Origin of the sequence: Enterococcus canintestini (genome assembly GCF_001885735.1) — a bacterium.
Taxonomy (GTDB): Bacteria; Bacillota; Bacilli; order Lactobacillales; family Enterococcaceae; genus Enterococcus_C; species Enterococcus_C canintestini.
In genome coordinates, this window is sequence record NZ_JXKG01000012.1 from 1 (window position 1) to 57,015 (window position 57,015).

66 protein-coding genes (1 of these 66 only partly in view) are annotated in these 57,015 nt (G+C 34.0%); 45 read left to right on the top strand and 21 right to left on the bottom strand.

Annotation, left to right across the window (positions count from 1 at the left end; all coding sequences use genetic code 11):
• Positions 1-852: 852 nt before the first annotated feature.
• From RU96_RS07930 to RU96_RS07975, 10 genes are all read left to right on the top strand, one after another.
• Complete coding sequence (locus RU96_RS07930; protein WP_071865005.1) at positions 853-1,260, top strand: RNA polymerase sigma factor; 408 nt, start codon at positions 853-855, stop codon at positions 1,258-1,260.
• A 14-nt stretch (positions 1,261-1,274) separates the two neighbouring features.
• Positions 1,275-1,469 (top strand): helix-turn-helix domain-containing protein, encoded by a 195-nt coding sequence (locus RU96_RS07935; protein WP_071865006.1) that lies wholly within the window; start codon positions 1,275-1,277, stop codon positions 1,467-1,469.
• Between the two features lie 365 nt (positions 1,470-1,834).
• Entirely contained in the window at positions 1,835-2,038 is a 204-nt protein-coding gene (locus tag RU96_RS07940) for a DUF3173 family protein (protein ID WP_010744402.1), read from the top strand.
• 54 nt (positions 2,039-2,092) lie between these two features.
• Positions 2,093-3,271: a site-specific integrase gene (locus tag RU96_RS07945; protein WP_071865007.1), complete on the top strand. Its 1,179-nt coding sequence runs from the start codon at positions 2,093-2,095 to the stop codon at positions 3,269-3,271.
• Positions 3,272-3,630: 359 nt separating this feature from the next.
• Positions 3,631-6,291 carry a sigma 54-interacting transcriptional regulator gene (locus tag RU96_RS07950; protein ID WP_071865008.1) on the top strand — a complete coding sequence of 887 codons (2,661 nt, stop codon included), beginning with the start codon at positions 3,631-3,633 and terminating at the stop codon, positions 6,289-6,291.
• 71 nt (positions 6,292-6,362) lie between these two features.
• A complete protein-coding gene (locus tag RU96_RS07955; protein WP_071865009.1) occupies positions 6,363-6,839 on the top strand; it encodes a PTS sugar transporter subunit IIB in 477 nt (158 codons plus the stop codon).
• 12 nt (positions 6,840-6,851) lie between these two features.
• Complete coding sequence (locus RU96_RS07960) at positions 6,852-7,640, top strand: PTS mannose/fructose/sorbose/N-acetylgalactosamine transporter subunit IIC (protein ID WP_071865010.1); 789 nt, start codon at positions 6,852-6,854, stop codon at positions 7,638-7,640.
• Positions 7,633-8,439: a PTS system mannose/fructose/sorbose family transporter subunit IID gene (locus RU96_RS07965; protein WP_143350954.1), complete on the top strand. Its 807-nt coding sequence runs from the start codon at positions 7,633-7,635 to the stop codon at positions 8,437-8,439. Before RU96_RS07960 ends, RU96_RS07965 begins: the two co-directional genes overlap by 8 nt.
• An 18-nt stretch (positions 8,440-8,457) precedes the next feature.
• Positions 8,458-8,853 (top strand): PTS sugar transporter subunit IIA, encoded by a 396-nt coding sequence (locus RU96_RS07970; RefSeq protein WP_071865012.1) that lies wholly within the window; start codon positions 8,458-8,460, stop codon positions 8,851-8,853.
• Between the two features lies 1 nt (position 8,854).
• Positions 8,855-9,976 (top strand): glycoside hydrolase family 172 protein, encoded by a 1,122-nt coding sequence (locus RU96_RS07975; protein ID WP_071865013.1) that lies wholly within the window; start codon positions 8,855-8,857, stop codon positions 9,974-9,976.
• 642 nt (positions 9,977-10,618) lie between these two features.
• Here RU96_RS07975 and RU96_RS07980 read toward each other — a convergent pair.
• Positions 10,619-11,569: a helix-turn-helix domain-containing protein gene (locus RU96_RS07980; RefSeq protein ID WP_071865014.1), complete on the bottom strand. Its 951-nt coding sequence runs from the start codon at positions 11,567-11,569 to the stop codon at positions 10,619-10,621.
• A 206-nt stretch (positions 11,570-11,775) separates the two neighbouring features.
• On the opposite strand from RU96_RS07980, the gene RU96_RS07985 reads away from it, so the two are divergent.
• Both RU96_RS07985 and proC read left to right on the top strand, forming a co-directional pair.
• The gene (locus tag RU96_RS07985; RefSeq protein WP_071865015.1) at positions 11,776-12,765 is read left to right on the top strand and encodes a DMT family transporter; all 990 of its coding nucleotides are present in this window, start codon (positions 11,776-11,778) and stop codon (positions 12,763-12,765) included.
• A 13-nt stretch (positions 12,766-12,778) separates the two neighbouring features.
• On the top strand, positions 12,779-13,591 hold the full coding sequence (proC, locus tag RU96_RS07990) for a pyrroline-5-carboxylate reductase (RefSeq protein WP_071865016.1): 813 nt from the start codon (positions 12,779-12,781) through the stop codon (positions 13,589-13,591).
• A 186-nt stretch (positions 13,592-13,777) separates the two neighbouring features.
• On the opposite strand, the gene ald is transcribed toward proC, so the two are convergent.
• On the bottom strand, positions 13,778-14,887 hold the full coding sequence (ald, locus tag RU96_RS07995; protein ID WP_071865017.1) for an alanine dehydrogenase: 1,110 nt from the start codon (positions 14,885-14,887) through the stop codon (positions 13,778-13,780).
• 190 nt (positions 14,888-15,077) lie between these two features.
• Here ald and RU96_RS08000 point away from each other — a divergent pair, with 190 nt between their 5' ends.
• Entirely contained in the window at positions 15,078-15,827 is a 750-nt protein-coding gene (locus RU96_RS08000; RefSeq protein WP_071865018.1) for a potassium channel family protein, read from the top strand.
• 141 nt (positions 15,828-15,968) lie between these two features.
• On the opposite strand, the gene RU96_RS08005 is transcribed toward RU96_RS08000, so the two are convergent.
• Positions 15,969-16,649, bottom strand: coding sequence for a C39 family peptidase (locus tag RU96_RS08005; protein WP_071865019.1), 681 nt, complete (start codon positions 16,647-16,649; stop codon positions 15,969-15,971).
• Positions 16,650-16,943: 294 nt separating this feature from the next.
• Here RU96_RS08005 and rpsN point away from each other — a divergent pair, with 294 nt between their 5' ends.
• From rpsN to RU96_RS12805, 5 genes are read left to right on the top strand one after another with little or no spacing between them, the layout of a single operon-like run.
• A complete protein-coding gene (rpsN, locus tag RU96_RS08010) occupies positions 16,944-17,213 on the top strand; it encodes a 30S ribosomal protein S14 (protein WP_071865020.1) in 270 nt (89 codons plus the stop codon).
• Between the two features lie 29 nt (positions 17,214-17,242).
• Complete coding sequence (gene rpmF / locus RU96_RS08015; protein ID WP_071865021.1) at positions 17,243-17,416, top strand: 50S ribosomal protein L32; 174 nt, start codon at positions 17,243-17,245, stop codon at positions 17,414-17,416.
• A gap of 9 nt (positions 17,417-17,425) precedes the next feature.
• Positions 17,426-17,803 carry a hypothetical protein gene (locus RU96_RS08020; RefSeq protein ID WP_071865022.1) on the top strand — a complete coding sequence of 126 codons (378 nt, stop codon included), beginning with the start codon at positions 17,426-17,428 and terminating at the stop codon, positions 17,801-17,803.
• A 13-nt stretch (positions 17,804-17,816) separates the two neighbouring features.
• A complete protein-coding gene (rpmG, locus tag RU96_RS08025; protein ID WP_071865023.1) occupies positions 17,817-17,966 on the top strand; it encodes a 50S ribosomal protein L33 in 150 nt (49 codons plus the stop codon).
• Between the two features lie 47 nt (positions 17,967-18,013).
• A complete protein-coding gene (locus RU96_RS12805) occupies positions 18,014-18,145 on the top strand; it encodes a putative metal homeostasis protein (RefSeq protein WP_143350955.1) in 132 nt (43 codons plus the stop codon).
• Positions 18,146-18,312: 167 nt separating this feature from the next.
• Here RU96_RS12805 and RU96_RS08030 read toward each other — a convergent pair whose 3' ends face one another.
• A complete protein-coding gene (locus tag RU96_RS08030; RefSeq protein ID WP_071865024.1) occupies positions 18,313-20,250 on the bottom strand; it encodes an ABC-F family ATP-binding cassette domain-containing protein in 1,938 nt (645 codons plus the stop codon).
• A 254-nt stretch (positions 20,251-20,504) separates the two neighbouring features.
• On the opposite strand from RU96_RS08030, the gene RU96_RS08035 reads away from it, so the two are divergent.
• Complete coding sequence (locus RU96_RS08035; RefSeq protein ID WP_071865025.1) at positions 20,505-21,140, top strand: redox-sensing transcriptional repressor Rex; 636 nt, start codon at positions 20,505-20,507, stop codon at positions 21,138-21,140.
• 121 nt (positions 21,141-21,261) lie between these two features.
• Here the strand turns inward: RU96_RS08035 and RU96_RS08040 are convergent, their stop codons facing one another.
• Positions 21,262-21,600 carry a thioredoxin family protein gene (locus RU96_RS08040; protein WP_071865076.1) on the bottom strand — a complete coding sequence of 113 codons (339 nt, stop codon included), beginning with the start codon at positions 21,598-21,600 and terminating at the stop codon, positions 21,262-21,264.
• 272 nt (positions 21,601-21,872) lie between these two features.
• Between RU96_RS08040 and RU96_RS08045 the strand changes: the two genes are divergently transcribed.
• The 5 genes from RU96_RS08045 (at position 21,873) to RU96_RS08065 (ending at position 24,846) form a co-directional block, all read left to right on the top strand.
• On the top strand, positions 21,873-22,817 hold the full coding sequence (locus tag RU96_RS08045) for a permease (RefSeq protein WP_071865026.1): 945 nt from the start codon (positions 21,873-21,875) through the stop codon (positions 22,815-22,817).
• Entirely contained in the window at positions 22,814-23,659 is an 846-nt protein-coding gene (locus tag RU96_RS08050; RefSeq protein WP_071865027.1) for a TIGR03943 family putative permease subunit, read from the top strand. Before RU96_RS08045 ends, RU96_RS08050 begins: the two co-directional genes overlap by 4 nt.
• Before the next feature lie 159 nt (positions 23,660-23,818).
• A complete protein-coding gene (locus tag RU96_RS08055; protein ID WP_016171403.1) occupies positions 23,819-24,085 on the top strand; it encodes an IreB family regulatory phosphoprotein in 267 nt (88 codons plus the stop codon).
• Positions 24,085-24,519: a Holliday junction resolvase RuvX gene (ruvX, locus tag RU96_RS08060; protein ID WP_071865028.1), complete on the top strand. Its 435-nt coding sequence runs from the start codon at positions 24,085-24,087 to the stop codon at positions 24,517-24,519. The genes RU96_RS08055 and ruvX overlap by 1 nt, the downstream gene beginning before the upstream one ends.
• Before the next feature lie 15 nt (positions 24,520-24,534).
• Entirely contained in the window at positions 24,535-24,846 is a 312-nt protein-coding gene (locus RU96_RS08065) for a DUF1292 domain-containing protein (protein WP_071865029.1), read from the top strand.
• 86 nt (positions 24,847-24,932) lie between these two features.
• On the opposite strand, the gene RU96_RS08070 is transcribed toward RU96_RS08065, so the two are convergent.
• Positions 24,933-26,078 (bottom strand): site-specific integrase, encoded by a 1,146-nt coding sequence (locus RU96_RS08070; RefSeq protein ID WP_071865030.1) that lies wholly within the window; start codon positions 26,076-26,078, stop codon positions 24,933-24,935.
• Between the two features lie 51 nt (positions 26,079-26,129).
• Positions 26,130-26,651 (bottom strand): helix-turn-helix domain-containing protein, encoded by a 522-nt coding sequence (locus RU96_RS08075; RefSeq protein WP_071865031.1) that lies wholly within the window; start codon positions 26,649-26,651, stop codon positions 26,130-26,132.
• Between the two features lie 196 nt (positions 26,652-26,847).
• On the opposite strand from RU96_RS08075, the gene RU96_RS08080 reads away from it, so the two are divergent.
• From RU96_RS08080 to RU96_RS13395, 5 genes are all read left to right on the top strand, one after another.
• The gene (locus tag RU96_RS08080) at positions 26,848-27,111 is read left to right on the top strand and encodes a hypothetical protein (protein ID WP_071865032.1); all 264 of its coding nucleotides are present in this window, start codon (positions 26,848-26,850) and stop codon (positions 27,109-27,111) included.
• A gap of 302 nt (positions 27,112-27,413) precedes the next feature.
• The gene (locus tag RU96_RS08090) at positions 27,414-28,514 is read left to right on the top strand and encodes a replication initiation factor domain-containing protein (protein WP_071865077.1); all 1,101 of its coding nucleotides are present in this window, start codon (positions 27,414-27,416) and stop codon (positions 28,512-28,514) included.
• Between the two features lie 64 nt (positions 28,515-28,578).
• On the top strand, positions 28,579-28,962 hold the full coding sequence (locus tag RU96_RS08095; protein WP_071865034.1) for a hypothetical protein: 384 nt from the start codon (positions 28,579-28,581) through the stop codon (positions 28,960-28,962).
• Positions 28,963-29,168: 206 nt separating this feature from the next.
• Positions 29,169-29,357, top strand: coding sequence for a hypothetical protein (locus RU96_RS08100; protein WP_071865035.1), 189 nt, complete (start codon positions 29,169-29,171; stop codon positions 29,355-29,357).
• A 335-nt stretch (positions 29,358-29,692) separates the two neighbouring features.
• Complete coding sequence (locus RU96_RS13395) at positions 29,693-29,827, top strand: hypothetical protein (RefSeq protein ID WP_022795486.1); 135 nt, start codon at positions 29,693-29,695, stop codon at positions 29,825-29,827.
• Positions 29,828-30,306: 479 nt separating this feature from the next.
• Here RU96_RS13395 and RU96_RS08105 read toward each other — a convergent pair whose 3' ends face one another.
• From RU96_RS08105 to RU96_RS08140, 7 genes are all read right to left on the bottom strand, one after another.
• A complete protein-coding gene (locus tag RU96_RS08105) occupies positions 30,307-31,332 on the bottom strand; it encodes a S41 family peptidase (RefSeq protein ID WP_071865036.1) in 1,026 nt (341 codons plus the stop codon).
• A 35-nt stretch (positions 31,333-31,367) separates the two neighbouring features.
• Entirely contained in the window at positions 31,368-31,586 is a 219-nt protein-coding gene (locus tag RU96_RS08110; RefSeq protein ID WP_022795484.1) for a hypothetical protein, read from the bottom strand.
• Between the two features lie 631 nt (positions 31,587-32,217).
• Entirely contained in the window at positions 32,218-32,535 is a 318-nt protein-coding gene (locus RU96_RS08115) for a bacteriocin immunity protein (RefSeq protein ID WP_022795483.1), read from the bottom strand.
• On the bottom strand, positions 32,529-32,714 hold the full coding sequence (locus tag RU96_RS08120) for a leucocin A/sakacin P family class II bacteriocin (RefSeq protein ID WP_022795482.1): 186 nt from the start codon (positions 32,712-32,714) through the stop codon (positions 32,529-32,531). Before RU96_RS08120 ends, RU96_RS08115 begins: the two co-directional genes overlap by 7 nt.
• A gap of 245 nt (positions 32,715-32,959) precedes the next feature.
• Positions 32,960-33,157, bottom strand: a complete 198-nt coding sequence (locus tag RU96_RS08130; protein WP_022795480.1) for a Blp family class II bacteriocin — start codon at positions 33,155-33,157, stop codon at positions 32,960-32,962.
• Between the two features lie 20 nt (positions 33,158-33,177).
• A complete protein-coding gene (locus tag RU96_RS08135) occupies positions 33,178-33,405 on the bottom strand; it encodes a Blp family class II bacteriocin (protein ID WP_022795479.1) in 228 nt (75 codons plus the stop codon).
• 52 nt (positions 33,406-33,457) lie between these two features.
• Positions 33,458-33,796 carry a hypothetical protein gene (locus RU96_RS08140; RefSeq protein ID WP_071865037.1) on the bottom strand — a complete coding sequence of 113 codons (339 nt, stop codon included), beginning with the start codon at positions 33,794-33,796 and terminating at the stop codon, positions 33,458-33,460.
• 372 nt (positions 33,797-34,168) lie between these two features.
• Here RU96_RS08140 and RU96_RS08145 point away from each other — a divergent pair, with 372 nt between their 5' ends.
• From RU96_RS08145 to RU96_RS08165, 6 genes are all read left to right on the top strand, one after another.
• Positions 34,169-36,340, top strand: coding sequence for a peptide cleavage/export ABC transporter (locus RU96_RS08145; protein ID WP_071865038.1), 2,172 nt, complete (start codon positions 34,169-34,171; stop codon positions 36,338-36,340).
• Positions 36,341-36,431: 91 nt separating this feature from the next.
• The gene (locus tag RU96_RS08150; protein WP_084035477.1) at positions 36,432-37,745 is read left to right on the top strand and encodes a sensor histidine kinase; all 1,314 of its coding nucleotides are present in this window, start codon (positions 36,432-36,434) and stop codon (positions 37,743-37,745) included.
• Between the two features lie 5 nt (positions 37,746-37,750).
• Positions 37,751-38,488, top strand: coding sequence for a LytR/AlgR family response regulator transcription factor (locus RU96_RS08155; RefSeq protein WP_071865040.1), 738 nt, complete (start codon positions 37,751-37,753; stop codon positions 38,486-38,488).
• Between the two features lie 328 nt (positions 38,489-38,816).
• Positions 38,817-38,951 (top strand): hypothetical protein, encoded by a 135-nt coding sequence (locus tag RU96_RS13400; protein ID WP_282956603.1) that lies wholly within the window; start codon positions 38,817-38,819, stop codon positions 38,949-38,951.
• Between the two features lie 182 nt (positions 38,952-39,133).
• Positions 39,134-39,352 (top strand): Blp family class II bacteriocin, encoded by a 219-nt coding sequence (locus RU96_RS08160; protein ID WP_071865041.1) that lies wholly within the window; start codon positions 39,134-39,136, stop codon positions 39,350-39,352.
• A gap of 15 nt (positions 39,353-39,367) precedes the next feature.
• A complete protein-coding gene (locus RU96_RS08165; protein WP_071865042.1) occupies positions 39,368-39,577 on the top strand; it encodes a bacteriocin in 210 nt (69 codons plus the stop codon).
• A gap of 1,097 nt (positions 39,578-40,674) precedes the next feature.
• Here the strand turns inward: RU96_RS08165 and RU96_RS08175 are convergent.
• Positions 40,675-41,610, bottom strand: a complete 936-nt coding sequence (locus RU96_RS08175; protein WP_071865043.1) for an alpha/beta hydrolase — start codon at positions 41,608-41,610, stop codon at positions 40,675-40,677.
• A 157-nt stretch (positions 41,611-41,767) separates the two neighbouring features.
• On the opposite strand from RU96_RS08175, the gene RU96_RS08180 reads away from it, so the two are divergent.
• From RU96_RS08180 to RU96_RS08190, 3 genes are all read left to right on the top strand, one after another.
• Entirely contained in the window at positions 41,768-42,328 is a 561-nt protein-coding gene (locus RU96_RS08180; protein ID WP_071865044.1) for a TetR/AcrR family transcriptional regulator C-terminal domain-containing protein, read from the top strand.
• A gap of 104 nt (positions 42,329-42,432) precedes the next feature.
• Positions 42,433-43,110, top strand: coding sequence for an SDR family oxidoreductase (locus RU96_RS08185; protein ID WP_071865045.1), 678 nt, complete (start codon positions 42,433-42,435; stop codon positions 43,108-43,110).
• A gap of 166 nt (positions 43,111-43,276) precedes the next feature.
• Positions 43,277-43,975, top strand: a complete 699-nt coding sequence (locus RU96_RS08190; RefSeq protein ID WP_071865046.1) for a YcjF family protein — start codon at positions 43,277-43,279, stop codon at positions 43,973-43,975.
• A 105-nt stretch (positions 43,976-44,080) separates the two neighbouring features.
• On the opposite strand, the gene RU96_RS08195 is transcribed toward RU96_RS08190, so the two are convergent.
• Both RU96_RS08195 and RU96_RS08200 read right to left on the bottom strand, forming a co-directional pair.
• Complete coding sequence (locus RU96_RS08195; RefSeq protein WP_071865047.1) at positions 44,081-45,436, bottom strand: NAD(P)/FAD-dependent oxidoreductase; 1,356 nt, start codon at positions 45,434-45,436, stop codon at positions 44,081-44,083.
• Positions 45,424-46,920, bottom strand: a complete 1,497-nt coding sequence (locus RU96_RS08200; protein ID WP_071865048.1) for a helix-turn-helix domain-containing protein — start codon at positions 46,918-46,920, stop codon at positions 45,424-45,426. The genes RU96_RS08195 and RU96_RS08200 overlap by 13 nt, the downstream gene beginning before the upstream one ends.
• A gap of 200 nt (positions 46,921-47,120) precedes the next feature.
• Between RU96_RS08200 and RU96_RS08205 the strand changes: the two genes are divergently transcribed.
• The 7 genes from RU96_RS08205 to RU96_RS08235 all read left to right on the top strand — a co-directional run bounded on the left by RU96_RS08205 (position 47,121) and on the right by RU96_RS08235 (position 54,324).
• Positions 47,121-49,841, top strand: a complete 2,721-nt coding sequence (locus RU96_RS08205; RefSeq protein ID WP_071865049.1) for a lectin-like domain-containing protein — start codon at positions 47,121-47,123, stop codon at positions 49,839-49,841.
• Between the two features lie 15 nt (positions 49,842-49,856).
• Positions 49,857-50,165 (top strand): LPXTG cell wall anchor domain-containing protein, encoded by a 309-nt coding sequence (locus RU96_RS08210; RefSeq protein ID WP_071865050.1) that lies wholly within the window; start codon positions 49,857-49,859, stop codon positions 50,163-50,165.
• Positions 50,152-50,700, top strand: coding sequence for a WxL domain-containing protein (locus tag RU96_RS08215; protein WP_071865051.1), 549 nt, complete (start codon positions 50,152-50,154; stop codon positions 50,698-50,700). Before RU96_RS08210 ends, RU96_RS08215 begins: the two co-directional genes overlap by 14 nt.
• A gap of 72 nt (positions 50,701-50,772) precedes the next feature.
• Positions 50,773-51,426 carry a hypothetical protein gene (locus tag RU96_RS08220; protein ID WP_071865052.1) on the top strand — a complete coding sequence of 218 codons (654 nt, stop codon included), beginning with the start codon at positions 50,773-50,775 and terminating at the stop codon, positions 51,424-51,426.
• Between the two features lie 147 nt (positions 51,427-51,573).
• Entirely contained in the window at positions 51,574-52,587 is a 1,014-nt protein-coding gene (locus RU96_RS08225; protein ID WP_071865053.1) for a WxLIP family cell surface protein, read from the top strand.
• Between the two features lie 141 nt (positions 52,588-52,728).
• Positions 52,729-53,334 (top strand): hypothetical protein, encoded by a 606-nt coding sequence (locus RU96_RS08230; RefSeq protein ID WP_071865054.1) that lies wholly within the window; start codon positions 52,729-52,731, stop codon positions 53,332-53,334.
• Positions 53,335-53,391: 57 nt separating this feature from the next.
• Entirely contained in the window at positions 53,392-54,324 is a 933-nt protein-coding gene (locus RU96_RS08235) for a MucBP domain-containing protein (protein ID WP_071865055.1), read from the top strand.
• 83 nt (positions 54,325-54,407) lie between these two features.
• Here the strand turns inward: RU96_RS08235 and RU96_RS13190 are convergent, their stop codons facing one another.
• From RU96_RS13190 to RU96_RS08250, 4 genes are all read right to left on the bottom strand, one after another.
• The gene (locus RU96_RS13190; RefSeq protein WP_249024162.1) at positions 54,408-54,872 is read right to left on the bottom strand and encodes a hypothetical protein; all 465 of its coding nucleotides are present in this window, start codon (positions 54,870-54,872) and stop codon (positions 54,408-54,410) included.
• The gene (locus RU96_RS13195) at positions 54,869-55,522 is read right to left on the bottom strand and encodes a glycosyl hydrolase family 8 (RefSeq protein ID WP_249024163.1); all 654 of its coding nucleotides are present in this window, start codon (positions 55,520-55,522) and stop codon (positions 54,869-54,871) included. The genes RU96_RS13190 and RU96_RS13195 overlap by 4 nt, the downstream gene beginning before the upstream one ends.
• Positions 55,523-55,551: 29 nt before the next feature.
• Positions 55,552-56,862 carry a glycosyltransferase family 2 protein gene (locus tag RU96_RS08245; RefSeq protein ID WP_071865056.1) on the bottom strand — a complete coding sequence of 437 codons (1,311 nt, stop codon included), beginning with the start codon at positions 56,860-56,862 and terminating at the stop codon, positions 55,552-55,554.
• A gap of 142 nt (positions 56,863-57,004) precedes the next feature.
• Positions 57,005-57,015, bottom strand: the end of a protein-coding gene (locus tag RU96_RS08250) for a hypothetical protein (RefSeq protein ID WP_071865057.1). It continues 847 nt past the right edge of the window; only the last 11 of its 858 coding nucleotides appear in the window; its start codon lies off the right edge, out of view — the gene reads right to left on this strand; it ends in the stop codon at positions 57,005-57,007.

The following is a 57,015-nucleotide window of genomic DNA, read 5'->3' on the forward strand; positions in this document are numbered from 1 at the left end:
CTTTATTAGGATACATGCAGTATGCAAATCAAAGAAAGGCCAATAGTCAAAGAACCGAGATTTCTGATATAAAGACATACTATTTTTACGGCTAGAAGTGTAAAAGAAAAAATAGAGAAGATTACTATATAAATGATAGGATTGAGAAAGGTCATTTGTAAGTAAATTAAAAGAAACTAGTACTAGAATACAATGTGAATAGAGAAGCTTAAGTAACTAAGGTTTTAGATTTTAATATATCAACCATATCTCCTTTTTTATTACCTTGTAGGCAGTGATCAAATAATAGTCTAGAGAATCTATATAAATTGCATTTTTATTAGTTAATAAAAAATGATCAATCATTATCAAAGATTGAATTATAATCAATAAACTAACTTTAGAAAGTATATTTTAATATCCCTGTTTTTTTCATAATGATACTCTTAGATTGCTGAAGAGTCGCTCCTTTAAAAAGAGGGATTCTTTTTTTATAAAAAAATCATTTTTATATACAAAATAAATAAAAAGCAAAATAAATAAAAAGCGCTGTTTGAAATTGTTGCTAATATGAAGGGAGGAAAATAGTTTAAGAAGACACTTTACTCATTAAAACTTTACGCGAAGGGGAGTGATCTGTAAATGCTTAAATTCTTTTATGAAAAGGATGTAAAGAGTATGCACTTTTCTATTAAAATATTTTAATAGAAAAGAATATTGTTAACAGAAAAAACATGTAATAAATGCACTTTTTTAAGTACTTAAACATAAAGAATATGTTGTTTTATGGGAAAAAAAACTAAATACTCTGTAGACTATAAAAGGAGTAAAGATTAACTATTCTCATCTCTTCAAAATTAAGGAGAGAGAACTATGGTTAAAGAGACAAAGTATAGGAACAATAAAGTTGAAAATCAAATTATCAGTTATTTTAATAGAGTAATAAAGAATGCTGCAGTAAATTATTATAATCAAAAAATAAATAGAAAGAAAAAAGAATTTCTAACTGATAGTTTTGATAGAATTATTTCTGAAAATTATACTATAGATTCTGAAATACCAAATACTGTTATTAATGGAATTCCACTTCACATTGAGGATGATTTTGTTTTCAACTTGCTAATAAACTTAGAGAAAAAAGAATCATTATTCTTAGTTTATTATTATTTTCTAGACTTAAGCATAGAAGAAATTGCGTATTTATTTGAAATGAAGGTATCAAGTGTCTATGGTTTAAAAAGAAGATTGTTAGAGAAAATTCGTCAAAAATATTCTCTCTAAGGAAGTGCTTAGATATGCTAGAGAATTTAATAAAAGAAGCACAAAATGGAGATTCAACGGCTTATTATGAACTCTTTCTTCGTTTTCAACCACTTTTAATAAAAGTATCTACTAATAATGGTTACTTTGATCAGGATTGTTTTGATGAATGCTTACGTATTTTTTATTTATCTATCAGTAAATTTCGATTTTTGGAAAGAGATTCGTAGTTATGAATAACTAGCATGTAAAAAGTTGTTATTAATAGTGAAGAAAGTTTGCTTATAAAAGTAAGTCAGAAGTAGATTTTCTTTTATGATCTTTGATAATTAAATAGAATCTATTAACTACTTTAATCTAGTATGAGCTGGATTGAGTCTGCGCCAAAACTCAAATAATTTTGATGAGCGGAAAAATGACGATAAATCAAATTAATTTTGTCAAAATTAATTGCGATGACTTACTAGAGGATAATGATACTTCCGCAAGGCTGCTCAATGACTGAGGAGAAGTTTTATAACTTATGTGCTTGACGAGCAAGTTAATAGAATTTTCTTATGCTAAATTACATGAAGAGTTTTTAGGAGGTTATAGTATGGAAAAAGATTTCGATACGATGGTTAATCGGTCAGATCTTATAAATTTGGGATTTAAAGCTAATCAGGCTACACAAATGATAAAAGAAGCGAAGAAATTTTTAATAAATATTGAAGGAGTTGAGTTATACAATAATCGACAAATAAATATGGTTCCATCGAGAGTAATCGAAGAATTATTTCATTTGAAAATAAATAAATGAGCGTTATACTTATTATAGATGGTAGATGTTCATTATAATGAGAGGTTATTCGTTATGGTGAAAATACAAAATATTTATCGTGATAATAAGACGAAAAAGTGGTATTTTAAAGTATATTTAGGTACTGATGCTGATGGTAAAAAAATACAAAAGACAAAACGAGGCTTTTCTAGTCAGAAAGAAGCTAAATTAGCTTATGATAGATACATGGCTACTCAAGGGTTTCATGAATTTTATGGGAATCACCTTAATTTATTAAGTAAACAAATGACATTTGAAGAGTTTTATAAAGTACGATTTGTTAGGTGGTATGAGAAACAAGTTAAGAGACAAACTTTCGAAAATGCTCAGTTTATTTTCGAAAAAAAGATGAGATACTTTTACCATATGAGAGTGAGAGACATTACAAGTGTAGATATTGAAGACTGGATGTTTGAATTAAGCCAAACTATTACTCGGAATTCTAGATTGCAAGAAAAGCAATCTACTTTGTCAAATAGTTATATTAACCGTATCAGAGGACATTTAAAAATTGTTTTAGATAGAGCACAAAAGGAGGGCCTGATTGATCAAAATCCTATAGATAATGTTTGTTGTTTGCCAAAAGAAAATGAAAAAATAGACTTTTGGGAGTTTAAAGAATTCCAAAAAGTAATGGAATATTTCAATGGTAATAACATGCAAATGAAGCATAGGCGCTTGGTGTATGAACTATTATTTTTTACTGGAATGAGAATTGGAGAATTGTCTGCTCTTCCGTGGAAATATGTTGATTTGGAAAAGCAACAAATTACAATAGAAAAAACACTAGTATACTCAAAAAAAGATGAATGGTATCTTTCTACACCCAAGACCAAAAATGCTTATCGCACAATAGGTATTGGTAGTCACTTATCAAAGAAATTATACGAATGGAAAAAGCTACAAAGTTTACTAGGAAACTTCGAATATGTAATTCAATTAGATGGTACGTTTACTCCCCCATATTCTTTTGCTAGTTGGTTAAAAGAAGCAGCTCTTGCGATGGGAGTTAAACCTATTAAGTTACATTCCTTACGGCACTCACATGTTGCTTTTTTAATTGAACAGAATATTCAACCTTTAGTAATACAAGAAAGAATGGGACATTCTAATATTAATATTACTTTAGGAACATACGGACACTTATATGCAAAGGCGGATGATCGCGTAATCCATGCAATAGATAGTTTTGAGTCGGATACTGTTATTTAAGGTAAAACGTAAAAGAATTTATAGTCTATTTTCTCTCATTTTTCTCTCAAAGATGGTAATAATACTATAAAATCAATGAGGAAAGAATGTTCTTTCCAGTTTAAGATGTATCGGAAGTAATAAGTGTTTACGTTTAAATTAAGATAATTTTCCCTATTATAAAACTTCTTAAAAAAACTCTCTACACTAAAAAGCTGAACGAAGTCGTTCAGCTTTTTATCAAAAATAGGCTATCGTTTGAAGTTTCTAGTAGAGATATTGACAATTTTTTAGTTAATCTCAACAATAACTGTTTAAGCTATATTTTGTATGATAAAATAGTGTCGTGAAATAATAGTTAGTGTCGAGGAGATATTGTAATGGAAATCCTAAAAACACGTATTGCCGATTATGTTACAGACAATTCGAAGATGAAGGAAGATTGGAAAAAGAATACTGCGCAGAAGATTGCTGAGGAATTAAAAGTTAGCCGTAATATCGTTTCTCAATATTTAAATGAATTTGTAAAAACTGGGGTATTTGGAAAAATAAATTCTCGTCCAGTTTTGTTTTTTGCATTTCCTGAAAAACTCTCTAACAGTCACATTTTTAGTTCAATAGAGGACGCTGAAAAATGGTATAAGAATTTTTTTAGATTTGGATTAGAAAAAATTATAGGTAGTACAGGAAGTTTAAGGAATATAATTGATCAAATGAAAGCCGCAATTTATTATCCGCCTAATGGTCTTCCAATTCTTTTGCATGGCGAAACAGGTACAGGGAAAAGTTTTTTAGCAAGTTATGTATATAAAGATTTAGTAACAAGGCAAATGATTGACGCGAAAGCTTCTTTTGTTTCAGTTAATTGTAGTGAATATGCAAATAATCCAGAACTGTTCTTATCTAATTTTTTTGGGCATGTAAAGGGCGCCTATACTGGTGCGGATCAGGAAAGAAAAGGATTGGCGGAGTTAGCAAATGAGGGCGTGCTATTTTTAGACGAAATTCATGCCTTAAGTAATGAATGCCAAGAAAAACTTTTCCAATTCATGGATACTGGTAATTTTCATAGAATGGGCGATAATGAAAATTGGCATACATCCAACTGTTGGATGATTTTTGCAACATCTGAACCCCCGGAAGATCATCTCTTGCCTACATTGTTACGCAGAATACCTGTAAAATTAGTTCTTCCTTCGCTTAATAGCCGTTCTTCTTATGAAAAGAAACAATTAATTAAGATCTTTTTTGAAGAAGAGGAGAAACGTTTAGAAAAAAAATTGTTTATTTCACAGCAATTACTAGAGTTTTTACTAAATTATCGTTTTAGTGGAAATGTTGGAAACTTAAAAAATACGATTCAGTTAACTTGTGCCAATGCTTTTTCGTCCTTGAGTGAAGAGAAAGAGCTCTTGATCCAGATGTATCATTTGCCTCAATGGATTAATTTTAATGAACTAAAAAAGACTAGAGAAAAAGAATCTTCAGATTTTATTTGTTTATCCGATTTAGAGAGAACAAATGAAATATTTGATATGAATGAACTCATTGAGTATTTATACAATAAGTGGGAGAAGTGCGAGAATCAAAATCAGCTTTTCTTTGAATATGATAAATTTTTTAGGCAAAAGAATGTAGATCTACAATTTAATAAAGAGATTTCTACCCCAACCACTTATCAAGAAGTAAGATTTAGACAATATATAAAAGAAATCGAACAAGATTTCCAAATAACTTTTGATTATTATTATTTACAGATGACTATGACTTTTCTAAATTCATGGATTTATCAGACGCAGGTAGTAACACTTAAGAATACTGATGAGTTTACAAATGGTATTAGTAGTAACTGCAGCCAAGAGGCACAATTAGTAAAAAGATTTTTACAAAACAGCGATATCTCCTTAACTAATATTCAACAAACAGTTTTGGTTGTTTTGTTCAAATTGATGTGTAGTAAAGAATTCCAACAAAAACGGTTAGCATTAATATTAGCACACGGAGACTATACGGCAACCTGCATCGCCAGTACGGCTAATCGAATTATTGGTAGGTACATTTTTGATGCGATTGATATGCCTTTAATGACTTCAAGCACTGAAATAGCTGATAAAATAAATGCATACTTACATGAACGAACGGGATTTGAAGAAATTATTTTATTGGTTGATATGGGATCGTTGGAAAAAATATACGTAAATCTTGAGTTAGATCCTCAAAAGAAACTAGGACTCTTAAATAACGTTTCTACAAGAATGGCTATGGATGTAGCTAATCAATTGTTATTAGACTTACCACTTAAGCAAATTTTAGAACAAGTAAAGGAAAATCAATCTATCGACTATATTTACGAATCTTCAAGCAGGAAGAAAGACATGATTGTTTGTTCTTGTGCTAGTGGACTAGGAACTTCGTTCAAATTAAAAAAAATATTGGAAGATAGTTTTCCAACAGCATCGGATCTCGTAATAGAAACTTGTGATTATTATTCACTAGCCAAAGAGAATTATTTAACAGAATTACGCAAAGAGAACAATATTCTGTTTATTGTAGGTACATTAAATCCGCATTTAGAGGAAGTTGCGTTCTTTTCAATAGAGGATATGATTTTGGGGATTAATATTGGTGAACTTTCCAGCCAGCTAAGTCGTCATTTTAGTGATGATGAACTAAAACTCCTGAACGATAATATTTTAAAGAATTTTAGCCTTACTAATTTAATGGAGCAATTAACCATTCTAAATCCAACAAAATTATTAGAACAGGTTTCTGATGCTATCTATATTTTGCAAAATGATTTAGGTGTTTCATTAGATAATAATACCTGCTTTGGTTTATATGTCCATATCAGTTGTTTGATAGAACGCTTAGTAAAACAAAATACCCTTGAAGATGAAATATATCTGAATGAATCTAGTGGAAATTTTAAAACTTTTCAGAAGTATTTTAAACAAGCTTTCAGTGTCGTTGAACATTTTTATAGTGTCGATATTCCTACTCACGAAGTTAAATACGTATATGATTATATAAAAAGAGCTTGATGTATCAAGCTCTTTTTAATTTGGCACAGAACTTGCTTGTTAAAGAATGAAAGATAAAGGAGGATAAATTTATGAGTATTGTTATGTCTAGAATTGATAATCGATTATTGCACGGAATTATTGTTACACAATGGGCCCCAATGTCTAAAGCGAATAGGGTAATGGTGATTGACGACTCAGTAGCAAATGATGACATAAAGAAGTCTAGTATGCGTTTGGCACGTCCTGCAGGCATGGCTGTGTCAATCATTACCGAGGAGACAGCGATTACGAATTTTAAAAAAGGAAAATATGATAAGGAAAAAGTGTTTGTTATTGTCAAAGAACCTGAAACTATTCTTCATTTAGTAGAAAATGGGATTGAACTGGATCGTTTAATTGTCGGTGGAACAGTTGTAAAAGATAACGCACTACAATTGTCTTCTCGAGCATATGCCTCAGAGGAAAATGTAGAGACTTATAAAAAATTGTTGGGGACTGGTATGGAAATTGTTACTCAATTTGTTCCCGCTGACAAAGCACAAGATATTCAATCGAAAATAGGATAGGAGAGAATTGTGATGCATTTTACTATTTTTCAAATTGTTATGCTAACATTTTTAGCATTTATCAAGCACGTCGATTACTACGGAATTCCAATGATTTTCGTAAATTACGCTGTGTTTTGGGGATTGTTCACAGGTATTTTAATGGGAGATATCAAGACTGGGTTAATTGTTGGTGGAACAGTTCAGTTGATGTCATTAGGTGTTGCTGGGTTTGGTGGTTCATCAGTACCAGATTATGGGACATGTGCAATTATTGCTACCGCGTTCGGTAGTCAATTAGGAGTGGAAGCAGGACTGGCAATTGGATTACCAGTTGGCATGCTGGGCGTTCAATTGGATGTTATTGTCAAAATATTAAATGGTTTTGTTGTAAGAAAATCTCAAGAATTTGCTAATAAACGAGAGTTTAAGAAAATGAATAGCATTTTATGGCTAGGACCGATCTTCTTTGGTTTATCTGCGGCTATTCCAGTTTTTATCTCCGTTACTTTAGGTCAGTCAGCTGTAAACTATGTTTTAGAAGTTCTTCCTAGTTGGTTTATGGATGGATTAACACTAGCTGGAAAAATGTTACCTGCCGTTGGTATTGCGATGCTACTACGATTTATGCCAACGGGGCGATACATTAGTTATTTACTTGTAGGATTTTTCTTAGCAGCCTTTTTAAAAGTACCTATCATTGGTGCAGCGATTATAGGCTTTGCTTTAGCATTTAATGTGTATCATCGTGCTGAGAAGGATGCACAGCTGACAGCTTCTGCTAGTGCTTTAGATGGTGGATTTATTGGAGAGGATGAATAAAATGAGTGAAAACTATCAAGTAACGAAAAAAGATCTTAGAAAAGCAAACTATCGTTGGTTGATGTCAGTTTGTACTTTTAATTATCAAACACAACAAGGTGCATCAGTAGCCTACGCGCTATCACCTATTTTAAGAAAACTATATAAAAATGATGACGAATATACTGAAGCGTTAAATAATCATTTTCAATATTACAATACACAACCTTGGTTAGCGGCTATCGTTTTAGGTGCGTGTGTAGCAATGGAAGAAAAACAAGGCCTAGAGGCAAAAGACGCTATTAACGATTTCAAGGTTGGAACAATGGGACCAATTGCTGGAATAGGGGACTCGTTATTAATGACGATGATTCCAACTATTATGGGATCAATTGCTGCATATATGGCTTTAGAAAATAATCCAGTTGGTATTTTCTTATGGTTCATTTTGATCATGGTTATTTTCTACTTCCGGATGAGAGGGTTTGAATTTGGCTACAAACAAGGGATGAAGATTGTTACAGAGTATGGGGAGAAAATCAATTATTTAACCGAGGCAGCTTCAGTTTTAGGTCTAACAGTTGTAGGCTCATTAATTGCTTCAGTAATTAGTGTTTCTACACCACTTAAGTTCACTTTTGGTGAAGTTAGTATGGAAATTCAACCAATGCTGGATAAAATTTTGCCAACATTGATTCCGGTATTAATCACGGCAACGGCTTATTATTTATTAAGTAAGAAAAAAGTCAGTATGACTATTTTAATCTTGTTAGTCATTGTTTTTGCAATGATTATGGCAGCATTTGGAATACTAGCCTAAAAGAAAAGGATTTTAATTATGAGAAAATTGATTATTGCTAGTCATTCGACACTAGCTGAAGGATTTAAAGAGACACTAGAATTTTTAACAGGTATTCAAAATCGAATTAATAGTTTATGCGCATACGTAGAAGGAACAGAAGAGATCGATAAAACAATTACAGAGTTACTATCTACTTCTGATGAAATAATTATTTTAACGGATATGGCCGGTGGAAGTGTAAATCAAAAGTTCTATCAACACATTTCTGATAAAGTACATGTTATTGCAGGGGTGAACTTACCTCTTGCAATGTCGATAGCTTTGCAGCTGGATAACGAAAATCTTGATATTCCTTCTATTGTAGAAGAGGCTCAGCAACAAATTATTTATATGAATGACCAAAAGAGTGAAGAAAAGGTAGAGGATGAATAGTATGAATTATCTGGATAAAATCTGGCTACATCAAGGTGAAGAGAGTCGGACAATCTCGCCTGAAAACAAAAATGGAGAAAAAGGAAAGGCGGCTATGACTGCAAGTCATTTAGGAATCGGAAGAAAAGGAACGCCGTCTGTTCCGATAAATTCTGGAGAGACTATTACCTTAGCTGAAATCGAAGGACCAGGAATTATTCGTCATTTTTGGATGACGGTAACGGATAAGACGATTGCTGGTAGTTTTGTGCTACGTGATTTAATCTTACGGATTTATTGGGATGATGAAGAAAAGCCATCTGTCGAAAGTCCTTTAGGTGATTTTTTTTGTAATGGTTTTGGAACGAGATGTGATGTGAATTCGTTGCCAATTGTGGTTAACCCCACTTCAGGAATGAATTGTTATTTTGAAATGCCCTTTAGAAAAAAGGCTAAGATAACGTTGACGAATGAACATCCCGAGTTTATTAAACATATTTTTTATACCTTCAACTACGCCTTAACAACTGTTCCAGAAGATGCAATGTATTTTCATGCAAAATGGAATCGTGAGGCGATTACGACAAAAGGACAAGATTATACCCTTATTGAAGGTATAAAGGGAACAGGATATTATGTCGGAACTTACTTTGCTTTGTGTGCATTAGAAAGATATTGGTGGGGAGAAGGAGAGTTCAAGTTTTATTTAGATGGGGATGAATCATTTCCAACCATAACTTCTACGGGAGCAGAAGATTACTTCGGTGGAGCATGGGCTTTTCATAAGAAAGCTTTTGGTGAACTACCATATGCTCAAAATTATAATACTTTGTTTATGGGCTACCCTTTTCAATCAAAAAGAGATCATACAAGAGATTTTTTCAGTGCTGGAAAGCCAAACCCAAATCCTGTTCATGGTTTTGGTGATGATGCTTTGCCAATGCATGGTTTATATCGTTGGCACCTTCCAGATCCAATCAGTTTCAAAAAAGATTTAAAAGTGACTTTCCAGACTTTGGGAAATGATGACATCAAACTCTATGAGCGTCAAGATGATATTTCATCAGTAGTTTATTGGTATCAGAAGGAGCCGCATCAACCTTTTCAAGAACTGCTGAAGAGAGAAGAACGTTTGCCTAGATAAATATGAAATAGTAGATTTCCGAGTAAAATTTTACTCGGTTTTTTTGATATCCCTATTTCTACAGTTCAAATAGAATCTACTTCTTGAAATTAGACAAGTTTTCATGCTAGGTATTAAATATATTTTTTTAAATTTCAAACTGAAAATAGATATTTTGTATAGGGTAACATATGATATCGTAAAATTCATGTGGTGAATCAGGAATAAGAAAAAAGTGAAGCATTATTTTTGATTGTAAGATTGATAGCTGATTAATCATCTGTATTTTTAGAGAGTTTTTATTAAATTTTGAAACTATCAACACGATATCAATTATTACATGACAAAGTTAATAGAAGATAAAAAGGTTGATGAGCAATTTCCTGAGAAAACAGTTTTTATGAATAGATGTTAACAAATATCGTATTTTTAATTATCAAAAGATAAAACATATCTTTAAAAGTTTTATTCTTTTTCGCGGTATTCTTAAGTTATATGCAAAAGTGGCAAAGGCAATATGGCTTGAACATGAAATGAGAAAGCCAGCGTCTTTAGGCGCTGGCCGGTGTAAAGGACATATATCCCTAGTGCAAACCACCCTTTTGAAGGGTGGTTATGATTAAATAAAAATAGTAAAGAAAAAAATTTGCATCAGGAGATGAATTAAGCACAGTGTTTTTTTCGATATTGTCCAGGAGTTAATTGATATGTTTCTTTAAATAATTTGAAAAAGTGAGCTTTATCGCTATAGCCTAATTCTTCAATAATATTTTGAATGGTCAAATTAGTTTGTAATAAGTATTTTTTCGCATACTCTAAGCGATAAAATGCAAGCCACTCCGAAAAAGTTTTATTGGTATTCTTTTTGATAAAACTGGAAAGATAATTTGGATGGAAATGAAATTTTTCAGCGGTAGTCGTCAAATTGATTTCTGCTAAATGCGTTTGAATGTAGGCAAGTATTTCTTCCACAAGTAGTGAAGACGAAAGATTGGAATCTTTCATCTGAAGACATTTATCTGATAGTTGACTAATTTCAATAATAAATAAGACAAAAGCAGCTTTTGTCACTTTATTATTGAAATAACGCATTTTTACAATTTGTTTGAGTAAAAGTAAAGCATAGAAATGAACATCATCAGTTGGAGAAAATTGAAAAATAAAGTAGTGACTTTGCTTTTCTGTATCTTTAATACTTTCAACAAAAAAGCGATAAAGCATCGATTCTTCTACAAACTGTGCCAACAGTGCATCATTAAAGTACTCTTTTTTAAAGTAAAAACTTAATAAAGCGGTATTTGCTTCTAATTCCTCATATTCAATAGTGGTATACTGATTTGCCATGATAAGTGCGCCAGCTTGGTATGAAAATTCTTTTCCGTCCACAAAGACTCTAACTGAACCACTCAGTACATATAATATTCGAATGTATGGGGCGGGATATGAGAGGCGAGTGCGAGAATTAAGACAGACAAAAGAGGCAATCTGGCGTTCATCGTTTTCAGTAAATGCGGCTAACTCATTGATCATGCCACTTTGCGTTTTATTGTAACAGTCTAAAGTTTTCAAATAACTAAAAAAGTTTTGAAATTGTTCATTAGAAAAATGATACATAAAATACTCCTCACCTTATAATAACCTACTAAAGAACTTCAATTTAACTAATTCAATAGTGAACAAATTTAAGTATAATGATTCCGAGCTCACAAGTAAATAGCTATTTAACGAATACAATTAATTGTGAATTAAATTTCAAATGGTTGGCTTTTAAAAAAAGGTAGATGGAATACGCTACTTTATTTGGTGAGGAGAAAACAGATATGGAAACAAGTACCAAGAAATATCCAAGTAAATTAACGATTGCGATTGCAGCAATTGTTACAAACGTCATTTGGGGAACCCCTTTTAAGTTAATCAAAATTATGAATGATGAAATGGGAATTTCCCGCGAAGCATTTGGTGAAAATTATATGGGACAAGTACTCGCAACAATAAGTATCCGTTTTTTTATTGCAGGTATTATGACATTAATATTTGCTATGTTTATTAAACAAGATATTTTCAAAATAAAAAAATCACAATGGAAAGAAGTTATTGTGATGGGGTTATTATCGACCACTGCTGCTTATTTTTTCTTTAATATTGGGAATGTTAATATTTCATCGACCATAAATTCTACGATTTTAGCCCAGTCTACGATATTTTTTGCTGCAATTTTAGCTCATTTTGCTTACAAGAATGATAAATTAACTTTTCCTAAAATTACCGCACTTATTATTGGTTTTATTGGCTTGATTGTTTCGCAATTGACTGGTGGTACTACCCTTCAAGATATGTTCCAATTTTCTTTAACAGGTGAAGGTTTCATGCTTATCTATGGTTTAATTGCAGCACTTGCGACTATGTTAGCAAAAAAAATTGGTTCCACGCTAAATTCTTTTGTGATGACCGGTTGGAATCTTGTTATTGGTTCTATTGTACTTTTATTCATCGGTATTTTGATGGGCGGCAGTCTTTTTGCAATTAATTGGACTCCCTTAGGAATATTACTATTAATTATTTTAGCAGCTGCTTCAGCAATTCCATTTAGTTTATGGTATTGGTGTGCACAATACGCTAACTTAGGTGAGATTACAGTTTATAAATTTATTATGCCAATCTCAGGGAGTTTACTAGCTGTAGCATTTGGGGAAAGATTTACTGCACCGTTAGCAATTGGTTTAGTATTGGTTTGCATTTCCATCATTATGATTAACAAACCACCCAAATTTATACAAAAACTAAATCGAAATGAAAAGAATGCTTTTTAGTGAGGAGAAAAAAATGAAAATTGGATTTATTGGAACAGGAAATATGGCTTCAGCAATTATATTAGGGGCTGTTAAAAGTAATTTTATTCCAGGAAAAGATATTTACTTATACGATGTTTTTACCCAAAAAGCTCAAGAGTTAAGTAATGAAATTGATGGAAATGCTTGCGCGACAGCAACAGAAGCCATAAAAGAAGTAGATATCGTATTTTTGGCAGTTAAACCCAATATGATTGAAAAAGTATTAGCTGGTTTAAAGGAAGAAATTGTTAACCAGAAAAAAATTGTTGTTTCAATAGCAGCTGGTACAACAATCGATAAATTGGAAAAGAATTTGAGTAAACAAACATCCATTATTCGAGTTATGCCAAATGTCAACGCGATGATTAATCTGGGTGCAGCAGCGGTTACAGGAAATACAGCCTCAAATAGCGAACAAGTTCACTATATTATTGATTTATTTGCTTCCATTGGTAAAGCGTGGGAAGTTGAAGAAAAAGATTTCTCTACCTTCACTGCGTTAGCTGGTAGTTCACCAGCTTATGCTTACCTTTTTATTGACAGCCTGGCACGGGCAGGGGTAAAGCATGGTATTGCTAAAGATAAAGCTTTACAGTATGCAGCTCAAGCTGTTTTAGGAAGTGCACAAATGATACTAGATTCCAATGAAAACCCCTGGACTTTAATCGATCGAGTATGTTCGCCGGGTGGAACAACTGTTGCTGGTTTACTGAAGTTAGAAGAAGAAGCATTTTTAGCAACTGTTGTTAAAGGAATCGATGCAACGATAGCAAGAGATGAAGAATTGAGCCAAAATTCAAAATAGACAAATCATTATTTTGTAAATTTATCTAAAGCGTTGTAAGGAAATATTACCAAATAAGGTGTGACAAAAATCTTGTCACACCTTATTCTTTTGAATAAACGTCAGTAAAAAAGCACCTTAATAACGATTTACGGAAATTTCTTCTTATTTTTTGAAGCTGATCAGTTTTGTCACAACTCTTTTTACCTATATCAAAGTAGATAACTCTGTGTGCGGTAGATTTAAATCCTCTGCCACTGCCTGCATTGTTAATTTACCTTGATAAGTATTAACACCGTGATAAAGAGCGTTATTGTATTGCAATAGATCGACTAAATTAGTCGAGGCTAAGAGTTTTACATAAGGTAAAGTAGCATTACTTAATGCATAAGTTGAAGTTTGGGGGACAGCTCCAGGCATATTTGCCACGGCATAATGAATGACCCCAGCATGTATATAAGTGGGAGCTTCATGGGTGGTTACTTTACTACCAGTTGCAAAAATTCCGCCTTGATCAATAGCAATATCCACAATAACCGATTCATTGGGTATGCTAGCTACCATTTCTTCTGTAACTAAAGTTGGCGCTTTATGACCTGGAAGTAAAACCGCACCAATAACCAAATCAGCTGTTTTCAGTGAGGTACGAATATTTAATTCGTTTGAAATAAGCGTTTGGACTTGACCGTTAAAGATGTCATCTAATTCTTTTAAGCGGTCTAAGTTAATGTCCAAAATCGTCACGTGGGCGCCTAAGCCAAGTGCCATTCGAGCCGCATTATAGCCTGAAACACCGCCCCCGATAATTACCACATTCCCTTGTCTTACCCCTGGAACTCCGGCTAGTAAAATTCCTTTTCCACCAAAAGTTCGTTGTAAATATTGGGCTCCAATTTGTGCGGCCATTCTACCGGCGATTTCACTCATCGGTGCTAAAAGTGGGAGGGTGTTGTCTGCTAACTGGACATTTTCATAGGCAATCGCTGTAACACCTTGCTTCATCAATTCTTCTGTTAATTCTTTATTAGCAGCTAAATGCAGGTAAGTAAATAAGAGTAGTCCAGGTCTAAAATAATGATATTCACTTGGCTGTGGTTCTTTTACTTTCATAACCAATTCACAATTCCAAACTTCAGCAACTGTTGTTAAGATTGCACCAACCTCTAAATATTCTTTATCTGAAATGCCCGAACCCAAACCGGCACCTGTTTCAACTAAAACTGTATGTCCGGCTTTAATTAATTCTAAAACACCACTAGGCGGTAATGCGACGCGATTTTCATGATTTTTAATTTCTTTTGCGATTCCAATTTTCATGGACAAAACTCCTTTATTTAGTTATTTAGCTTATTATAATTACTATTTGCAAAAAAGGACTTCTCACTTTCTAGTATAGAATAAAAGAAAACGATTACAAAGTAACTTTTTGAAATTTAGAAAAAAAGTGACAAAATTCTTGTGATAAAACAGTTCGATGGCTAGAATAAGAAAGACAAGAGGTGATGAGATGCTCAAAAAATTGCAAAAAAAATTAAATGAGTATAATCCACAATATCACGTTTTAAATTTAACTTTATCAATTATTTGGATTATTTTAATGTTACTAGATTTTGCATCTGTCATTAATATTAATGAAAATCCTTTTCGCATTTTAGATTATTTAATCTGGCTTTTATTTACTGTTGATTTTTGTGGCCGCTTAATTGTTGATCCAGATAAAAAAACTTTTTTCAAAAAGAATATTTTTGATTTAATCGCGATTTTACCGTTAAATTTTATTTTTGGTATTTTCGGTTTGGCTCATTTTGGCAAAATATCACGGATTAACCGAATTGCTCGCATTATTGGCTTATTTGGTAAGCTATCTCGCAATAAGCGAAGTATTTTATATACCAACGGTTTCATTTACGTCCTTTATATTAGTCTGGGGATTATTGTCATTGGTGCAGGTTTATTTTCAATTGCGGAAAATAGGTCTTTTGCCGATGCTTTGTGGTACGCAATTGTGACGGTAACAACAGTCGGTTATGGAGATATTGCCCCGACAACAGATGCTGGTAAACTGATTGCGGCTGTCTTAATGATTTTAGGGATTGGTTTTATCGGGATTTTAACTTCAACTATCACGTCTTACTTTAGTCATAAAAATGAAGCGATGCGGCAAGTTGAAGAAGATAGTGAGTTAGCGGAATTAAAAAAAGAAATTACAGCTTTGCATGCGCAGTTGGATCGGATTGAAAAATTATTAAAAAAATAGCTAAAAAGCAGGAGTAAATTGAACCAGATTTCAAAAGTTCAAATTACTCCTGCTTTTTTAGTTAATTAAAAGTAAATGTAACGCTGTTGGTAAAATTTTACATATCATACGCAGAAAACTTTAATTTTTGCTTTGGCTATATTAGCTTTTAGTAAACGTCCAATAGTGAACAATATCACCAGTTACGTCTTCAGGATGAAATAGTTCTTGATAAGTATTTTTTTCAGGGGTGTCATTGGGATCTAAAACCAACACTTGATTGTTTTTTTTTGCACCTAAGACCATAATGTGTCCCACTTCAGTAAAGCGGCCGGGTTTAACAGAAACAATAACTGGAATTTTTTGTTGTAAATACTTACTGGCGCTTTGAAAATCATTGCCTAAATCATGATACTGCAGATGATAATGACTAGCAAAATCACTGAAAATTTGCCATGAAGTTCCTTGTCCATTAACAAAATATTTGTTCTGTGCCCAAGATAATATGTCCTGAGGTGTTGCTTCTTTTTCTTCAAAATACGAAAGTACCATTGTTAAAGACAAAATGGCACAGCCGTTTTTTGCTAATGTATTGTCTTCACCAGTACCGTAACTATCTTGTGCCCAACGCTCATCTGTTTGAAGAATAAGCGGTGTCAGGACCTGGTTACCTTTTAATGTTTGATTTGCTTCTTGGCTATATTGTTGCTGTGTAATAGTTGGAGTAGTGTTAAAAAAAGTAGAATTAGCTGGTTTTGCGACTAAAAGCCAAAGTCCACCTAGTAACAACATGCAAAAACCAATAAAAATTATTTTAGGTTGCCGTGTTTTTTTACGGGTCATCAAAACACCTCGCTTTAATTGTTACTGATACTCTAAAGCAAATTGTATGAAAATAAAATCGGCCACAGGTCTGATTTAGGAAACTTTAAACTTTGAAAGAGCCATGAAGTTATTTCATAAAGATCTATTAGCAGTGGTATTGATTAAATCTGTGGTTTTAGAAATGAAATTAAAGAAAAGTAGAAGTTAGCTAATAGTTGACAAAATTTTTATTAGTTGATAATCTAATGGAGTTCAAAACGAAACGATTACGATTTGCAAAAAATAAAAAGTAAATTGAAAGGAGCTATTGCGATGGCTAAAAAATCAAAAATTGCAAAAGCGAATAAACAAATCGCACTGATTGAAAAATATGCAACACAACGAGCAGCGCTAAAAGCTGCAAATGATTACGCTGCTTTGGCCAAGTTACCAAAAGATTCCAATCCCAATCGTTTAAAATTACGGGATCAAATTGATGGTCGACCACGAGCTTATATGCGTAAATTTGGTATGTCACGAATTAATTTTCGTAAACTCGCCCACGAAGGATTAATTCCAGGCGTGAAAAAAGCGAGCTGGTAAAAAATAGAGATATTTAGGAGGAATAGACGATGGCAGTCCCTGCACGAAAAACATCAAAAATGAAAAAACGCCTTAGAAGAACCCACCAAAATTTGAATCGCCCCGAAATTTCCTTTGATGAAGCAACGGGCGATTATAGACGTTCTCATCGTGTTTCTTTAAAGGGTTATTATAAAGGACGTAAAATTACGACTGATAAATAGGAGGTAAATATGCAAATTATTTATCCACCTTTAGTTGAAGAATATTTCAACTATCAACGGCATAAAACAAAAGAAGCGTTAGACAAGAGCTTAGTCTATCAAGATATGGTGGACGCTGGTTTAATTACAGAAACAGGTATGCCTACAAAAGAAGCGTTAGCAAAAGGAATGATTAAAGATTTTTATGAAGAAGAAGATTTAAGCTTCCCTGAGTTTTTAGTTTTGTATCCTGTTTTTGCCAATTACGATAAAGCATTGTTTCAACAAATTGCTGGTTTTTGGGAAATAACCCTCGACTTTAAAACAGAATTATTGGCTGCTTTGGCAGCAAAAAGTTTTGATTATGATGAGATGGTACAAATCCAAATGTATCTAGCAGATCGATAATAGGAGAGTAAAAATGCGACAAACGATTATTTTAGAAGGGGTTCAGAGTAAAGAACGCCTTTATTTAACTACTAAAAATAAGCGTAATCACCCAGAGCGCTTGGAACTTAAAAAATATTCACCCAAACTACGTCGGCATATCACGTTTAAAGAAGTGAAATAGACATTTTGTTTATCATCTTGGTTGAATAGTTGAAAGGAGCAAAGAAATTGGAAAAGACAGATCTAGCAACAGCATATAGACGATTAAAGAGCCCGAATATTCAAACGCGAAAACGGGCCTTAAAAGTTATTAAAGAGCATAAAAGAGCGAAAATAAAAGCGTACTATGCAGCAAATTAAAAACAGATTGTGATAAAAGTGGTCTTCTTCAAGAATAAAAGAAGTTTATAGAAATTTTTGTGCAAATTTCAGTTTATTTAAGCAGAAGTTGCTTCTTTAATAGCGTTATAAAAAAACAGGGATGTGACAAGATTTTGGTCACATCCCTGTTTCATATGGTTCATTTTCTATTCGTATTCTTCTAACTCAAGACTTAATTCTTCCCATTGTTCTAATAGTTCATTTTGTTTGCTTCTAGCAGCCTCTAATTTTTCATTTAATTCTTGTAATTGGACATGATCAGCGAGAATTTCTGGCTTAACCATTTCGGCTTCTAACTGATCAATTGTAGCATCTGTTTGGCTCATGGTTTGTTCCACGTCGTTGACTTTTCGTTGCAGGCTACGGACGAGCTTTTGTTGCTCTTTACCTTTTTGGAAGTTTTCTTTGCCGGCAGAAATTACAGCCGGCGTATCATTTTCTTCTGCTGCTAGTAATGCGGCAATTTCTTCTTCTTCCTTTTTCTTTTCCAAGTAATAATCGTAATCACCTAAGAATAGACGACTGCCTGTAGGGGAGAGTTCAATTACTTTTGTGGCGATTCGATTGATAAAATAGCGGTCATGAGAGACAAATAGCAATGTACCTTCATAATCAATTAAGGCATTTTCTAAGACTTCTTTATTATCGATATCCAAATGGTTTGTTGGTTCATCTAAAATTAGAAAGTTTTCTTCATCCATTGCTAATTTGGCTAAAGCAACTCGAGCTTTTTCGCCACCACTTAATAAGTTGATTGGTTTGTCGACATCTTCCCCTGAAAAAAGAAAGCTGCCTAAGATATTGCGAATTTCTAATTCTGGTGTAGTAGGATGTTCATCCCATAGTTCTTGTAAAATCGTTTTGTTACTATTTAAATCTGCTTGTCCTTGATCGTAATAACCGATCGAAACATTGGCACCTAATTGAACTTCACCACGAATAAAGGGCAATTGTCCAATAAGAGATTTCAATAGCGTCGATTTGCCAATCCCATTTGGTCCCACTAAAGCAATCGCATCTTGGCGGCGAATATCTAAATCAACTGGCTGCGCTAAAATTTCATCAGCGCTATATCCAATCGCTGCATCACTTAATTGCAAGACTACATTGCCGGAAACTTTGTCAATGTGAAAGAGAAAATGAGCAGATTTTTCTGCACCTTGCGGACGATCAAGACGGTCCATTTTTTCTAACTGTTTGCGGCGACTTTGGGCGCGTTTAGTCGTAGAGGCCCGCACTAAATTGCGGGCGACAAAATCTTCTAGTTTATTGATTTCTTGCTGTTGTTTTTCGTAAGCTTTCCATTCACTAGCCAGTTGTGCGGCTTTTAAGTCCAAATAACGGCTATAATTTCCTTTGTAATGGGTCATTTTATGGCGGCTTAACTCATAGATTTCATTGGTTACTTTATCTAAAAAGTAGCGGTCATGGGAAACAATTAAAAGCGCACCACTGTAATTTTGTAAATAATTTTCTAGCCAACTTAGTGTTTCAATATCTAAGTGGTTGGTGGGCTCATCCAAAATTAAAATGTCGGGTTTTTGTAATAACATTCTTGCTAGCGCTAAACGGGTTTTTTGTCCCCCGGAGAGATTGTTAATTTTTTGCTGATAAAAACTTTCATCAAATTGAAAGCCGTGTAAGACAGACCTAATCTCATTTTCGTAACCATAGCCATTTATATCGGCAAAATCATGTTGTAATTTATCATATTCTTTTAAAATACTTTCATAATCACTACTAGTTTCATTACTCTTGGAAATTTTAATTTCTAAAGTGCGCATCCGCTGTTCCATTTGCCGCACTTTATCAAAAGCAGCTAGCATTTCATCCCATACCGTTGCATCTGAAGAAAGACCAGTATCTTGGGCTAAATAACCCAATGTAGCTGTTTTATTTTTGGCAATTGTCCCTTCATCCGGAGCTTCAATTCCAGCGATTATTTTTAATAAGGTTGATTTACCGGCGCCATTACGGCCAACTAAGCCAATCCGGGCTTTAGTAGCAATCTCTAAATGTATGTTACGAAATAAAACGTCTGCACCAAAAAGACGGGCGATTTGATTTGCTTGTAATAATATCATGGTTAATCTTCCTTTAAATGAATTCTCTCATTTGCGTAATTTCACAAATTTTAATAGATATCGTATCTAATAAGATAGTAGAAATTTAGCATATCAACTGTAGTCTATCATAATTTTCCTACTAGTGTATATTGTCCTCTGTTATAAAAATAAAAATTCACAAATTTATGAGCAGAGAAATTGCATTTCCCCAGTCACCCTGTTATGATTTGTCAGTAAATTACGTGAAAAATTCACAAATGGAGGCGTACACGTTGAAAGATCATCACATTCCAAAGGCAACAGCAAAGCGTTTGCCCTTATACTACCGTTATTTGCGGATTTTAAATAATGCTGGAAAACAAAAAGTTTCTTCAACAGAACTAAGTGAAGCCGTTCAAGTGGATAGTGCTACTATTCGCCGCGACTTTTCATATTTTGGAGAATTAGGAAAAAGAGGCTATGGTTATGATGTGGAAGCATTGATGAATTTCTTTGCCAAAACATTAAATGAAGACCACATGACCAATGTCGCATTAGTTGGGGTCGGGAATTTAGGAACTGCCCTTTTAAAATATAAATTTCATCAAAGTAATAGCATTCGGGTGAGCGCGGCTTTTGATGCAGATGAAAATATTACTGGTCGCATTATTGACGGTGTACCTGTTTATGCCATGAAAGATATGGTAGAACAAATTAAAATTCAAGAAATCGATATTGCGATTTTAACTGTACCGGCTGAATTTGCCCAAGGTATCGTAGATGAATTAGTTGGAGCGGGTATTAAGGGAATCTTGAACTTTACCCCAGCACGTCTGAATGCTCCCAAAAGCATTTTAATTCAAAATGTTGATTTAACAAATGAATTACAAACTTTAATTTACTTCCTACATTCACAAGATGAAAAATAAAAAGAAAGACTGGAACTGAAATTGTAGTGATTTAATAAGTTAGACTAAAATCTAGCTTATTTTATCACTACAAAAGTTCCGGTCTTTTTTTTGTGGTTAAAATTAAAGAAAAGTAAAAGCACTAAGAAAAGAGTTCTTCGTAGTTAGGTGTTTCGTCGGAAAATTCAGTAATAATTTTAGTTAAGGACAGATAATCGATGAAACGAGCCGAACGCGTTAATTCTTTACCATGACTAAGTAAGACAACTAACGGGGCAGTTAATGCTTGAAAATGACCTGCGACTTCTGGAAACTTGCTACCGTCAAAATGATAAATAGGTACATCTTGTCCAAAACGAGCTTCTAGTTGTGGCTTTACAGCAACACAAATACTACATCCTGGTTGGGAAATATAGGCAATCGCTAATTTTTCTTGATTTAATTGTTGTAAGTCTTGATTAAAATTTGTGACCTGAATCATATCGTTCACCTGCTTTTTATTCAATTTCAACTTTAATTTAAGATTTTGGTCAATAAAAGTCAAATAAACTGTCTGCTCCTTTTCAAAAAGTAAATGAAAGATTAATTTTTTTATCTCTAGCTTGTGGGTTTTAGTAAAAAAGCGTATATTAAGGCGACGAAAAAACAAAATAAAAAAATATTTTCTTATCTTAATCCTTTTGCTAAAGGATTTTTATTGTGATGAAAAAACAAATCTGATGACTAGATTTAAATGAATAAAAGGAGTTTTTTATGTTTAATCATTTACCTGATTCGATTTTACAAATGAGCATGATATTTTTATCGATTGTGATTGAAGCTTTACCTTTTGTATTATTGGGCTGTATTATTTCTGGGGCACTTTATGTGTTTTTGACACCGGAAAGAGTGCAAAGGTTATTGCCCCAAAATAAATTAGCTTCTATTATAGTGGGCTGTGTGTTGGGCTTTTTCTTTCCTTCTTGTGAATGTGGCATTGTGCCGATTGTTAATCAATTTGTGCGTAAGGGAGTACCAAATCACACTGCTTTTGCCTTTATGTTAACGGCTCCTATTATTAATCCAATTGTGATATTTTCCACGTTTATTGCATTTGGCAATTCGATGCAATTTGCTTTTTTACGGGTAATAGGAAGCTTAATGGTAGCACTAGTGATTGGTGTATGGTTGGCTTACTTTAATCAACGGAGCATTATTAAAGATGCGACTTTACAACAAGCGGTTATGAACGTGAAACATTCGCATCACCATCATTTATCCGCAGAACAAGAACATTACGAAAAAACAAAAAAGAGTTTTTTTCAACAAGTCGGACATGTTTTAGAACATAGTGTTGATGAATTTTTTGACACTGGGCGCTATTTAATGATTGGTGGCCTATTGGCTGCAGCAATGCAAACTTATTTACCAACTGGTGTAATGTTGACATTAGGCTCAAATAAAGTTTTAGCCGTTTTTGTGATGCTATTTTTAGCATTGGCAATGTCATTATGTTCAGAAGCAGATGCCTTTATTGGGTCTTCTTTGTTAAGTTTATTTGGTACTGGACCAGTAGTGGGCTTTTTAGTTTTTGGTCCCATGGTCGATATAAAAAATCTGTTAATGATGAAACGTTACTTTAGCGGCAGATTCATCGTCAGTTTAGTAGCGATTATTGTCGTTTGTGTAACAGGTTATGCATTGGTGGTGTCATTATGATTCGATTTTTAATTTTAGGCGGTTATTTTGAATTAATGATGTATTTGCAAGTTAGTGGCAAATTAAATCAATTTATTAACGTTCATTATCGTTACTTGGCTGTTTTATCGATGGTCTTATCTTTGCTACTAGCAATGGTGCAATTAGTTTTATGGGTGAAAGCAGATGGTAAATCAAAAGAACACCATCATGAAGAGGGCATGGAACATGAACATGGGTTGAAAAAAAGATACCAACGCGTGATTGCGTACGTTTTATTAGCACTACCGGTGATTGTTGGGACTTTTTTCCCAGTGGTAAGTCTGGATACAACAATTGTGCAAGCAAAAGGGTTTCAATTTCCCATTAGTAAAGAGTCTGTAGGAGATCCCCAAATGCAGACACAATATCTCCAACCCAACACAAGTATGTATTACAATAAGACTGAGTATCAAAAACAAATGGATAAACTGATGAAAAAATATGATCAAGCCGGTACATTAGCTGTGACAGAAGAAAATTATTTAGAAGTCATGGAACTAATTTACAACTATCCAAGTTCATTTATTGGACGCAAGATTAGTTTTGATGGTTTCATCTATCATGCCAAACAAGACAAACAAGAAGATGATTTTGTTTTCCGTTTTGGAATCATTCATTGCGTAGCTGATTCAGGTGTTTTTGGTCTACGTATTCATTTGCCAGAAGGAACGGCTTTGAAAAATGATCAATGGGTGCATATTGAAGGGGTTATTCAAAGCAACTTTTATCAACCGTTAAAAAGAGAATTACCAGTGGTACAGACAACAAAAACAAGTACGATTACCGCACCGAAAAATCAATATGTTTATCGCTCATTTTAAGCTCTTTTTTGTAGAAAAAAATGTTAAAATAAGAAGTGGATTTCATAAAAAAAACATATTCCTTTGCTAGGATAGGAATTGTAGACGCTTTGTTTGTAGTTTCAGATAAGTTTTAGTAAAATGAAAAGTAGCAATAGTGAGAAGAAAGAGGTGTTAACTGTGGGGTTTACAGATGAAACAGTCCGTTTTGATTTTGACGATAGTCGCAAAAAAGAAGTGAGCGAAACGTTGGCCATTGTTTATCGCGCTTTAGAGGAAAAAGGATATAACCCAATTAATCAGATCGTAGGGTATTTACTTTCCGGCGACCCGGCTTATATACCTCGTTATCGTGATGCGCGTAATTTAATCCGTCGTCATGAAAGAGATGAGATTTTAGAAGTCTTAATTCGTTACTATCTTGGTAACCACGGGATTAGTCTTTAATGCGGATTATGGGATTAGATGTCGGCTCAAAGACTGTCGGAGTAGCTGTTAGTGATTTATTAGGTTGGACTGCCCAAGGAGTGGAGATTATCCGCATTGATGAAGCCCAAGGAGAATTTGGTTTTGACCGAATAAAAGAGCTGGTAGCAGAATACGAAGTGACACAATTTGTGGTCGGCTTACCAAAGAATATGAACAATACTATCGGCCCACGTGCCGAAGCGTCACAGGCGTATGGTAAAAAATTGGAAGAGCTTTTTCATCTACCTGTTTTTTATCAAGATGAACGCCTAACAACAGTTCAAGCAGAGCGCATGTTAGTTGAACAAGCCAATACATCACGTGCTAAGCGCAAAAAGGTAATTGATAAATTAGCCGCCGTGATGATTTTGCAAAATTATTTAGATCGCAGCGATACCAAGTCGCCTTTATAGGAAAGAGGAAAGTATATGACAGAACATAATCACGACCACAACCACGATCATGAAGGACATGAACACATTACCTTAGTAGATGATCAAGGCAATGAAACACTTTACGAAATCTTATTAACCATTGATGGCCAAGAAGAATTTAATCGTAATTACGTTTTATTGTATCCAGCAGGCGCGTCAGAAGACGAAGATGTTGAATTACAAGCCTATGCTTACATCGAAAATGAAGATGGCACAGAAGGCGAATTAGAACAAATCGAAACAGAAGCAGAATGGGATATGATTGAAGAAGTTTTCAATACATTCATGGCTGAAGAAGAAGAATAAGATTTTTAGAGGGCAGAATCATTAGTATATAGGGATTCTGCCCTTTTTCTTCTTTTTTGAATGCCAAATTGAATGCCATTAGATTATCAGGCATTAAGATGTTGAACAAACTTATCAACAGTTTGTACTTTTGTCTCTTTACTTAGATGACCATAAGTATCCATTGTAATTTTGATTGAAGCATGTCTTAGTCGATCTTGTACGTCCTTTAATGATGCACCAGCGTCTAGAAGAAGGCTAGCATGTGTATGCCTTGTCACATGGATACCTAGAAAGGGAACGCCAGCTCTTTCGGTAATTGTTTGTAACCGTACATAGATAGCATGATGAGTCACGATTTGTTTATAAATACCGCAAAAAATCATTTCAGGATTGGTTAATCCAATGTGCAACATAAATTCTTTTTGATTTAATTGCCATTTTTTTAGGAAAGACAAGGTAACATCATCAACTGAAATTGTGGCTGAACTGGTATCTGTTTTCGGTGAAGAGACCTTATAGCCGTGTTTTGTTTGACTGAGAGTTTTGTTGATAGTGACTGTTTTTTCATCGAAGTTGATGTCATTCCAGTTTAAGGCAAGAGCCTCGCTGATTCGACAACCTGTGTAAAATAAGAAACGCATAAGTGTCTTATCATATTCAGAACGGTATGTTCCACTCTTTGACTGAAGATACTCAGAAATTTTTTTTACTTCTTCCTTGGTGTAGGCTTTAACCTTTTCTGTGGTTATTTGCTTTTCACGTTTTGGCATCATAATATGTGACAATGGATTGTTTGTTATAATGCCAAGATTTATCGCGTATTCAAATACTCTTTTTGCAGTTGAATGCAGTATTCGGTACTGATCTGTTTCTTTTGCCCATTGATTAATGATTTCTTGTGCCATCCGTACAGTCACTTTATTCACTCTTAGGTCACCATATTTTGGTAGAATCCATTTTCGAAACTTAATTTCGGTTTTCATGAAGGTTACTTCTTTTACAGTAGTTTTATAAGTGTCCAGCCACAAATCATAAACTTGTTGAAAAGTCTCATTTCCATCTTTTTCGAGACCTTTTTGTTCAAAGTCCACTTGCAATTTAGCTAAAGCAAGTTGGGCTTCTTTTTTTGTTTTAAAATTTCTTCGAGTGGTTTTAATGGGTTTACCTGTTACTTTGTCAGTTCCCAGATAAGCTTGGAACTTCCATGCTTTATCTCCGTTCTTTTTTTCATATTGATCAAAATTAGCCATTTTAATTTTCCTCCTATTGTGTGGGGCACATAGGAAAGGAATGAACTTTCGTTACTTGTTCTGTTGTGCTTCTTGAATGAAGGCTAAGTCTTTTGCGGTTTTCTCGATTTCTTCAAACGGTAAGTTGTCAAAGAAGACTGGTTTCATCTCTGGTTTCCCATGACGATCCAAAATCGGATTTCCTTCTTCATCCAAACGTATTTGTGGGGTAAAGAAACGTTCAATAAAGGCTAGCTTTTCTGCTACCTCATCTATTTCTTTCACTGTATGGCTATTCAAAATTTTCGCCAAAGTAAACAAGTTTTGGACTTTTTGATCGTATTCGTCAATGCGATCGAGAATAACCGTTGTTTCGGAGACCGCAATCTCTTTTGGTGAACCAAAGAGCTGAATCGGTGTCGCATGAAAGACCGTCGCAAATTTTTCCAAGCTCTCAAAGGTCGGGTAACGGATTCCCCGTTCGATATTGGAGATGGTTTGTTTTTGTACACCAATCTTTTCGGCCAATTCCGTTTGGGAAAGTCCCATTTCTTTTCGTAAACGTGCGACATTGCCGCCAAAGTTTTCTATCATTTTCCTCACCTCGGCTCTATCATAAGCGCTTTCCCTAAAAAATTCAAGCAAAAAATAAACGAAATAGTATTTCAAGTAAACTTTTTAAATATACTTGACATCTATTTTGAATCGCGGTAGAGTGTACGAAAAGATACTATTTTATTTATTTATAGTTCTTTTAGTTTTAAAAAGAAAATATAAGGATGTGAAAAGGATGTCGGTATTGGAACAAGCGCTCCTGGATTGGCAAAAAGATCAGACCAATCAATTCTTTGCCCTGTTAGAAACCCGCTTGGAAGAAACACAAACCCAGCAGGATATCGTCAAACAAAAATATTGTGCAGCGCATTTCAATGTGAGTGTTAATACATTGAAAGAATGGGTTCTTCAGGGCTGTCCAGAAATTCGATTGGACTCAGGTATGGTTTTATACAGCATTCAGGCGGTGAGAAGATGGTTATTAACCTATCAAAACTAAACAAAGGTGTGGGGCCAAGGAAAGGAGCCGGTGTTGGGTTGGGGTGGTTGCCGCAGCCGTTGCCTCGACTGCGATGGCTGAAAGCTAATCAGCAGGCGAGGCTCACGGACGCGTGGAACGCACAGGTCTTTTGCGAACACCAGACACTGGCTAAGCGTAAGGTGCCTTTCTAATAGCACCTTATAAAGAGAAAAATAATGGCTAATAACTACCGGAAAAATGCGAAAAAAACCGATACTACCAAGCTTTTGAACAACAAAAAAGATTTGCGAACCATCGCAAATTTTAAAGGAGGTGACCAAATGACCAAAAGTACCCAGAATGTGCTAGGAAAAGTAGATTGGTTTCAAGCGGTCTTGCATCAAGTCAGTTATCAGACCGTCTTTCAAGACTTATTAAAAATCAATTTAGAATCCGTCTCGATTCAAGCAGGTAGTTTAAAACATGAAGAATATGATATTGTGTACACCTGTGGTTTTCTCAAATACTATACCTATCATCAGCCAGAAAAGGCCAAAGAACGCGGAACCCTTGTCTTAAGCGGGCAAGCCTGTACCACTTATGAATGGATTTTGCTTTCGTATAACCCCAAGGCGAATGTCTTTCAAGAACTCGCCACCCGTTTTTACGAGTATGCTAGTCAAACCGCCTTCACCTTTGAAATCAAGCGGCTAGATTTAGCCTTAGATGATTACAATGAAGTGCCCTACTTCACGGTAGAACAACTCCACAATAAGTTGAAACGGAAGCAATTCCTTTCAAAAGGACGAAGCTATCAACTCCATGACAGCGAGTTTGATGCCAAACAACGGGCAAAAACGGTTAGTATCGGCGTTAGAGGATCGGCTTGTATGTTTCGGGCCTACGACAAAGCCAAAGAAATGGCCAAAGATTTTGATGGAGCAAAACAAGAGGAAATTCTGGCTCGGGCTCCCCAAATTCGGTTGGAAGTCGAAACACGAAATGACGTAGCAGATAGTCTCTTTCGAACCATTGCTTTTTTACCGCAAGATCAATGTATCGCAAACTTAATTCGAGGATTTCTACAAACGGAACTTACCTTTTACACCGACGGCTCCTTAAAGCAGGTCTGTCGTTGGTGGCAGGACTACCTAAAACCAAGTCTAGTTCCCACTATCACCCGGCAATATCAAGTGAGTAGCTTTGACCGTTCCTTGAACTGGTATGAATACGGTGGACCCATGGCATTAACTCAAGCACTCTTTTTCTTGCATCATGAGGGTGTCGGGATTGACCCAAGTTTGTTAGAGATTCGCCCCAATTATGAATGGACACCCGAACTTTCTGATCGCATGATTCAATACGTCAGTGAGCAACAACGTCCCGATTTGATTCCACTTATTCAAGAACGCACCAAAAAAGCGTCCGTCACTTCCCAATAAGTGAACGAACGCTCTGTTAAAAAATTTTCTAAACCAAGTATAGCAAAGAAAGGAAGAATATACGATGCCAAAAATGTTAAGTATTAATGATTTTGATTTCGGAGCCATTGGCCCAACCTTTGAACTAGATGAGGTCACCCCAAAATTTGCGACCGAAACCCGCACTGATGAAAATGGTCAAGTCATTCTAGATCGTGAAAACAAACCAAGAAACTTCTATACCGATGAGATTATCGGGTACAAATACTCAGTGACCATCCTGGAAGGAAAGTTCCGTAAAAAAGCAACGCAAGTCACCGTCAACACCTTAGATCATCCGATTGACAATGACGAAATTATGAAACGTGAAAGTGTCAAATGCCGGTTTGAGAACTTACAACCAAGTAGACCTGGGCACCCGATGTATTACAAGGCAGATAAGATTGTATTGTTAGGAAATCAGAAATAGAAATGTATATTCATAAATAGCAAAGACTCCATCAATTTATTTTTGAAAACTCATTAAACAGCCTAATCTATCATGTCAATTTAGAAAAGGTTACTTCTCTCGATTCAGGACAGTTTTTTAGTGTTTTGAGATAAAAAACCAAACAAAGAAGAAACTGGTGGTATCTTGTATATGTAGCATAAATCTATTTGAAAGGGAGTTTTATCATGCAAAAGTTTCAAAAACTAAACGAACAAGAAATGAAACGATTAATGGCAGGGTATAGCTCAAAAGATTGTCTAAAAGACATTGGTAAAGGAGTAGGGGCAGGAACTGTAGCTGGTGCAGCTGGTGGCGGATTAGCTGCTGGCGGTTGTCTGACGGGAGCTGTTGGAAGTATTTGGGACCAATGGTAAAAGCATTAATTTTCTCTGCTGTAATCTCTTTAATTGCATTGGGTAACTACCTAAAGAAGAAAGATTTACCTTCGAAAAAGAAATTGATTTTAACAGTTGCCATAGCAATCTTTTTGATTATCTATGAATTTTTCTGGAGTATTCTAACTTGATAGATAATGTCATTTACATTTTAGAGAACAGAATAAAGACAAATTGTTACTAACTTAAAATTTTTTGAGAAATTAATCTGCATCATGGATTTGTATTGAGACGTTCTATGATGCAGATTTCTATTTTCTTAACGATTTATTAGCTAATAATTCAATTAATTGAAAAAATTGAAGGTGTTCGTTTTGAAAAAAATTGTCAAAGCAGCAATAAGTGTACTAATTGTAGTATCAATTTTCTCGGCTTACCTGCCACAAACTGTTTTTGCAGCAGAATCTGTCATTGATACAAATGAACAACAGCAATCAATAAAAAAGTAACTACAAATGAATAAATGTTAAAAGTAAAATAATATAGAGTCATTACTAAAATAATGGTGGTGGCTCTATTTGGGTATTGTCTAGCCTTAAGCTAATTTATCTCCATTTGTGAGGTACATGACAAAAGAATTAAGGCTAAATTACTACCAAGCAAATTAAATGTATTGTTGTACTAGAGATTATTGGAAGAAATGCTAGGTTGAATGGGAATCAATCGGATTAAGATGATAAGAATCAATTGAAAAATAATCCAAATGATTGGAGAGCCTAAAAAATTCTTCATTTTTCCCTTACGAGAAGCTAGGAAAATATTGTATAGAACAAACTATTTGGGTAAATAAAAAAGAAAACTCCTTAGACTCTATCTTTTAAACCATAAAGAAACAAGGAGCATGCAACCCTCTATCTTTTCAAATAGGGATTCTGACCCTTGTTTCTGATTTTAATATAGAAATCTTTGTTTTGGATCTACAGATACATCAGGAGTCGGAAACAAACCAATTATTAATAGTTTCTAACAAGTTATCTGTTCCTTGAGAAGATAGAAGATCTTGATCACTATCCTTTAGTAATGAAAAATCGACCTTATAATCTGGAGGAATGGGTTGGTTATTAAAAATACACTGTCCATTTATTGGGAAGTTAACTTCATAATACCCTACGGTGTAAATAAGCCACCAAAGCTCCTTTGAGTTATGATTAGAAAAAAAGCGATTCATATTAACTGAAGTATAACCGGCGGATGGGAGGCCAAAAACTCTTACGTTAGGATTATTTCGTAGTGCTAGTATAAGGCTTTCTGCTGCGCTGGAAGTTTTATCATTTGTTATAACAGCGACTTTTTGATTTAAGATTTTTTCTTGTTGTGAAGGAAGCCAAGATGTAGATAACGTATTGATAGTGCCAGGAATACCTCCGAGTAGTTGAGCATTTTTTAATAATACAGGGTATCTATTTCTGTGGTTGTCTATTTCGTTAAAAAGTACACCATCAGGAATCAAAGAACTGGTACCAAGAATCATTGGTTCTCGAGCGCCTCCGTGATTATTAGATAGATTTAAAACAATATTTCCTGATGCGTGATTAATCAGTTTAGCAAGTGTAGAAGCATAATCTTCTAAAAAGTTCTTATCGTCTGGACTGTATGCACTTGGAATGTTGATGATTGTCAAGTTTTTATATTTTGAGATTGTAGGGAAATTACTATTTTCGAATGTTTGAAACTCTTCATCAGAAGTAATTTTCACTAAAGAGCTATGTTTATTGATACTATAAAGCAACCCATTCCAATCATCTACATTATTTATTTTTTTTCCGTAACTAGTTAGTTTTGAAATAGTTTTCCATGTGGGTTGATCGTTGATAATTTCGTATTGTGATAGAGTAGAAAAAATTTCATATCCACGGGAATCAATTGATTTCGGATGTATCCAAAATAGAGAAAGAGAACCAAAAATAATGATCCCGATACCGCTGATAAAACTTAGATATTTTTTGATACGCATAATGCTGCTCCTACAGATAAATTAAACAGATGATTCTATCTTTTACGACAAAGGTTCTGACCGCCACCGATGTAACCAAGTGTATCGGAATCAATTGGGCAGGCGCCTTGATGGGGATAGGTAGTGCCACCTAATGCCATATCGTAAGGATTAGTTTTCCCATCGGGATTAAAAAAGGCACCTTTGGGAGGTGTAACTCCACCCCCACTGATTTTAGTCAATTTCAAATGACTTAGTTCTTTCAAGTTTTGCATAATAAAACTCCCTCTCGAAAAGATTTATGTTACATATACAAGATACTACTGATTTCTTTTCTATTTGTTTTTTTATCTCAAGACAAAAAAACTATCCTAAAACGTAAAAAGTGGTTCTTTTCTAAATTGTCGTGATAGATTAGCAACTTGATTGTTTCTTTAGAATCAAATAAAACCTCTGAAAATCTACGATATGTGAGAGAACGTATATGAGTTAAAATCTACTTTGAAATATAGTAATTGATGAAAATAATCGAAAAAGACATCATACTTTTTTCTACCACTAAAAGTAGTGATTTTTTGAAATTACAGTTCGTCGCAAGTTATATCTTATTTATTTTATCAATTCGTTTTTCCAATTATTTCCTAAAAATAAAAAAATAGATAATTTGAACCGCCCCACCAAAAGTTAGACCAAAAATCTAGGCTTTTGGGGTCGGTATTTTTATGTCTAAATATAGTTTTGAATTCAAATTGGAAATTGTTCAAGGATACCTGGATGGGAAAGGAGAGTATGTTTTTTTAGCAGAGCTGTAGGCAGTCAAGCAGGGAGCTAAATCAGAGATTGGATGAATTTCTACTGTGAGCTCGGTGGCACTTCAGTTCTTTAACCTACTGCTTTTTCCATGATTTAAAATTGGTTTTTATCACCATAATCTGATCGGTAAACTCCATTCAACCCAGCTTTCCTTCCAATGGTACTTAGCTCCATTATCCATTCATTTTGCATAGAGGAAAACTTGAGCTTTTTTGTAACAGCAGTAAACGAAATGTAATTCACGAGCCGATTGACCAGTGGGGCCTGCTCAATCTTAGGATCGTCAAGTTTTTGATAGACTTTCATTAACACATCTTGAATATCCTTAAACGAGCTATCTTTGCTTTTTTCAAGATCGTTGAAGAGATCATGAATAATTTTCTGTGCTGCTCGTTCCCTTTGATTTAACATTTTCCTGGCACCGCCCCACCAAGCCAGCCTCCAATTGCGTACTGGGCTAGACAGCCTCCAGTAATTCCCCATTCAACCCAGCACTTCTTTGAATCACAGTATAGACCATTACCATAGTAAGTTGCTCCTCCGGTTACTTTTTTTAATTCTACTAATGAGATTTTCTCCACGTTTTTCATTTTCTATTCCTTCTTTCCAAATTATATTATTTGAAATATCACTTTTAAGCTAGCGATACTATTTTGGGCTTTTCTTTGTAATTGAATGAATATTTAAAAGTAGTACAACTGCTAAAATAACTATCTTAATAGTTAGCGACCCTGTATTTTTATATGGCTTTAAAATAAAGAAGAATAAGCTAAATGTAATTACTAGAACAAAAATATCTACTGGTTCCATCCGTTCTTTTATTTCATTGCCTTTTTTAAGGAGCATTATAGCCGATAACTCCTCCAATAATTCCTCCAATTACACCACAACCAGCCATAGCCCACGGTCCTCCAGCAGTACACCACTTTACGCCCGTTGCAGCACCACTTAAGCCACAGGTTAATGTATTAGTAGCTTTTCCACTACCTGTAATATCTTTTAAATTGTGCAATTCTAATATTTCATATTTCATTTTTTCGTCTCAATCTACTTTTATTTTTTTGAATCAAGCCCAGCTGTAAATCCTCCAGCTACTGCACCGTATATTGCTCCTAAAGCGCTACATACTGGAGAACCAACTACTGTTGGTGCGCAAATTGCCGCTCCCACCGCTGCACCACCGGCAGCTCCGCCACCCATAGCATATATAAGATCCTTAAAAGAGCCACCTCCTTGAACGACTTTCATTTCCAAAGTTGATAATTTTTCCCCTATTTTCATAACAAACACACCCCATTTTTTATTTTTTGGTACGAGAAAATTGTATTCAAATCTACATCTTTGATATGATTTCTTCAATTGTATAAAGCTTAGAAGATGCTATACCAGTTCCTAGTACAGTATAATTTTTTAATTGGTTCGGAGTGACTTGAGTAGCTTCATAAATATTTTTTTGTAAAGTAGTATCGATTCTATTTAAATAATCCGTAATTAATCTGCGCTGTTTCTTTTTTCTGATTTGAACTGGTAGAGTAGTTAAGACTATTATGCCGATTAATAAAAACGACATCGCTAAACTATTCAAAAATGCATTTGAAAAGTATATTGCTGTCAACCCAATTATCGCTATAGAAGCAGTTAAAAAGAGATCCTTTTTTTCGTTCTTCGGCATCCTCCTTATAAAGATTTATTTTTGTGAAATCCAGTCTTGTCCTGCACCGACTAGAAGTATCAATTCTTCTTTGCTTAAACTTTGAACATTTTTCATAGTAAAACTTCCCATATAATTTTTATTACGAGAAAAATATATCATTCGAATTGAATTTTTAATTTAATTTGTCTCAAGATGATAATATTTTGTACTGAAATGTAAACGACCCTATTCATCTGTGTCTTTTTAGTGTAATTTTTGTTTATTTTCGTTTCAGCTGCAGTTCTATTCACTTTAGGATACGAATGAGAGATTTCAGGACAATTCGGAATAATATTCTGTGAATACAAGTATATTTATACCATATTAAGTGCTAGAGAAGGTGTAAGTACAATGAGAAAAATAAAATTGATTAAGCAACATGATGAAAAAGATTGTGGTGTTGCCTGTCTTTCTATGATCCTAAATTTTTATGATACGAGCGTTCCTATCAGTAAATTACGCTTAATGTCAGGGACAAACAGCCAAGGTACCTCAGCTTTTGGATTAGTCCAAGCATTAAATGATTTCCAATTTCAAACGCAGGTTTTTCAAACTGATGAATCAATTTGGAATGAAGAATACGTGACCTATCCATTGATTGCTCACGTAATCATTGATGGAGCATTCTTCCATTACGTTGTCGTTTATGGAATGAAAAATGGGAAGTTGCTTCTGGCTGATCCGGCTAAAGGAAAAATTGAACGAACGCCAGAAGAATTTTCTTCGATATGGACAGGAATCTTATTAACTACTACTCCTACTGAGAATTATCATCCCATACAAGATAGATCCAATGGTTTATTCTCTTTTGTTCCGTTATTGGCAAGTCATAAGAAGACAATTGCCGGTATTGTACTTCTTTCTTTTATATTAACTGTGTTTGGCATCATAGGTTCTTATTATTTTCAAGTGATAATTGATCGAATTGTTCCTTCAAGATCTGTTAACTTATTAGAAATCATCTCAATAGGTCTTTTGTCAATGTATGTGATACAAACACTATTCCAGTATTTTAAACAGTATCTTTTAATTAGGTTAGGACAACAGCTAAGTTCTTCGATTATGCTGAAGTATTTCAACCATGTTTTGAATTTACCAATGAACTTCTTTTCAACAAGAAAATCAGGGGAGATTGTCTCAAGATTTTTAGATGCAAACAAAATTATCGATGCCTTGGCAAATGCCACACTATCCCTATTTTTAGATGTATCAATGGTTATATTTATTGGAACTGCTTTGTTTTTACAAAATCGTCTTTTGTTTTTAATTAGTTTCAGCACACTTCCAATTTACGGTTTAATCGTCTTTCTATTTATGAAACCATTTGATCGAACTAATGAAGAACAAATGGAATCTGGTGCTGTAGTCAATTCTCAGATTATTGAAAGCTTGAAAGGGATAGAAACTATAAAGTCCTTTAATGCGACAGATCAAGTATTTGATAAAGTTCAGAGTCAATTCAAAGAGATGATGGATAAATCATTCAAAAATGCGAATCTTGATAATCTACAATCGAATTTAAAAACGGCGCTTCAAATAATAGGTTCTACCACGTTATTGTGGGTTGGTACGTACTTAGTAATTGAGGGGAGCCTGTCTATTGGACAATTGATTACTTATAATGCCCTGATGTCTTTCTTTACAACACCTTTGCAAAATATCATTAATCTTCAGGTAAAGATTCAAACGGCAAAAGTAGCTAATGATCGATTAAACGAGGTTTTCTATCTGGATCGAGAATTTCTGGGTGAGGCAACCAGTCAACAAATGAATAATGCTGAATTGTTTACGAAAGAGCCATTAATCGAAGTAAGGAACATATCTTTTGCCTATGGATTCGAAGAAAATGTTCTAAATGATCTTTCCTTTTCAATTAATTCAAATGAGAAAGTAGCAATCGTTGGGATGAGCGGATCTGGTAAATCAACGTTAGCCAAATTACTTATGAACTTTTATAGTGCTGAAAAGGGAACCATACGCATTCAAGGTATTTCTATTCAAGATATCTCAAGGATTGGTTTGAGAAATATGATTGGATATGTATCACAGGAAACTTTCTTTTTTAGTGGCAGTATCTTTGAAAATCTGATTTTTGGTTTAGACTATCACCCCACAGAGGAACAGATTATTTGGGCATGTGAAATGGCTCAGATAAAAGAATATATTGAAGGATTACCCCTTAAATTTCAGTCACCTATTGAAGAAGGTGCTAGTAATCTCTCCGGTGGTCAAAAACAGCGATTAGCTATTGCAAGAGCTTTACTAAAGAATTCAGATATTCTGATACTTGATGAGGCAACTAGCGGATTAGATACTCGTATAGAACACCGTATCATTCAAAACTTAATGAATATGGAGAACAAAACTATTCTATTCATAGCACATCATTTATCTATTGCTAAAGATTGTGATCAAGTATTTGTTTTAGATAATGGACAACTAGTCGAATCTGGCACGCATCAACAATTGAGAACACTAAATCGAACATATGAAGAACTCTGGGAAATGATGACAACCGCATAAAAAATGATGAAAATAGAGGTCTGTTAATACACTGCCTATTTTATATGATTCTTGCTATAATTAGAGGACTATCAGAATTAGGAGTGTTTTTATGGTATTACTTGATTCTCTTTCTTACTTTTCAATAGAGTTCTTTGATCTTATTTTACTATTTATATTGATACACTTATTAACCAACATAAGGTCCAAATTATTTCTTATAGGTATATTGTTACTATTAATACCTCTTACACTAATTTCAATGATGGATGCATTTTTAGGAATACTTGCAGTCATTCTCTCAATAGTTTTATTTTGTATTTATAGATGGAAACGAAATGATATACGCATTCTTATCAGTGATCTTTTTGGGGTACTCCTTTCAGTATTGATATATTGGATCATTCCATTTTTTACTTCTAATTTAGCTAGATTTATTTTTAGTCTTAAAATGGATGCATTAAATAATCGAGGAGCTTTAGTAGTAGTTGTTGTGATTGCAATGAATTGGCTTTTTTCCCTAGGAATTGCAATAATAATTCAGCGTAAAATATTAAGACAATCCTTGTCATTGGAAGAAAATAAAATTTTTACCATGCAACTAGCTATATTAGTCATCATAATAATTTTATTTAGTGAAGTTTTAAGAAAAATGCAAGCTCTGGGTATTTTTAGCCTGATAATGCTTGGATTTCTTATTGCCCAGTTTTCACTTACAATTTATTTTACCTATCTCTCAATAAAAAAGAATCAAGAAAAAAGGGAGCTTGAAAATTTAAAAGAAAAGATGGATATGATGAATAGCTATACAAGTGATGTAGAAAGAAACTATCAAGAGTTAAGACAATTCCGTCATGATTATAAGAACCTTTTAATTGGTTTAAATGCATCACAAGAAATGAATGAAATAAATCGTGAATATTTGGCTGAGATGTTAGACTACTCACATCAGATGATTGACAATAGCGTTATGCGTTTTTCTGAAATTAGTAACATTCAAGTTCAATCTTTTAAGTCTCTTATGGTTACTAAACTATTGCAAGCAGAACAAGAAAACATAACCGTGCATTTTGAATGCCTAAAACCAATAAGTAATTTTAATCTAGAAGAAGTTAAACTAGTTCGGATAGTTGGAATACTGATGGATAATGCAATAGAGGCCGCGAAAGAATCGTCTGATAAAATACTAAATGTTTTAGTAATTGCAAATATTGATATGATAGAAATTTCTATCGAGAATTCATATAAAGGAAAGTTACCTTCATTAGGTTTAATGAATAAAAAAGGGTTTAGTAGTAAGGGACCAGGTAGAGGTCTAGGATTAAACAACCTAAATGAAATATTATCAACAACAAAACAAGCTGATATTACGCACTATGCCGCTGATCAGCTATTTATTTCTACTCTAAATATAAAGAAAGCGTGATTAGTATGGCTTTGCCAATTTTCTTATGTGATGATGATTCAGCATTAGTTCAATACTATAAGTCTGTGATTGAAAACTGGATCATGATCAATGATTATGATATGGAGCTCATTTTCGCAACTACAGATCCGGATGATATTTTTCTATATCTGAAAAAAAATAGTATTACCAATTGTTTATTCTTTTTGGATATTGATCTCGGTACGTATCTTGATGGTATCGATATTGCTCAACAAATTAGAAGTGATAACGAGTTCGCACAAATTGTTTTTATTACTTCACATCAGGAACTAGCAATAAAGACCCTACAAAGACAGATATCACCATTAAATTATATCGTGAAGGATAGTCAGACTGAAAAAAATCAAATTCAAAAAGTACTAAATAGTTGTCACCAAAAAACTTTTGTTGATCGTTTACCTAACCAACGACATTTATCATTTTTGATGGGTTCAAGAAGTATCAGAGTAAATATTTCGACTATTTATTTTATCGAAACTTCTCCAACCCCCCATAAATTAATTCTATATGGTGAGGATATTATGTATGAATTTTATGGAAAGATGGATGATTTAACAGATGAGTATCCTGAATTGCTTCGTGTACACAAATCATTTTTGATCAATCCACAACAGATAAAATCAATTGATTACAAATCTCGCACTATAATATTTCCAGAGGAATACTCGTGTAATTTTCCACTTGTTAAAACTAAGCTATTGAAAAAAATGTTTCATAATTAGTTGATTAAGCTTTATCAGTATGCATCTAAAAATCTCGCATATATATTCGGTGAGTTTTTAGATGCTTTTTTGCCATTTTTCAGTCATATGAATTCCAAAGATGTAAAAACTGTTGTATACAAAACGAATTTGACATACTTGTACATATCGTAAGTGTTTAATTTTGTTATAGTGACTATATTAAAATTAGTTTCATTTTTTCAAAAAATATGTTCATATGACTTAATTTAGATTTTGAGATAAAAAAATACGATGTTATGACAATTTAATCCCTTCTTATATGGAGAGTCATATACTTTAGTTACTAATTAAGAGGAGTGATTACATATTGAATAAGAAGAAGCTTACGAAGCAAGAAGCAAAAGCTATCAGAGGGGGAGCGCCAAGTGGTGGATCAATATTTTCGGGAGGGAAAAATGCAGTACAAGATCTGTTTAATAAAGTGAAAGACTACTTTAAATAGTCAACGTCTCATACCGCAACATTCATGATTTGATCTGTGAGTTGAGAGTTTAATTACTTGTTACTACTATCGTTCTTGTATTTTTCAAGATTGATTTTAGATATTTCATGTTAAAATTATTTTTTGTAATGTTCACTGTGCTAGAATTTTCTTGTGAAAATAATAAATTGGAGGTTTTTTGAATGGGAAAAGTAACGATGTTGTCAGTTGAAGATACCAAAAAAGTAATTGGAGGTAGTGCTTGGAGTAAATTAGGACAAGTTGTTGGTGGGTTAGCTACAGGAGCTGCTGGAGGTGCAGGCTTAGGAACTGCAATTTGTGGACCTGCTTGTGGTGTTGTTGGTGGACTGTATGGTGCTGTAGCCGGTGGTGCTGCCGCTGGTTGGGATGCAAAAAAATAAAGGGGGGGGTTGACTATGAATGAAAAAGCATGCACAGTTTATCTTTCTAATCAGGAATTAAAAGCAATTGGGGGAGGTAGTGCAGTAGGAATTTTAGGTACTACTTTATCAGGAGCAACCGCAGGTGTAAAAATATGTTCGGCTGGTGGACCATATGCAATGGCTGCTTGTGGGGTAGGTGGTGCTTTGCTAGGAGCTGGTTTCGGTGCATGGACAGGTGCCTAAGAAAATCTTTGGAATAAAAGTTCAAGACTGGTTCATTTCAATAACTAACATAGTAATGTTTGTCATTTTTTCTAAAATATGGAATGGGGAAAGAGTGTTATCGAAATTTCTATTTTTAGGCTTTGTTATATTAGTAAATATTTTTATTTTATGTAATTCAAAATCAACAGGCTCAAAAGAATAACTCTATGAAAATTCATCTACAATTAAAATAGACTAAAAATAAAATTGAAGGCCTATAACAATCTGTAAAGATTAAGGAAGTAAATGATTCTGAACTAATTAATCTACTGAAAAGTGATGATTCATATTGAATCTTGGTTGGCTATAAAGAATGACCTTACTGCCGAGAGTTTTCAAAAATGTTAACACTACACTAGCTGATCTTAAGTCTTTTAATTACTAATTCGAATCAGTACAATTAAGAATCAAAATACAATTTAATCGGTAGAGGATGAGATTAATATCTCGTCCTCAATTTATTCTGAAAAATGGTACTTTTTTCGAAAAGATTAAAACAAATAGTTAATCCGTATATCTGAAAAGCTCAGACATCTGCATATTGACTGGTACATAGATCTTCACGAAAATGTTCACTACATGAGGTTTAAGTATTGAAGTCATTATTAATGCCTAATTCTTTAAACACTTCAGATAAATGAAGTCTCTTTGAAAGTGTTGGAACTAAAATTGCTCTATATTACTTTCCTATGTGCCCCAATTTTGAATGCCAATTTGAATGCCATTCTTTTGATTTTTAGTTCTATCTAGTGATATTTGAAGGTTCTCACTGCTTCTAAAAATATTGATATTCCATAGATTGATGTCTATTACACCGCAGAAAACATTCATGGCTGAAGAAGAAGAATAGTCTTAAATCTCTAGAAACCTTGCCCTGCAAGGTTTCTTTTTTTCACTTATTTATTTTTTCATCAGAACCCATGTAGATTACCTTAGCTGTACACGCACAAAAAAACTCAGAGCATATTTCAATTATGCTCTGAGCTAATAGCTCAAATATTTTAATGTGACATAAAAATGAGTTAACTATTTTTTGCAACTGAAATTTATTCTCTACTATTTAGTAACCTGTAAAATTAAACCGTTAAATATTTTTCAAAAAAGGCAGTTAATTTTTCGACTGCGGGATCGACCGCTTTTGGTTGATCGTATAAGTCATAGTGACTGATATTAGGTAAAACTAGAATATCTTTTTCCTTTGATGCTGCTCTGGTATAGACTTCAAAGCCATTGCGGTAAGAAGCAAAGCCACCAACTTTATCTCCAACGATAATCTGAAGGGGTTGGGTTAAGAATTTTTCCAATAAAATATTAGTATCAAAACCAAGAATAGCTGCGTAGTTTGTAAATGGTACCAAGTTTGTTGCAAGTGAATTGTAACCTCTGTCTGTGCGGTAGTAGTCGACAGCTTCTACAAAATCAATATCTGTCATCCCAGATTCTTTTAATTCTTTTGGTGAATTGGGAATCCAATTTACTTCTAAGACATCTGCGCCACGTGCTTCTGCTGTGCGTTGTTGCCCAATTTTATCTAGCATGGCTAACAAATTATCTTCTGGACCAAAAGCACCACGGAATGTTGCGCCAATATTAGCCGGAGCGACACCTGCAACAGCTTTAATGCGGCGTTCTGTTTTTGCAGCATTAATCGTGTAACCACCGCCTGCACAAATGCCTACTGCGCCAATTCGATTTTCATCGACATAATTAAGTGTAACGAGGTAATCAATAGCTGAACTAATATCTTCCGTCCGTACAAAAGGATCTTCTGTATTACGAGGATCACCTTCACTACGGCCTTGATAAGAAGCATCAAAAGCGATTGTGACAAAACCATTTTGTGCTAATCTTTCTGCATATAAGCCTGATGTTTGCTCACCTACGCTACTGGTGGGATGAGAAACTACAAGTGCAGGATATTTTTTGTGGGCATCAAAATTATTTGGTACAAAAATATCGCCAACAAGATTAAAATGACGTCCTTTAAATGTTACAGTTTTTTTATCTACCATCCTATTTCCTCCTTTATTAATTCCCTTGTGTTGTTTATGACACACATGTATAATAACTCTCGAGATGAGCAGTAGGCAATTACCACTTAAAGGTAGAATGTAAAATAATACCCACTTTTTCATAAATTGGGTATTATTTAAGAAAGAAGGATAAATAATGCAACTAGAGGGAAAAAAAGTTGATCGTCGGATTTTGAAAACAAAGAAGGCAATCAAAGCTGCTTTTATCGACTTAATTATGAAAAATGAAATTGATGCTATCTCAATTGCGATGATCACAGAACAAGCTGATATTGGACGCAAAACTTTTTATCTTCATTATTATGATAAATACGATTTAATGGATCAGATTATCGCAGAATATTTAGGGCAATTAGGTCTACGCTGCGATCAGAATAAAATGAAGCGCTTAGGCTTTGAAGCCTCCACTTTGGAGTGGTTTACCTTTTTAGATGAGAACTTTTCACTTTTTGCGCGTTTATTTCAAAGTAAGGCGGCTACTTCATTTCGCAAGCAGTTTTTAGTTTTTGTGGGCGAGCAATTGCGTAAAAAAGAAAAATTAGTTGGATCAGCGATTAATCTGGAATTTAAATTACAATTTTTGAGTTATGCAATTACGGGGATTATTGAGGAGTATATTATGAAAGATTACCGACATAAAAAGCAAGATGTAGCCAAACAATTAAGTATTATCGTCAAACAAAATTTAACGCTCTAGCTGAAAATTGTGATGGCTCAATCTTAGCAGCTTAAAAATATTTTTTTCAAAAGTAATTGTCAAAAAAATTATAAATACGCAACAAATTAGGAAGAAGGGGTAATATGAAAGTTTTAGTCGTAGGTGCCAACGGGAAAGTAGCACGACACTTTGCAGATCAAGTTAAAGAACACCCTACAATTGCAGAAAAAGCAGTTATTCGCAGTGAGGAGCAACTTGCATTTTTTAAAGATCGGAAGATTGAAACAGTTTTGTTAGATATTATCAATAACTCAATTGAAGAATTTTCTGTAGCAATGAAAGATGTGGATGCAGTCGTTTTTAGTGCTGGTGCTGGTGGTAAGGGATTGGATAAAACAATTATGGTCGATTTAGACGGAGCGATAAAGATAATGACTGCTGCCCAACAAGCAGAAGTTAAGCGATTTGTGATGGTAAGTACATTTAAAACTGGTCGCAAAGAAATTAGTCGTGAAATAAAAGCCAATTCTAGTTTAGCTCCATATACAATCGCTAAAAATTATGCGGATGAATGGCTAAAAAATCGGACTGATCTTGATTGGACCATTATTCATCCTGGCTCTTTAACAGATGAGAAGGGGACTGGAAAAATTACTTTAGCGGATAGTTTAACTAAAGAACTTGAAAAAGCATTTATTTCACGAGAAGATGTCGCTACTGTGATTTTGGCAGTCTTAGAAAATCCCAATACGATTGGTAAAGAATTTGAAATTATTACAGGCGAGACACCAATTAACACTGCGTTAGAGTCTTACAAATAAATTTTAAATTCATAATGAAAAGAAAATAAAGCAGCGTTTTATTTTTAAATCTTTAAGTAAAAATCATAACAGTTGTCTTTGATAGATAAAAAGTATATTTTGAAATTAGTGAAGATACAATCAATTGCTTATGAGTAGTTGTAGGTGAACTAATGGAGGGGTAAACGTGAAATTTACGAAGCGTCGTAAAAATAAGGATAAGTTAACAGATAATAAAGAAGTGGTCACGGTAGAAAATAAAGTGGACGTAGATGATGTCGATGATGCGGCTTTTCAATCTTTTTTTGGTGATGTCTTAAAACGGCTCCCCGCTCCTGCGGCAAAGATTATTTCAAAAACTTTTACCAGCACTAAGAAAAAAGCAGAAGTGTTATTAGCAGATACGCGTGAGCGATTTGATAAGGTGTTTGCTGATTTTTTAAAAGATGTTGATTTGCCTACTCGCAAAAAGGCGCACCAAATTATTCATATGGCTTCATTGAGTGCCGCCATTATTGGCTTATCGCCCATTCCATTTTCTGATGCTATTTTACTTGTTCCTGTCCAATTAGTGATGATGGCCCGCTTATATAAACTTTTTGGTCGCTCTTGGTCTGAAGGTATCGCCAAAAGCATCACCAAAGAATTAGTCGTTGTTAGTTTTGGTCGAAGTGCGGTGGGAAATGTTTTGAAATTTATTCCAGTGGCCGGAACAATTAGTGGTGGTGCAGTTAACGCGGTGGTAGCCATGGCGGTTACGGAATCTTTGGGCTGGGTAACGGTTAAGATGTTATATGACGGCGAAGATATGTTTGAGCAGGTGATGTCATTTAAAGGTCAATTTAATACCTTATTTAAGGCATTACAGTCTGCTAGTAAAAAATAAGACGATTTAAAAAGATATAAATGAATAGATTATGTACCGCCCCCCAAAAGTTAGACTAAAAATCTAACTTTTGGGGGGTGGTCTTTTTTAGCTATAATGCATGAATTAGCGAATTGATTGCAGTGCCACTAAGATAGTTTCTGTGACAAAATCGCAGTCTGCTGAAAGTTTTGGCACATAAAATTGTTCATGAAAAAGCAATTCTTCCAGCCTTCTTTTATCTGCCACTGCTTGGGCAAAAAAGTTAATTAATTCTAAAACTTCACGAAAGTTTGTGATTAATTGTGCGCCCAAAAGTAAATGGCTTTTTTTATCAAAGATAATTTTGATGGTCAAGGTAAAATTCGCATATTCAGGTAAATCAGAATAGTGTTGAAAATTTTTAGTCACGGTATGAATAGTGAAGTCTTGTAGGGCAGCTTCTGTGGCGGTGATACCAGTACTACCTAAATAATAGTCAAAAATTTTTGTAGCAATAGTACGTTCCATCGGCTTAATTGCTATATTTGGAATGCCTGCTATATGGCTTGCGGCAATAAGGGCAGTTTTTCTTGCGATTGAAATTAGTGGGATATATGCTTTATTGATTGCTGAACTAAAAGGAACTTTTACTAAATCACCAATCGCATAAATATATGGATCTGTCGTTTGCATATAAGCGTTGGTATTAATCGTTTTGTCAAAATCTACTGCTACAGTAGAAGGAACAATAGCAATATTTGGTTTAGGATTAATTGCCAGAACTGCTACATCACTAGTTTTTGTTGTATTGTCAAAAAAAGATAGTTTTATCCCTTTGCCTTTTTTTTTCGACTGATAAAAAGTCTTATTGAAGACAAAAGTTAAACAGTCGGGTTTGTGTTCTAATAATATTTGTGTGATTTCTTCGTCAAAATAGCGAAATAAAGGACGACTCATCTGCTCAAAAATAGTAATTTCTTTATTTTGCAACAGGGCCAAACTGCTTGCTAATTCTAAACCGATTAATCCCGCCCCGATAATGGCAATATTTTGACTGTTCGCCAGTTTATCATAAGCAGAGGCTGTTTCAATAGGGGATTTATATGTTAGTAGTTTCAAATCTTCAGCAGTTTTATTTGTTTCAGGCAAATAAAATTTAGCAGATCCCATCGCCAATATTAAATAATCATATGATAGGTGTTTTATTTTGTTAGAAGTAGAATATAAAATCTTCTTTTCAGCCGGCAAAATAGTAGTTACTTGGCAATCAAGTAAGACACTAATTCCTAGCTCTTCAAGTGTTTCTTTTTTAGTAAAATCTTTTGTATGAATAGTTTCAGCTGACATAGAGCCTTCAAAAATGAAATTTATACTACTGGGGATGAACCCTAATTTATTATTTTCATTTATAAGAATAACTTCATCTGTTGGTTTTAGTTGTTTTAAATAGCCCGCAGCAGATGTGCCTGCGTGGGAGCCGCCGATTATTATAATTCGCATGGTATTTCCTTTCTTGTATCAGCATGTAAAATTTCTTGGATTAGTAGTAAATTAATTTGATCTACTTGATTTGTATAAAAAAAGTGATCAAATGAAAAGCTATATTTGCAGGCATCGGTATCTGCGATTAAAATATCGTAATGCTTTGATTCATCGGCTATATCAATTGAAATATTTTCAAATTGTTTATACGTCCGTTGTAGTTGGTCAATGTAAATCATGGATAGTAACGGCGTTTTACTTAGATGTACGCCAATTGAAATCGGACGTTTGTGTTCTAAAATGTGCATAATTACATAGGAATAAACCCAAGATAAATAGAGTTTGTCATAGGGATCAAGGTGTTGTCCTATCACTTTTTCGGTGGTTTGAATTAAGCGATCAATTAGTGACTGTTCCGAAGTTTTAACCAATTTATGGCGTAGATGTTTAAAACAAGTTTCATTATTGTAATCGATAATTTTCCCTTTGAGATAGAGTAATTTGGAATGTGTTTGTGATAAAAGAAAGCGAGAATAAAAATCGTTAAACATTTGATTACTTTTTGTTTCAAGAGATAACGCCAAATCGATTTGTTCCAAAACAAGTTCATTTAACTCGACAACATCAGCTAAATAAGTTGGCCAGCCATCTGCACTTAGTTCGTAACGAACGTCCATCGCGTAAGGAAATGAAGAGAGTAAAAATAGGTAAATATAAGCAGCACTATAATCAGAACCAAAGACAGCCGAATAGCTTAAAGAGATAAAGTAAGTTTCTTTTACAAGTTGAAAGACTGGATCTAAACGAAATGAATTTAAAAGCTGGAAAGCAGTTTTTGATAAGGTTTTATTCCGGGAACTACTGACTTTTAGTGTTTGACACCAAAGAGAAATTCTTAAGCGCGTAATTGGTGTTAAATGGATATCAATTCGCTTTTCTAATAAATCGGTAAATCGTAGAATATCTTGATCGCAAACAAATTGTTCAATTTCTGTTTGAGACATCGAATTCCAAAAAAATTGAAAGTAAAAATGACACCATTGTAGATCGTCACCGTGAATTTTGCCATTTTTGATTACAAGCTTAAATTCAGCTAATAGCTTATTCGCGTGGTTGATATTACGATAAACGGTCGCTTCACTAATAGCCAATTCTTGGCATAGAATAGGAACAGTATAGGTTGTGTTGTTATATAGATACCAAATAAGTTTATAAAAAAGAGACCCTCTTATGAATTCATAATATAAGGTCTCGAGATCTTGTTGATGATAGTCGTTTATTTTGTAACTACTTGTTTTTTTGTAATAATGAATATGCATATTCAAGCGTAGTTGTGTCATCAAATCATTTAATTCTTCATAAGACCGTTCCAAAATGAATGTAGAAATATTCAATTGTTCTTTTATTTCTTCTTTTTTTACACAACCTCCTTTCTCGATTAAGAATAACAGGATAGAAAATTGTACTTTTGTTTTTTTATCAAAGAAATCTCTAAAATCCATTATCGTTAATCCCCGTTTCTCAAGTACATATTATCTATCTTTGTACTTGTTTCATTTTATTTGTATTATTGTAAAGCTTTATTATAACAATTTTTTATCACGTATTTTATTTTTTTTGTGAATAGTTGATAAACAATCCACTATATTTCTTTTATCATGAAGGTGTGGAAGTGATAAGTGAAAGGGGGATGTTTATAAACATGCACAAACACAAAAAAAGATTTATTTCTTTGATAGTCGTAACTTTTTTTGTCATGTCATTTTTTATTACTGTTGGTGCCGTTACTGTAAGTGCCATATCTGTCAATGATTCTGACACATCACAATTAAAAACCAAGTCTGCAGATTTTACTTTGTCTACTGATACGGCTGAAAAAAATGGTATGCTCTTACAGCTTAATGTTCACAATAAGACCCAAGATGATACTTCTTTTCAATTAGAAATTACATACGATGGTATGAAAAAGAATGTAATTTTGCAAAACCAAACAAAACAATTATCAATTGAAAAAAATGATGCGGGTTATTATGAGCTACCAAATGAAGATGCTACGTGGCTTTTTGAAGTAGGAGAAGCAACAAATATCGTGGTTGCTGTCAATGCAAACGAAAATAAAGAACATTTGGGAGAATTACACGCCTTTTTCTCTACAGATCAATACACTGATGAAGAGATGACCAAAGAAAGTGAAGATACACATTCTTCGACTACTAGTGAGGAAATAATAAATGAAAGTAGTGTAGCTAAAGAAAATGAAAATACGACTACAAGTATGACTGAAACCACACAAACAAGTTCTTTGTCACAAATAAAAGAGGCTAAACCTGCTGAAAACGGACAATCTCGTAGTAAAAAAGTAGTCCGAGACGGATTCACAGGTAATCCTGAAGTACCAAAAGGAGCTATTTTATTAGATGGCATTTTTGGTGATATTAATGAAGCCGGTAGTGGTAATAAAGAAAATAGTGGTGTTAATACAATTCATGACCCTGATGTTAATAATGGTATGCCTTATTCTGAAATTACACTTTCTGGTAAAAAGAATTGGCTATCTATTTGGTCTAATGATCAATATAAAATGGACTTTTCCGATAGTTTTCATGGACGCACATATATTAACTTCGGCGAAGGAAAGGATGCTGATGGGTTGGCTTTTGTTATGCAAAATGATAATGCCAATGCGATAACAGGCGCAAATACGTCAGATGATGGTCAAAACTTAGGGGTTTATGGTAACAACAAAACGAATATATTGGGAATGAATAAGCCCAATGAAAAGGCAGTTCAAAATTCTGTAGCAATCGAATTTGACTTATACACTAATAACAGTGGTGCGCATATTTTTGATAGAGATAACCCAACTACCCCGCATATGGCGTATACATTTCCTGGCGATTTAAAAAAAGGTTATAAATCAAACAGTATACTTGGAGAAAATCATTGGGGAATAGGGGATACAGCAATTGTTAGACATCAAGGTTCAAAAATTTTGAACGGAGTAGTAGGTGATAATATTCGTGATGGTACTTGGTATGAATTTCGTTATGATTTTGATGTGACAACACAAACTTTTTCTTATTATCTGAAAAATCCGCTGACAGATAATAAAACAGAGGTTGTTACGATTCCATGGGATGATTTAAGTTCAGAATTGGCGTTGTCTGATAATAATATGAAGGTTTATTGGGGCTTTACTGGTTCTAATGGCTCAGCGCAAGGGACAGTCAAATTTGTCTTTACTCAAGTGCCGGTTAATTTGAGTACACAAATTGAAAATGATGTATTAGTCAATGAAAAATCAATTGTTGATGTGGATGAACATGACCAATTTAGTCCCGAATTACCTAGTGCTTCTGATAAAGACGAGCTTACTTTCCGTACACACTTTTCTGTAAAAGAAGGAGAAGCGGCCTTAGATATTACAGCTTGGAAGTCAACAATTAGTGGCAATGATATTGATTTAACACAAGATTTAACCAATGTTTGCGCCCAAATGGATGGAAAAACCTATAGCGGAGAAGCTGCTGTTAATGAGCAAACGGGTGAAATTGAGGTTATTTTTTCTGATTTAGTCGTTCAACCAGGACATGATGTCTATCTGTCTTATACCGCCAAGCCATTACAACATATTGAAGCAAGTAAATCCTATTTTTCAAGTCAAGTATTGACAACCGAGATTGGGAACGATACTTCCAGCGATTTTTTAAGTAATCAAGTAGCTTTTTGGTTTAGAGGTAATCAGCCACCGGTATTAAGTCAAGTAAAAACAGAAAAAGACACTTTTTCTGATTTTGTTGATTCCTTTGGGTACTCTTTTTCTTATCAAGATGTAGATGATGATGATCTAACCTTTGATGTTGCAATTAACGGCATTTTAGTAGCAGAAAAGCAACCATTAAAAGGAACAAGCCTGAATCAAATTTTTCAAGCTAACGAAAACGAAAAAATTGACTTATTAAATGATGCGACGGCTTTTAAAACAGGGGAAAATATATTAACAATTACACTTAGTGATGGTATTCATGCTGCTGTGACGAAAGAAGTTTCTTTTACAGTGGTAGGGTACTTTGGTTTTGAAGAATTAACCGATCATTATGAGTGGCAATATGCGAAATCTGATTTAGGTAAGACAGATGTTGCCATGCCACGGCAAAAAGAGATGAAGATTAAGATTAGAGATACCAGACAGTTAAATCAAAGCGAAAATGTAAAAGTGAAATTTAGTGCAACATCAACTGACGGTGCTTTAGAAACAGAACGATTTGTCTTTGATGATCAACCTTTGGACGATTTGTCTTTACCAATTAATAAAGAATTGGTTTATGCCAAAGGTCAAGGTTTACTGTTGAAATTGAACGATCAAACTAAAGCAAAAAAAGTCACAGGAAATGTAGTGTGGACAATTGTAGATGCACCGTAAAGGAGGATTGAAAAGATGAAAAAAAATAATAAGCGATTAAAAAAATTTCTTTGCGCAAGTATCATCTTTTTCTGCCTAAGTGGCTATGCTCCTTCTGTCAGAGCTGCTACTGTGTCTGATCACGATCAAAATAGTAGCGTGATTGAATTGTATAAAGGAAATTCAGCAGATGACCAAATAAGTGATCCAGGTAGTAAACACGGGAGCTATCCACAAACAGGTGAGTTAAAAACAATAGGCTATTCTTTTCTAGGTACAACTGCTGTATTACTCGTGTTGATTACTTTTTTAAAAAAAAGGAGGCAACTAGATGAAGAAAATTAGTTTAAGTTTTTTCAGTCTCTTGTTTTTAATCTTTTTTAACAGTGGCATTACTTACGCGTCTGTTGGACAAACGAGTTTAGAAATTACGCCGTTAGATGAAGTTTTACCCCGTATTTATTACATTAGTGATTTAGATTTTGGTTCACATTCACTCGCCCAATCCAATCAAATAATCCATCCTAAGGAAGATTTGATTATTAAATTATTAGATGCTAGAAAAAAAACACAAAAGTGGCGCCTGGAAGTGAAATTTGCCCCTTTAAAAAGTAAAGAAGAAATTTTAACGGATGTCCGTTTTAATTTAAAAGAAGGTATTTTAACTGGTGAAAATATAGCAGAAGTTACGAAAAAAGAGTTGAGTCAGTCATTAAATGATGCAAAATATCAAGGAATTCTAGAATCTCAGGCAATTTCTGCTCGTGGTTGGTTAACTTATCGGATCAAAAAAGAGGATATTTCACTTTACTTTGGTAAAAATAACAAAGCAGGGAAATATGAAGCAGTAAATAATTGGCGTTTTGTCAATGCTGTATAGTCGGGAATAACAATTTTCATATTAAATTGTTAAAATATAAAAATTTAAAATAAAAAATTGGAGGAAATAACAATGAAAAAACTACTAGGGACATTATTTTTAAGTGGAATTATTTTAGGTAGTACAACACCAGCAGCACTAGCGGCAGAACAAGAAATTAACTCAGGAGATGGGATCACAACATTAGAAATTACAGATTATGCCATCGACCCAGATACAAACTTACCTTCTGATCCAGGTACATTTATGTTGAATGAAGTTCCAGATATTGATTTCGGACAACATGCATTAGATAGTGTAGCAGCTGAAAACCAAACATTTACTGGTACTTATGTAGGTGACTTTAATATCACTGATACACGTCCAACGCAAGCTTCCATCGATACTGCAAAAAGTCAAATTGCAACTGTAACCCCTAGTGACAAAGTAACACAAGAACAAATTGATGCAGCAAAAGACAAGTGGGATCAAGCAGTGGCAGCATCAGCTTGGCGGATTGATGCAACAGCAACTCAATTAGACGCAATTGGTACATCTTTAAAAATTGGGGATGTAGAAGTCTTAGGTGAAAGTGGCACTGTTTTATCAGAAGCTGCGACAGCGCCTGTTGGAACAAAATCATATTTAGACCAATTAAAAAGTCCTGTCTTAACAATTGCTAACAATAATTTAAGTATTCAAAAATACGAAGGTACAATTAGCTATTCTGCAATCAATGCATTGTAAAAGAACTTTTCTATTAACTTTTTAGCGTACTGGTAGTGAAAATTAATGTTTTACAGCATTAGTATTTATCTTTAAAAATGGTGGTTATTTGCAATCTGAGACTGTGACGAGTTTTTGTCACAGTCCCTACATAATGGAGGAATAAAAGTGAAGAGCAAGTTATTGATTTGTTTACTTTTTGTGACGTTTTTTTTACCAATAAAAGGCTATGCAGCAGAAACAAATAATGTTGATTACAGTGTTGAACCGATTTTACCGACTAACCAAATCGACAGGGGAAATACATTTTTTGATTTAAAAGTTCAACCGAAAACAGAGCAGAAAATTCAACTGCAAATTAATAATTTTGCCAAAACTGAACAAACCTTTCAAATTAGCGTAAACGATGCCAAAACAAATAGTAATTTAGTTATTGATTATAGCCAAAAAAATAAAACACAAACAACTAGTGAAAAGCAATTGTCTGATTGTTTTAATTATCCCAAAAAAGTAACGATTCCAGCTCAAAAAGCTGGCATTGTTACCCTAACGTTAAAAGTACCAAAAGAAAAATTTGATGGAATTTTACTAGGCGGGATTCAAATAAAAAAAGATTCAAATGCCAAAAAAACTAAAATTAATGGTATTACGACCGATTATGATTATATTGTCGGGGTAATGTTAAGTGAAACAGACAAAGTAATTACACCAAAGTTAACGTTGGAAAGTATTAAACCAGATGTCATTCATAATAATGCTGGCATAAAAGTGACACTTAAAAATAGTCAGCCGATTAATCTTACCGCAGTCAAAATGCAAGGCAATATTTATAAAGCAGAAAAAAAAGAGCCCGTTATTACCCGTGTCATTGAAAAAGGCAGTATAGCGCCTGCCACTACTTTTGATTTGGCTTTTTATAACGGACAGCAAGGCACAACTAAACCGCTTAAAGCGGGAAAATATCGGCTTGAGCTAACTTTTCAAGATGAAAAAAAACACCGGTGGGATTTCAAAAGTGACTTTACTATCAGCAAAAAGCAGGCTGAAGTGATAAATAATCAAGTCTTCGTTGTAAAAAAAGACAATACTCTTTTATATATTGTGATTGGAATTTTATTGGCTTTGTTATTTGTGGTTATTTTGCTGTGGTTAAAGCATCGAAAAAAGAATGAAGCTGAATGAAAAATAGGTTAAAGAATGTTTTCTTAACTTACATGGATATAAGTTTCTCACTTTTGTAACGAATATGTGGATTTCCTCTTGGACTACACTGGACTAAGTTATATTTTTACTAAAATTTTGATGGAAAAGGAAAATATCAACATGAAAATATTTAACAAAATGAATGGATTGAAGCGTATTTTTACTATTGGGGTCAGTTGTGGAATTATACTAAATGTCTTTGCTCCTGCTTTTGTTGTGCGTGCGGATAGTCAAAGTACACAGACGGCACAGGAGACTTCTATCGCAACTGATTCTTTGGCGTCTCAAAAGGAAAGTGACTTAAATTCTACAGTAGAAGAGGCACGTATTTGGATTCCCAATGAAACAGTGCGACAAGCCATTAATAAAGCACTTAAACGAACAATCGATATTAATACGTATTCACCAACCAAAAGTGAACTAGCGTCTATTAAAGGCGACTTTAGACTAGACTTTAAAGATCCGGTCGATTCCCTTGAAGGTATTCAATATTTGACTGGAATTTCTAGTTTATACACGACAAATACAAAAATTCTCAATGAAGAAGAGTTAAGTAAAATTGGTGAGCTAACACAGTTAACGTATTTGAGTATGGGCAATAGTAATCTCACTTCTATTGCTTTTGTCAAAAACCTAACAAATTTGACGGGAATGGTTTTACCAAATAATGCTGTAAGAGATGTAAGTTTCAGTCATGATTTTTATTATTCAAATAACCGCAAATAGTACAATTTTCAATCGCAACAAATTGAGGAGACAATTGAAACAACCCAAACAAGTAATGTGACTATTCCTGAATTAAAAGTGATCGGTGTTAATAATAATCAAGTTTCTTTTGAGGGATTTGCTATTAATAGCTCAAATAATCCCAATCATGTCGAAAATAATTTTATAATCGATAATTTAAAACCAGGTGAAGTGAAAAAATTTACTTATCGTTTTGCGGATAGAATCATCAATCACGCCGGTGCTTTTAGCGGGACGGTCACAATAACGGTCAAAAATACTTTAGAAGAAGCCATGCCTTTGACAGTGAAGTATCAAGATGTTAATGGGAATCAGATTGCTGAAGATCAAGTGATAAACGGTTATATTGGTGATTCATATGATGTTTCTACAGAAAAGTATAATTTAAAAATTGATGGCTACACTTTAAAAGAAGTACAGGGGAGTCCCAATGGTATTTTGGCAGAGACGCCCCAAACTGTTACTTACATTTATGAAAAAAATGCAACGAAGGCAAAAGATGTTGTTGTTCACTACCAAGACGCAAACGGTAGTAAAATCGCTGATGATCAATTTTTTTCTGGGAATGTGAATGCTCCTTATGACGTATCGACAAAAGAATATCAGCTTGAAATATCTGGCTATACATTAGAAAAAGTTGTAGGTAGTGTAACAGGCTTTTTATCTGAAGAAGAGCAAACCGTGACGTATGTGTATAGCAAACTTTCTGATAATGAAAAAAATGAAGATGACTCTGCCACTATTGGTAAAGATAAAATACCAGTTAATCAAGCTGAAACACCAAAAAATAAAGGTAAAACAATAATGACGAAAAATAAAACCACAGTCAGCAAAGATAAATCTTCTCTGACTGCGGATAAATTGCCCAAAACAGGGGAAATAATGAACCATAGTTGGGTTATAATTGGTCTTTTGGTAATTATCGTGGCTTTCTTTATCGCAGTAATCAAACACAAACGTAAAAAATAGCAGTGTAATAAAATGAATACCAGTGCAATATTCCTAATTTTAAGATAGATGAACAGGCAGAGATGTCTTTTCATCTATCTTTTTTATTTATTATACATTTCTAAAACAGCTAGAACTTTAAGGGTTTCATCATAATAATTTTTTCCTTGAATAGGCTCTTCAATCACCCATTTTTGCGAAGTGACAAGACCGCTATAAGGTTCATCTTTGTAGGCAGCAGCTAAAACTGGAGCAGAAAAACTTTGATTTTGGTAATCAACTAGTGCTTTTCCTTTCAATGTGTAGCCAGCATAAACAAATTTTTGTTCAGTAAAGAAGTCCAACATTTTATTTAAAATAGGTGTCAGCTTCTCGTTATCCGATTGCATTAGGCGTAATGGGATCCGACAAGCATTTGCTGAATAATCACCATCAAATTGATTGTTAATTTGATTCGGTTTTGCTGGTATCAAAGTGTTATCTGTTTTTATCCAAGCAAAATCAGGTATGAGGCCAGTTTTTGTTTGTTTGCTTAAAATTTGGAGCAATTCAATTCCTCGGGTATTCATTCATCCCAAAATGGATCTTTGGTAAAATGGTAAAAATCACTAAAATAAGCTGGCATAATATCAGAAGGACGTAAAATTGTACTAGCTTTTTGATCAACTGTGGCCCAATCACCTACCGTTAAAAAGCCGGTGGTCGCATTATAATTATATTGTTTGATATCAGCTAAAAGATTTCTTGCCGCATCTGCGTAGTCGTGTTTACTTTTCGGCCATAATTTGCTTGCTTTAATTAGACTATAAGCGATATCCAAATCACCATCGGTAGCATTGTGCAAACTATCAGACTGCCATTTATTTTTTGTTTGGCTTTGGCGCCACTGCATGAGATGATTGCCTTTACCAATTTGGTAGTGGGTATAGTAAGTATAAAGGGCATTAAAATCGTCTTGGGTTGCAAAACCTTTTTCAGCCGCTAAAGTCGTGATAACCATCCCATAACCTTGTGCTTCAGAAAGCGCTGTTTGCTTAGTTGTGCCGGTATTAACAAACGCACCTTCTTTTGTAGAAACGATGTAGTGATCTTTCCAGTTTTGATAAATCTCGACTTGAATATTGTGTTCATTATCTGCGATGGTTCGAAATAAAATCGCAACATAAGAGGCTAATAATAAAATTGCTACGCCCCATAATAATAATGGCTTTTGTTTCATTGTTGACCTCTACTTTCTAAAAAATATTCTTAGTCATTAAAACGCTGTGTCTTATACCATTTAGTTCCGTCGCGTTTAAAAATTCGATCTAACATCAGAGAAAAAAAGGCAACAACAGATACAGCTAAAAATAGTTGGGAATAAGTGAAATAAGAGGCAACCGAGTATAAAAAGTTTTCCGTTGTTGCCTGCCCATATTGACTTACTAAAGCAACGTTAATTTGCAGTAAATAAATGGCAAACATTAAAGCCCAGTTGACCAGTAAGATTGCAGCAATTTGACGATTCCCACCGCCAAAAGTAAAAGGTACTGGTAAGTTTAGATGGAAAAAATTGAGCAATGTCGTAATCAAATTGGTCCAAAAAATAAGGGTCGAAACGACAATGGCACAATTAAACCAAAAGAAGGTATTGATATAGTAAAAAATTTCCCATTTAATGCGCCAATTACTACGGTCAAATAAGTGTTTTAAATTACCTGTAATAACTTCATAATTTCCTTTAGCCCAACGCTTGCGTTGGTTGTAGTAAACATTTATAGTTTCGGGTTCTTGTTGAAAGGCTTCTGATTGGGCTGCAAGGGCAATTAATTCTCCCTGTTCCATGATTTTAAAAGATAATGCGGTATCTTCTGTTAAGGCGCCGTTATCCCAACCACCGATTTTTTTGACATAATCTTTTTTGATAATAAAGTTAGTCCCTGGAATGTGCCCAATTTTAAAAAGTTCCCACAGTCCTGTATGTTGAATACGTTGGGTGGTCACGACTTCTAAATTAATGCAACGAGTCAAAAAATTTTGTTTATAGTTCCGTGTTTTATTACGGCCGAAAACTGCAGCGTAACGTTTAGGATCTTCTAGTGCTTTTTTGACAAGAAAATATAAAGCATTTTGTTCGGGCATCGCATCAGCATCATAGACACATAACCAATCACCTTTTGCCCTTTTTAGCGCATCGTTTAAAACACCGGATTTTCCGCCTGTTCCTGTTCGCTCAATGATCTGAATATCATGATTTGAAAATTGCGGTAAATTTTTAACACTCATCGCTTCAGCATAGGTATTATCCGTACAATTATCGGCAAAAACTAAAAATTCCAACCGATTGACAGGGTAATTTAAGCGCAAAATGGACTGAACGGTATCTTTAATCACAATTTCTTCATTGTGAGCAGGTACGACAACGGTGATTAAAGGATATTCTTTTAACGGTTCTAAAAAGCGCTTTGGTGGCTTTAAATTTTTTAATAGGAATTTAATTGCACCAAAAACTGTCATCAAAGAAAAGAAGACAGAAATCCAAATTGAAACAATCGTAAAAATCATGAGTCCCTTAGCCATTTAAGTTCCTCCTTTTAAAATATTTCCAGACTCTTGATTGAATAATTAAAGCTGAAATAAAAAGAGCGACGGTTGCAATGAAAAATAAAATAGTAACCATAATACTCAACCAATAAAAAATATTTAACAAGCCTCTCACTCCTTAAACGATGT

Bases quoted from the DNA above. Each gene is read 5' to 3' on its own strand.
- RU96_RS08175 (WP_071865043.1), bottom strand. From the start codon at position 41,610: ATGGTAGATAAAAAAACTGTAACATTTAAAGGACGTCATTTTAATCTT.
- RU96_RS08105 (WP_071865036.1), bottom strand. From the start codon at position 31,332: ATGCGTATCAAAAAATATCTAAGTTTTATCAGCGGTATCGGGATCATT.
- RU96_RS08120 (WP_022795482.1), bottom strand. From the start codon at position 32,714: ATGAAAAACGTGGAGAAAATCTCATTAGTAGAATTAAAAAAAGTAACC.
- RU96_RS07985 (WP_071865015.1), top strand. From the start codon at position 11,776: ATGGAAACAAGTACCAAGAAATATCCAAGTAAATTAACGATTGCGATT.
- RU96_RS07955 (WP_071865009.1), top strand. From the start codon at position 6,363: ATGAGTATTGTTATGTCTAGAATTGATAATCGATTATTGCACGGAATT.
- RU96_RS08045 (WP_071865026.1), top strand. From the start codon at position 21,873: ATGTTTAATCATTTACCTGATTCGATTTTACAAATGAGCATGATATTT.
- RU96_RS13195 (WP_249024163.1), bottom strand. From the start codon at position 55,522: ATGAAACAAAAGCCATTATTATTATGGGGCGTAGCAATTTTATTATTA.
- RU96_RS08185 (WP_071865045.1), top strand. From the start codon at position 42,433: ATGAAAGTTTTAGTCGTAGGTGCCAACGGGAAAGTAGCACGACACTTT.
- RU96_RS07970 (WP_071865012.1), top strand. From the start codon at position 8,458: ATGAGAAAATTGATTATTGCTAGTCATTCGACACTAGCTGAAGGATTT.
- RU96_RS08075 (WP_071865031.1), bottom strand. From the start codon at position 26,651: ATGATAGAAAACTTTGGCGGCAATGTCGCACGTTTACGAAAAGAAATG.
- RU96_RS08115 (WP_022795483.1), bottom strand. From the start codon at position 32,535: ATGTTAAATCAAAGGGAACGAGCAGCACAGAAAATTATTCATGATCTC.
- RU96_RS08095 (WP_071865034.1), top strand. From the start codon at position 28,579: ATGCCAAAAATGTTAAGTATTAATGATTTTGATTTCGGAGCCATTGGC.
- RU96_RS08180 (WP_071865044.1), top strand. From the start codon at position 41,768: ATGCAACTAGAGGGAAAAAAAGTTGATCGTCGGATTTTGAAAACAAAG.
- rpmF (WP_071865021.1), top strand. From the start codon at position 17,243: ATGGCAGTCCCTGCACGAAAAACATCAAAAATGAAAAAACGCCTTAGA.
- RU96_RS07980 (WP_071865014.1), bottom strand. From the start codon at position 11,569: ATGTATCATTTTTCTAATGAACAATTTCAAAACTTTTTTAGTTATTTG.
- RU96_RS08140 (WP_071865037.1), bottom strand. From the start codon at position 33,796: ATGCCGAAGAACGAAAAAAAGGATCTCTTTTTAACTGCTTCTATAGCG.
- RU96_RS08160 (WP_071865041.1), top strand. From the start codon at position 39,134: ATGGGAAAAGTAACGATGTTGTCAGTTGAAGATACCAAAAAAGTAATT.
- rpsN (WP_071865020.1), top strand. From the start codon at position 16,944: ATGGCTAAAAAATCAAAAATTGCAAAAGCGAATAAACAAATCGCACTG.
- RU96_RS08090 (WP_071865077.1), top strand. From the start codon at position 27,414: ATGACCAAAAGTACCCAGAATGTGCTAGGAAAAGTAGATTGGTTTCAA.
- RU96_RS08100 (WP_071865035.1), top strand. From the start codon at position 29,169: ATGCAAAAGTTTCAAAAACTAAACGAACAAGAAATGAAACGATTAATG.
- RU96_RS08130 (WP_022795480.1), bottom strand. From the start codon at position 33,157: ATGAAATATGAAATATTAGAATTGCACAATTTAAAAGATATTACAGGT.
- RU96_RS08135 (WP_022795479.1), bottom strand. From the start codon at position 33,405: ATGAAAATAGGGGAAAAATTATCAACTTTGGAAATGAAAGTCGTTCAA.
- RU96_RS07930 (WP_071865005.1), top strand. From the start codon at position 853: ATGGTTAAAGAGACAAAGTATAGGAACAATAAAGTTGAAAATCAAATT.
- RU96_RS07975 (WP_071865013.1), top strand. From the start codon at position 8,855: ATGAATTATCTGGATAAAATCTGGCTACATCAAGGTGAAGAGAGTCGG.
- RU96_RS07960 (WP_071865010.1), top strand. From the start codon at position 6,852: ATGCATTTTACTATTTTTCAAATTGTTATGCTAACATTTTTAGCATTT.
- RU96_RS07950 (WP_071865008.1), top strand. From the start codon at position 3,631: ATGGAAATCCTAAAAACACGTATTGCCGATTATGTTACAGACAATTCG.
- RU96_RS08065 (WP_071865029.1), top strand. From the start codon at position 24,535: ATGACAGAACATAATCACGACCACAACCACGATCATGAAGGACATGAA.
- RU96_RS07940 (WP_010744402.1), top strand. From the start codon at position 1,835: ATGGAAAAAGATTTCGATACGATGGTTAATCGGTCAGATCTTATAAAT.
- RU96_RS08050 (WP_071865027.1), top strand. From the start codon at position 22,814: ATGATTCGATTTTTAATTTTAGGCGGTTATTTTGAATTAATGATGTAT.
- RU96_RS07965 (WP_143350954.1), top strand. From the start codon at position 7,633: ATGAATAAAATGAGTGAAAACTATCAAGTAACGAAAAAAGATCTTAGA.
- RU96_RS08080 (WP_071865032.1), top strand. From the start codon at position 26,848: ATGTCGGTATTGGAACAAGCGCTCCTGGATTGGCAAAAAGATCAGACC.
- RU96_RS08155 (WP_071865040.1), top strand. From the start codon at position 37,751: ATGGCTTTGCCAATTTTCTTATGTGATGATGATTCAGCATTAGTTCAA.
- RU96_RS08210 (WP_071865050.1), top strand. From the start codon at position 49,857: ATGAAAAAAAATAATAAGCGATTAAAAAAATTTCTTTGCGCAAGTATC.
- RU96_RS07945 (WP_071865007.1), top strand. From the start codon at position 2,093: ATGGTGAAAATACAAAATATTTATCGTGATAATAAGACGAAAAAGTGG.
- RU96_RS08215 (WP_071865051.1), top strand. From the start codon at position 50,152: ATGAAGAAAATTAGTTTAAGTTTTTTCAGTCTCTTGTTTTTAATCTTT.
- RU96_RS08110 (WP_022795484.1), bottom strand. From the start codon at position 31,586: ATGCAAAACTTGAAAGAACTAAGTCATTTGAAATTGACTAAAATCAGT.
- RU96_RS08030 (WP_071865024.1), bottom strand. From the start codon at position 20,250: ATGATATTATTACAAGCAAATCAAATCGCCCGTCTTTTTGGTGCAGAC.
- RU96_RS08220 (WP_071865052.1), top strand. From the start codon at position 50,773: ATGAAAAAACTACTAGGGACATTATTTTTAAGTGGAATTATTTTAGGT.
- RU96_RS08150 (WP_084035477.1), top strand. From the start codon at position 36,432: ATGGTATTACTTGATTCTCTTTCTTACTTTTCAATAGAGTTCTTTGAT.
- RU96_RS13190 (WP_249024162.1), bottom strand. From the start codon at position 54,872: ATGAATACCCGAGGAATTGAATTGCTCCAAATTTTAAGCAAACAAACA.
- RU96_RS07935 (WP_071865006.1), top strand. From the start codon at position 1,275: ATGCTAGAGAATTTAATAAAAGAAGCACAAAATGGAGATTCAACGGCT.
- ruvX (WP_071865028.1), top strand. From the start codon at position 24,085: ATGCGGATTATGGGATTAGATGTCGGCTCAAAGACTGTCGGAGTAGCT.
- RU96_RS08245 (WP_071865056.1), bottom strand. From the start codon at position 56,862: ATGGCTAAGGGACTCATGATTTTTACGATTGTTTCAATTTGGATTTCT.
- RU96_RS08000 (WP_071865018.1), top strand. From the start codon at position 15,078: ATGCTCAAAAAATTGCAAAAAAAATTAAATGAGTATAATCCACAATAT.
- RU96_RS08195 (WP_071865047.1), bottom strand. From the start codon at position 45,436: ATGCGAATTATAATAATCGGCGGCTCCCACGCAGGCACATCTGCTGCG.
- RU96_RS08205 (WP_071865049.1), top strand. From the start codon at position 47,121: ATGCACAAACACAAAAAAAGATTTATTTCTTTGATAGTCGTAACTTTT.
- RU96_RS08020 (WP_071865022.1), top strand. From the start codon at position 17,426: ATGCAAATTATTTATCCACCTTTAGTTGAAGAATATTTCAACTATCAA.
- rpmG (WP_071865023.1), top strand. From the start codon at position 17,817: ATGCGACAAACGATTATTTTAGAAGGGGTTCAGAGTAAAGAACGCCTT.
- RU96_RS08165 (WP_071865042.1), top strand. From the start codon at position 39,368: ATGAATGAAAAAGCATGCACAGTTTATCTTTCTAATCAGGAATTAAAA.
- proC (WP_071865016.1), top strand. From the start codon at position 12,779: ATGAAAATTGGATTTATTGGAACAGGAAATATGGCTTCAGCAATTATA.
- ald (WP_071865017.1), bottom strand. From the start codon at position 14,887: ATGAAAATTGGAATCGCAAAAGAAATTAAAAATCATGAAAATCGCGTC.
- RU96_RS08040 (WP_071865076.1), bottom strand. From the start codon at position 21,600: ATGATTCAGGTCACAAATTTTAATCAAGACTTACAACAATTAAATCAA.
- RU96_RS08005 (WP_071865019.1), bottom strand. From the start codon at position 16,649: ATGACCCGTAAAAAAACACGGCAACCTAAAATAATTTTTATTGGTTTT.
- RU96_RS08070 (WP_071865030.1), bottom strand. From the start codon at position 26,078: ATGGCTAATTTTGATCAATATGAAAAAAAGAACGGAGATAAAGCATGG.
- RU96_RS08200 (WP_071865048.1), bottom strand. From the start codon at position 46,920: ATGGATTTTAGAGATTTCTTTGATAAAAAAACAAAAGTACAATTTTCT.
- RU96_RS08145 (WP_071865038.1), top strand. From the start codon at position 34,169: ATGAGAAAAATAAAATTGATTAAGCAACATGATGAAAAAGATTGTGGT.
- RU96_RS08230 (WP_071865054.1), top strand. From the start codon at position 52,729: ATGAAAATATTTAACAAAATGAATGGATTGAAGCGTATTTTTACTATT.